Source organism: Novosphingobium sp. NDB2Meth1, assembly GCF_900117425.1.
Taxonomy (GTDB): domain Bacteria; phylum Pseudomonadota; class Alphaproteobacteria; order Sphingomonadales; family Sphingomonadaceae; genus Novosphingobium.
This window is the reverse complement of sequence record NZ_FPEH01000011.1, coordinates 386,911-443,243: the sequence shown is the minus strand read 5'-3', so window position 1 is coordinate 443,243 and position 56,333 is coordinate 386,911. Positions and strand designations below refer to the sequence as shown.

General features: G+C 66.1%; 48 protein-coding genes (1 of these 48 running past the window's edge). 25 read left to right on the top strand and 23 right to left on the bottom strand.

Annotated features, from left to right (window positions below):
• Positions 1–647 carry the 5' portion of a LysR family transcriptional regulator gene (locus NDB2M1_RS02355; RefSeq protein ID WP_072379224.1) on the bottom strand. The gene continues 211 nt to the left of window position 1, outside the view, so only the first 647 of its 858 coding nucleotides appear in the window; its start codon is at positions 645–647; its stop codon lies off the left edge, out of view.
• A gap of 94 nt (positions 648–741) precedes the next feature.
• Between NDB2M1_RS02355 and NDB2M1_RS02350 the strand changes: the two genes are divergently transcribed.
• The 5 genes from NDB2M1_RS02350 (at position 742) to NDB2M1_RS02330 (ending at position 6,787) form a co-directional block, all read left to right on the top strand.
• Complete coding sequence (locus tag NDB2M1_RS02350; protein WP_054123576.1) at positions 742–1,908, top strand: isovaleryl-CoA dehydrogenase; 1,167 nt, start codon at positions 742–744, stop codon at positions 1,906–1,908.
• A 169-nt stretch (positions 1,909–2,077) separates the two neighbouring features.
• Entirely contained in the window at positions 2,078–3,739 is a 1,662-nt protein-coding gene (locus tag NDB2M1_RS02345) for a carboxyl transferase domain-containing protein (protein ID WP_072379222.1), read from the top strand.
• Between the two features lie 75 nt (positions 3,740–3,814).
• Complete coding sequence (locus NDB2M1_RS02340; RefSeq protein ID WP_054123573.1) at positions 3,815–4,279, top strand: nuclear transport factor 2 family protein; 465 nt, start codon at positions 3,815–3,817, stop codon at positions 4,277–4,279.
• Positions 4,276–6,192, top strand: a complete 1,917-nt coding sequence (locus NDB2M1_RS02335; protein ID WP_072379220.1) for an acetyl/propionyl/methylcrotonyl-CoA carboxylase subunit alpha — start codon at positions 4,276–4,278, stop codon at positions 6,190–6,192. The genes NDB2M1_RS02340 and NDB2M1_RS02335 overlap by 4 nt, the downstream gene beginning before the upstream one ends.
• Positions 6,193–6,334: 142 nt before the next feature.
• On the top strand, positions 6,335–6,787 hold the full coding sequence (locus tag NDB2M1_RS02330; RefSeq protein WP_072379218.1) for a MaoC family dehydratase: 453 nt from the start codon (positions 6,335–6,337) through the stop codon (positions 6,785–6,787).
• 103 nt (positions 6,788–6,890) lie between these two features.
• Here NDB2M1_RS02330 and NDB2M1_RS02325 read toward each other — a convergent pair whose 3' ends face one another.
• Positions 6,891–7,589 (bottom strand): murein L,D-transpeptidase catalytic domain family protein, encoded by a 699-nt coding sequence (locus NDB2M1_RS02325; protein WP_054123571.1) that lies wholly within the window; start codon positions 7,587–7,589, stop codon positions 6,891–6,893.
• 421 nt (positions 7,590–8,010) lie between these two features.
• Between NDB2M1_RS02325 and NDB2M1_RS02320 the strand changes: the two genes are divergently transcribed.
• A complete protein-coding gene (locus NDB2M1_RS02320; protein ID WP_072379216.1) occupies positions 8,011–10,614 on the top strand; it encodes a TonB-dependent receptor in 2,604 nt (867 codons plus the stop codon).
• A 78-nt stretch (positions 10,615–10,692) separates the two neighbouring features.
• Here the strand turns inward: NDB2M1_RS02320 and NDB2M1_RS02315 are convergent, their stop codons facing one another.
• A complete protein-coding gene (locus tag NDB2M1_RS02315; protein ID WP_072379214.1) occupies positions 10,693–11,115 on the bottom strand; it encodes a DoxX family protein in 423 nt (140 codons plus the stop codon).
• 139 nt (positions 11,116–11,254) lie between these two features.
• The gene (locus tag NDB2M1_RS02310) at positions 11,255–11,770 is read right to left on the bottom strand and encodes a MarR family winged helix-turn-helix transcriptional regulator (protein WP_072379212.1); all 516 of its coding nucleotides are present in this window, start codon (positions 11,768–11,770) and stop codon (positions 11,255–11,257) included.
• A gap of 111 nt (positions 11,771–11,881) precedes the next feature.
• Here NDB2M1_RS02310 and NDB2M1_RS02305 point away from each other — a divergent pair, with 111 nt between their 5' ends.
• On the top strand, positions 11,882–12,271 hold the full coding sequence (locus NDB2M1_RS02305) for a nuclear transport factor 2 family protein (protein WP_072379210.1): 390 nt from the start codon (positions 11,882–11,884) through the stop codon (positions 12,269–12,271).
• Positions 12,272–12,280: 9 nt separating this feature from the next.
• Here the strand turns inward: NDB2M1_RS02305 and NDB2M1_RS02300 are convergent, their stop codons facing one another.
• From NDB2M1_RS02300 to NDB2M1_RS02280, 5 genes are read right to left on the bottom strand one after another with little or no spacing between them, the layout of a single operon-like run.
• On the bottom strand, positions 12,281–13,486 hold the full coding sequence (locus NDB2M1_RS02300; RefSeq protein WP_072379208.1) for a glycosyltransferase: 1,206 nt from the start codon (positions 13,484–13,486) through the stop codon (positions 12,281–12,283).
• A gap of 10 nt (positions 13,487–13,496) precedes the next feature.
• On the bottom strand, positions 13,497–14,027 hold the full coding sequence (locus NDB2M1_RS02295) for a DUF2141 domain-containing protein (RefSeq protein WP_072379206.1): 531 nt from the start codon (positions 14,025–14,027) through the stop codon (positions 13,497–13,499).
• Positions 14,024–14,986: a hypothetical protein gene (locus NDB2M1_RS02290; protein WP_072379203.1), complete on the bottom strand. Its 963-nt coding sequence runs from the start codon at positions 14,984–14,986 to the stop codon at positions 14,024–14,026. The genes NDB2M1_RS02295 and NDB2M1_RS02290 overlap by 4 nt, the downstream gene beginning before the upstream one ends.
• A 40-nt stretch (positions 14,987–15,026) precedes the next feature.
• Positions 15,027–16,199, bottom strand: coding sequence for a glycosyltransferase (locus NDB2M1_RS02285; RefSeq protein ID WP_072379201.1), 1,173 nt, complete (start codon positions 16,197–16,199; stop codon positions 15,027–15,029).
• Positions 16,196–16,969, bottom strand: coding sequence for a DUF2334 domain-containing protein (locus NDB2M1_RS02280; protein WP_072379199.1), 774 nt, complete (start codon positions 16,967–16,969; stop codon positions 16,196–16,198). Before NDB2M1_RS02280 ends, NDB2M1_RS02285 begins: the two co-directional genes overlap by 4 nt.
• Positions 16,970–17,282: 313 nt before the next feature.
• Here NDB2M1_RS02280 and NDB2M1_RS02270 point away from each other — a divergent pair, with 313 nt between their 5' ends.
• Positions 17,283–17,969, top strand: coding sequence for an RBBP9/YdeN family alpha/beta hydrolase (locus tag NDB2M1_RS02270; protein ID WP_072379195.1), 687 nt, complete (start codon positions 17,283–17,285; stop codon positions 17,967–17,969).
• A 6-nt stretch (positions 17,970–17,975) separates the two neighbouring features.
• Here the strand turns inward: NDB2M1_RS02270 and glgX are convergent, their stop codons facing one another.
• The 7 genes from glgX to NDB2M1_RS02235 form a co-directional block, all read right to left on the bottom strand.
• Entirely contained in the window at positions 17,976–19,730 is a 1,755-nt protein-coding gene (gene glgX / locus NDB2M1_RS02265) for a glycogen debranching protein GlgX (RefSeq protein WP_072379193.1), read from the bottom strand.
• Positions 19,727–21,355 (bottom strand): alpha-D-glucose phosphate-specific phosphoglucomutase, encoded by a 1,629-nt coding sequence (locus tag NDB2M1_RS02260; protein ID WP_072379191.1) that lies wholly within the window; start codon positions 21,353–21,355, stop codon positions 19,727–19,729. Before NDB2M1_RS02260 ends, glgX begins: the two co-directional genes overlap by 4 nt.
• Positions 21,352–22,833, bottom strand: coding sequence for a glycogen synthase GlgA (gene glgA / locus NDB2M1_RS02255; RefSeq protein WP_072379189.1), 1,482 nt, complete (start codon positions 22,831–22,833; stop codon positions 21,352–21,354). Before glgA ends, NDB2M1_RS02260 begins: the two co-directional genes overlap by 4 nt.
• A 127-nt stretch (positions 22,834–22,960) precedes the next feature.
• Positions 22,961–24,220 carry a glucose-1-phosphate adenylyltransferase gene (gene glgC, locus NDB2M1_RS02250; RefSeq protein ID WP_072379187.1) on the bottom strand — a complete coding sequence of 420 codons (1,260 nt, stop codon included), beginning with the start codon at positions 24,218–24,220 and terminating at the stop codon, positions 22,961–22,963.
• Between the two features lie 44 nt (positions 24,221–24,264).
• Positions 24,265–26,439, bottom strand: a complete 2,175-nt coding sequence (gene glgB / locus NDB2M1_RS02245; protein ID WP_072379185.1) for a 1,4-alpha-glucan branching protein GlgB — start codon at positions 26,437–26,439, stop codon at positions 24,265–24,267.
• Positions 26,436–28,826 carry a glycogen/starch/alpha-glucan phosphorylase gene (locus NDB2M1_RS02240; protein WP_072380035.1) on the bottom strand — a complete coding sequence of 797 codons (2,391 nt, stop codon included), beginning with the start codon at positions 28,824–28,826 and terminating at the stop codon, positions 26,436–26,438. Before NDB2M1_RS02240 ends, glgB begins: the two co-directional genes overlap by 4 nt.
• Before the next feature lie 278 nt (positions 28,827–29,104).
• Complete coding sequence (locus tag NDB2M1_RS02235) at positions 29,105–29,605, bottom strand: Rid family hydrolase (protein ID WP_054121804.1); 501 nt, start codon at positions 29,603–29,605, stop codon at positions 29,105–29,107.
• Positions 29,606–29,831: 226 nt separating this feature from the next.
• Here NDB2M1_RS02235 and NDB2M1_RS02230 point away from each other — a divergent pair, with 226 nt between their 5' ends.
• The 5 genes from NDB2M1_RS02230 (at position 29,832) to NDB2M1_RS02210 (ending at position 35,834) form a co-directional block, all read left to right on the top strand.
• The gene (locus NDB2M1_RS02230; RefSeq protein WP_231624972.1) at positions 29,832–30,275 is read left to right on the top strand and encodes a c-type cytochrome; all 444 of its coding nucleotides are present in this window, start codon (positions 29,832–29,834) and stop codon (positions 30,273–30,275) included.
• A gap of 25 nt (positions 30,276–30,300) precedes the next feature.
• Positions 30,301–31,890 (top strand): flavin monoamine oxidase family protein, encoded by a 1,590-nt coding sequence (locus NDB2M1_RS02225; RefSeq protein ID WP_072379183.1) that lies wholly within the window; start codon positions 30,301–30,303, stop codon positions 31,888–31,890.
• 54 nt (positions 31,891–31,944) lie between these two features.
• Positions 31,945–32,946, top strand: coding sequence for an NADPH:quinone oxidoreductase family protein (locus NDB2M1_RS02220; RefSeq protein ID WP_253185742.1), 1,002 nt, complete (start codon positions 31,945–31,947; stop codon positions 32,944–32,946).
• A gap of 421 nt (positions 32,947–33,367) precedes the next feature.
• A complete protein-coding gene (locus NDB2M1_RS02215) occupies positions 33,368–34,234 on the top strand; it encodes a p-hydroxycinnamoyl CoA hydratase/lyase (protein ID WP_083554604.1) in 867 nt (288 codons plus the stop codon).
• A 196-nt stretch (positions 34,235–34,430) separates the two neighbouring features.
• Positions 34,431–35,834: a M20/M25/M40 family metallo-hydrolase gene (locus NDB2M1_RS02210; protein WP_054121807.1), complete on the top strand. Its 1,404-nt coding sequence runs from the start codon at positions 34,431–34,433 to the stop codon at positions 35,832–35,834.
• On the opposite strand, the gene NDB2M1_RS02205 is transcribed toward NDB2M1_RS02210, so the two are convergent.
• Positions 35,815–36,450 carry a TetR family transcriptional regulator C-terminal domain-containing protein gene (locus NDB2M1_RS02205; protein ID WP_054121808.1) on the bottom strand — a complete coding sequence of 212 codons (636 nt, stop codon included), beginning with the start codon at positions 36,448–36,450 and terminating at the stop codon, positions 35,815–35,817. The genes NDB2M1_RS02210 and NDB2M1_RS02205 overlap by 20 nt on opposite strands.
• 59 nt (positions 36,451–36,509) lie before the next feature.
• On the opposite strand from NDB2M1_RS02205, the gene NDB2M1_RS02200 reads away from it, so the two are divergent.
• From NDB2M1_RS02200 to NDB2M1_RS02190, 3 genes are all read left to right on the top strand, one after another.
• On the top strand, positions 36,510–37,688 hold the full coding sequence (locus NDB2M1_RS02200; RefSeq protein WP_072379179.1) for an aromatic ring-hydroxylating oxygenase subunit alpha: 1,179 nt from the start codon (positions 36,510–36,512) through the stop codon (positions 37,686–37,688).
• Positions 37,689–37,816: 128 nt separating this feature from the next.
• Positions 37,817–39,421 carry a phytoene desaturase family protein gene (locus NDB2M1_RS02195; RefSeq protein ID WP_072379177.1) on the top strand — a complete coding sequence of 535 codons (1,605 nt, stop codon included), beginning with the start codon at positions 37,817–37,819 and terminating at the stop codon, positions 39,419–39,421.
• A gap of 61 nt (positions 39,422–39,482) precedes the next feature.
• Positions 39,483–40,340, top strand: a complete 858-nt coding sequence (locus NDB2M1_RS02190) for a sulfite exporter TauE/SafE family protein (protein WP_072379175.1) — start codon at positions 39,483–39,485, stop codon at positions 40,338–40,340.
• A gap of 98 nt (positions 40,341–40,438) precedes the next feature.
• Here NDB2M1_RS02190 and NDB2M1_RS02185 read toward each other — a convergent pair whose 3' ends face one another.
• Together NDB2M1_RS02185 and NDB2M1_RS02180 are read right to left on the bottom strand one after the other, a co-directional pair.
• Complete coding sequence (locus NDB2M1_RS02185) at positions 40,439–40,624, bottom strand: hypothetical protein (protein ID WP_072379173.1); 186 nt, start codon at positions 40,622–40,624, stop codon at positions 40,439–40,441.
• Entirely contained in the window at positions 40,621–41,910 is a 1,290-nt protein-coding gene (locus NDB2M1_RS02180; protein ID WP_072379171.1) for an APC family permease, read from the bottom strand. The genes NDB2M1_RS02185 and NDB2M1_RS02180 overlap by 4 nt, the downstream gene beginning before the upstream one ends.
• Before the next feature lie 207 nt (positions 41,911–42,117).
• Between NDB2M1_RS02180 and NDB2M1_RS02175 the strand changes: the two genes are divergently transcribed.
• Positions 42,118–43,713 (top strand): tetratricopeptide repeat-containing sulfotransferase family protein, encoded by a 1,596-nt coding sequence (locus NDB2M1_RS02175; RefSeq protein ID WP_072379169.1) that lies wholly within the window; start codon positions 42,118–42,120, stop codon positions 43,711–43,713.
• Between the two features lie 140 nt (positions 43,714–43,853).
• Positions 43,854–46,229: a TonB-dependent receptor gene (locus NDB2M1_RS02170; protein ID WP_072379162.1), complete on the top strand. Its 2,376-nt coding sequence runs from the start codon at positions 43,854–43,856 to the stop codon at positions 46,227–46,229.
• 130 nt (positions 46,230–46,359) lie between these two features.
• Here NDB2M1_RS02170 and NDB2M1_RS02165 read toward each other — a convergent pair whose 3' ends face one another.
• Together NDB2M1_RS02165 and pobA are read right to left on the bottom strand one after the other, a co-directional pair.
• The gene (locus NDB2M1_RS02165; protein WP_072380031.1) at positions 46,360–47,031 is read right to left on the bottom strand and encodes a response regulator transcription factor; all 672 of its coding nucleotides are present in this window, start codon (positions 47,029–47,031) and stop codon (positions 46,360–46,362) included.
• 110 nt (positions 47,032–47,141) lie between these two features.
• Positions 47,142–48,311 (bottom strand): 4-hydroxybenzoate 3-monooxygenase, encoded by a 1,170-nt coding sequence (gene pobA / locus NDB2M1_RS02160; RefSeq protein ID WP_072380029.1) that lies wholly within the window; start codon positions 48,309–48,311, stop codon positions 47,142–47,144.
• 111 nt (positions 48,312–48,422) lie between these two features.
• Here pobA and NDB2M1_RS02155 point away from each other — a divergent pair, with 111 nt between their 5' ends.
• From NDB2M1_RS02155 to NDB2M1_RS02125, 7 genes are all read left to right on the top strand, one after another.
• Entirely contained in the window at positions 48,423–49,265 is an 843-nt protein-coding gene (locus NDB2M1_RS02155) for a helix-turn-helix domain-containing protein (protein ID WP_072379160.1), read from the top strand.
• A 93-nt stretch (positions 49,266–49,358) separates the two neighbouring features.
• Positions 49,359–49,862, top strand: coding sequence for an MGMT family protein (locus NDB2M1_RS02150; RefSeq protein WP_072379158.1), 504 nt, complete (start codon positions 49,359–49,361; stop codon positions 49,860–49,862).
• Between the two features lie 186 nt (positions 49,863–50,048).
• Positions 50,049–50,699, top strand: a complete 651-nt coding sequence (locus tag NDB2M1_RS02145) for a hypothetical protein (RefSeq protein ID WP_072379156.1) — start codon at positions 50,049–50,051, stop codon at positions 50,697–50,699.
• A gap of 4 nt (positions 50,700–50,703) precedes the next feature.
• Entirely contained in the window at positions 50,704–51,252 is a 549-nt protein-coding gene (locus NDB2M1_RS02140; RefSeq protein ID WP_054121818.1) for a hypothetical protein, read from the top strand.
• A 77-nt stretch (positions 51,253–51,329) separates the two neighbouring features.
• On the top strand, positions 51,330–52,463 hold the full coding sequence (locus tag NDB2M1_RS02135) for a cobalamin-independent methionine synthase II family protein (protein WP_072379154.1): 1,134 nt from the start codon (positions 51,330–51,332) through the stop codon (positions 52,461–52,463).
• Positions 52,460–52,855 carry a nuclear transport factor 2 family protein gene (locus NDB2M1_RS02130; protein WP_072379152.1) on the top strand — a complete coding sequence of 132 codons (396 nt, stop codon included), beginning with the start codon at positions 52,460–52,462 and terminating at the stop codon, positions 52,853–52,855. The genes NDB2M1_RS02135 and NDB2M1_RS02130 overlap by 4 nt, the downstream gene beginning before the upstream one ends.
• Positions 52,855–53,595, top strand: coding sequence for an IclR family transcriptional regulator (locus tag NDB2M1_RS02125; RefSeq protein WP_072379150.1), 741 nt, complete (start codon positions 52,855–52,857; stop codon positions 53,593–53,595). The genes NDB2M1_RS02130 and NDB2M1_RS02125 overlap by 1 nt, the downstream gene beginning before the upstream one ends.
• A 142-nt stretch (positions 53,596–53,737) precedes the next feature.
• Here NDB2M1_RS02125 and NDB2M1_RS02120 read toward each other — a convergent pair whose 3' ends face one another.
• Complete coding sequence (locus NDB2M1_RS02120; protein WP_072379148.1) at positions 53,738–54,577, bottom strand: beta-etherase; 840 nt, start codon at positions 54,575–54,577, stop codon at positions 53,738–53,740.
• Between the two features lie 210 nt (positions 54,578–54,787).
• Complete coding sequence (locus NDB2M1_RS02115; RefSeq protein WP_072379146.1) at positions 54,788–56,179, bottom strand: syringate O-demethylase; 1,392 nt, start codon at positions 56,177–56,179, stop codon at positions 54,788–54,790.
• Between the last annotated feature and the right edge of the window lie 154 nt (positions 56,180–56,333).

Genomic DNA, 56,333 nt, shown 5'->3' with positions numbered 1-56,333 from the left:
TTGGCGCTGCGCAAGGCGAAGTGGGGGCGCACCCCGCGCGCGGTGAAGAAACGGCTGGTTTCGGCGAGGATCTCGCAGGAGCGGCGGGCGATCATCGTCTCGCCAGCGAGCTCCTCGGGCAGCAGCTGGGCGCGCGCGGCGAAGCGGTGGGCGGCGGGGAGCAGCATGGCATAGCCTTCCTCGAGCAGGACCTCGGCGCCTGCCTCGGCGCCGTGGAGCGTGGTGAGGAGGGCATCGAGGCGGTGTTCGGCGAGGCGGCGCCTGAGGTCCGCGTCGGGCGCTTCGGTGAGGGTGAGGCGGCCCGGCTCGAAGCGGGCGGCCACGGCGGCGACCATGCGGGTGGAAAGCGAGGCGATCACGCCGAGGCGCAGCGGCGGGGCGGGAGTGGGCGCTGCGGTAACCCCGCGCTCGGCGAGGCCGAACTCGCGCTCGATCATGCGGGCGTGGACGAGGAGGCGGTTGCCCGCTTCGGTGAGGCGCAGCGCGCGGCGTTCGCGCAGGATGACGGCAGCGCCGAGTTCGCGTTCGAGTTCAGCGATCCCGGCGGAGAGCGTGGGCTGCGCAACGTGGAGCTGGTTTGCCGCGGCGGTGAACGAGCCGGTATCGACGAGAGCGAGGAATTGGCGCAGGTGACGGCGGCTCAGCATAGGTTTTTCCTATACTACTTCCGCTGAAAATTCAATTTTTCCGAAGCTGCGGTTTGCCATAGACTGCGGCCAATAATGAGGAGCCCGACAGGAAATGCGCGCCACGCCCGAGCTTGATTTCGCCCTGCCCGAAAGCGCCCTGATGATCCGCGAGGCGGCGGGCCGCTTTGCCGACGAGAAGATCGCGCCGCTCGCCGCCAAGGTCGATGCGGAGGACTGGTTCCCGCGCGATCTCTGGCCTGCGATGGGTGAGCTCGGCCTGCATGGGATCACGGTGGAAGAGGAATGGGGCGGGCTGGGCCTCGGCTATCTCGACCATGTGATCGCGGTGGAGGAAGTGAGCCGGGCCTCGGCTTCGGTGGGCCTCAGCTATGGCGCGCATTCCAACCTCTGCGTGAACCAGATCCGGCGCTGGGGGAACGACGAGCAGAAGGCGAAGTATCTGCCGAAGCTGATTTCGGGCGAGCATGTCGGCAGTCTGGCGATGTCGGAAGCGGGGGCCGGGTCGGACGTTGTCTCGATGAAGCTGCGCGCGGACGGGGTGCAGGGCGGGTTCGTGCTCAATGGCACCAAGTTCTGGATCACCAACGCGCCTTATGCCGATACGCTGGTGGTCTATGCCAAGACCGCGCCGGAAGCCGCGAGCCGGGGCATCACCGCGTTCTTGATCGAGAAGGACATGCCGGGCTTTTCCATCGGGCAGAAGATCCAGAAGATGGGCATGCGCGGCTCGCCGACGGCGGAGCTGGTGTTCAACGACTGCTTCGTGCCGGAAGAGAACGTGATGGGGCCGCTGCATGGCGGTGTCGGCGTGCTGATGTCCGGCCTTGATTATGAACGCGTGGTGCTGGCGGGCATTCAATTGGGCGTGATGCAGGCCTGCCTCGATTGCGTGATCCCCTATGTCCGCGAGCGCAAGCAGTTCGGCAAACCCATCGGCGCGTTCCAGCTGATGCAGGCCAAGGTGGCAGACATGTACGTCGCACTGCAATCGGCGCGGGCCTATACCTACGCCGTCGCGCGGGCGGCGGATGCGGGGCAGACGACGCGCTTCGATGCGGCGGGGGTGATCCTGCTGGGCAGCGAGGCGGCGTTCCGCGTGGCGGGCGAGGCGGTGCAGGCGCTGGGCGGGGCGGGCTATACCAAGGACTGGCCGGTGGAGCGCTATCTGCGCGACGCCAAGCTGCTCGATATCGGCGCGGGGACGAACGAGATCCGGCGGATGCTGATCGGGCGGGAATTGATCGGGGCAAACGGATGAGCGCGAAGATGACCCCTCCGTCAGCCCTGCGGGCTGCCACCTCCCCATTTGTGCTTCGCAAAAATGGGGAGGGAAAAGGTCCTCTCCATTTTTCCCGCAGGGACAAATGGGGAGGTGGCAGACGCGAAGCGGCTGACGGAGGGGTATTCTCCGCAAGCGAGCACGTCGCATGAGCGCCCCCGTTCTCTCCTCCAATCTCGACCTTTCCAGCCCCGAGGCGCAGGCGCGCGCGGCGCATAATCGGGCGCTGGCGGCGGAATTGCGCGCGCGGGTGGCCAAGGCTGCGCTGGGCGGCGATGAGAAGTCGCGCGCGCGGCATGTGGCGCGCGGGAAGTTGCTGCCGCGCGAGCGGGTGGAGCGGCTGCTCGATCCGGGCTCGCCGTTTCTGGAGATCGGGCAGCTTGCGGCAAACGGGATGTACGGCGATGAAGTCCCCGGCGCGGGGATCATTACGGGCATCGGGCGGGTTTCGGGCCGCCAGTGCATGATCTTTGCCAACGACGCGACGGTGAAGGGCGGCACCTACTTCCCGATGACGGTGAAGAAGCATATCCGCGCACAGGAGATCGCGGCGGCGAACCGGTTGCCGTGCGTCTATCTGGTCGACAGCGGCGGGGCGAACCTGCCGAACCAGGCGGAGGTCTTTCCGGACCGCGACCACTTCGGCCGGTTCTTCTACAACCAGGCGCAGATGAGCGCGCAGGGCATTCCGCAGATCGCCAGCGTCATGGGCAGCTGCACCGCAGGCGGCGCCTATGTGCCGGCGATGAGCGACGAGAGCGTGATCGTGCGCGAGCAGGGGACGATCTTCCTTGCAGGGCCTCCGCTGGTGAAGGCCGCGACGGGCGAGGAAATCAGCGCCGAGGATCTGGGCGGCGGGGACCTGCATGCAAGGAAGTCCGGCGTGGTCGATCATCTGGCGGACAATGACGAGCATGCGCTGACCATCGTGCGCGATATCGTCAGCCATCTGGGCGCAAAAATAGGGACAGTCCCCATTTTCGGGCAGGCCGCGTTCGGGAGTGGAAAGCAGGATGCGAAAATGGGGACTGTCCCTATTTTTGCGCCCCCGCGCCCGCCGAAGTATGATGCGGAGGAACTTTACGCCATCGTGCCGGAGGACGTGCGCGCGCCTTATGATGTGCATGAGGTGATCGCGCGGATCGTCGATGGCAGCGAGTTCCACGAGTTCAAGGCGCATTACGGGACGACGCTCGTCTGCGGCTTTGCGCATATCTGGGGCATGCCGGTGGCCATCCTCGCCAACAACGGCGTCCTCTTCAGCGAGAGCGCGGTAAAGGGGGCGCATTTCATCGAGCTTGCCTGTCAGCGGCGCATTCCGTTGCTGTTCCTGCAGAACATCTCGGGCTTCATGGTCGGTGGGAAGTACGAGGCGGAAGGCATTGCCAAGCATGGCGCCAAGCTGGTGACGGCGGTCGCCACCGCGCAAGTGCCCAAGCTGACGGTGCTGATCGGCGGCAGCTTCGGCGCGGGCAACTATGGCATGTGCGGGCGGGCCTATGACCCGCGCTTCCTCTTCACCTGGCCCAATGCGCGGATCAGCGTGATGGGCGGGGAGCAGGCGGCTTCGGTGCTGGCGACAGTGCACCGCGATGCCGACAAGTGGTCGCCGGAGGAAGCCGAGGCCTTCAAGGCGCCGATCCGGCAGAAGTACGAGGACGAGGGCAATCCCTATTACGCGACCGCGCGGCTGTGGGATGATGGGGTGATTGATCCGATGCAGACGCGCGATGTGCTGGGACTGGCGCTGGGGGTTTGCCTTGAGGCGCCGATTGCGGAGGCGCCCCGGTTTGGGGTGTTCAGGATGTGAGCGAAGGGCTTACCCCTCCACCACCGCTTCGCGGCGGTCCCCCTCCCCGTTCCGGGGAGGTTTAAGGGAAGACCAATGATCACGCTCCTCTCATCCCTTGCCCTCGCTGCCGCGCCTCTCCCGCAAGGGGAGCGCCTGCCGCCGCCGGATTTCGGTGACAAGGAAGTCATCGCGGTCGTTGATGCGCTGTTTGCCACGCTGGAGAAGGGCGATGGTCCGGCGCTGCTGCAGCTCGTCTATCCGCAGGGCCGCGTTACCGCGCGGGGGACTTTGCGGAGCGGGTTTACCGGGCTGCGCAGCCAGAGCTTTGCCGAATATGCGGCGGCCATGAAGCTGGGCTCGGGCTTTCATGAGCAGATCAGCGACATGATCGTCGAGCGCGATGGGGATGTCGCGATGGTGTGGGCGCCGTTCACGGTCTCGATCGGGGGCAAGGTGGCAAGCTGCGGTACGGATCACTTCGATCTCGTGCGCGAGAACGGCCAATGGAAGGTGATGAACCTCACGTTCTCCTCGCGAACGGAAGGGTGCGGGGCATGATCCAGTCTCTCCTGATCGCCAATCGCGGCGAGATTGCCTGCCGCGTGATCCGCACGGCGCGGGCCATGGGCATTCGCACCATCGCGGTCTATTCCGATGCCGATGCCAAGGCGCTGCATGTCCGCTCGGCAGACGAGGCGGTGCATATCGGGCCGAGCCCGGCGCGCGAGAGCTATCTGGTGGGCGAAAAGATCATCGCGGCGGCCAGGGCGACGGGCGCGGAGGCGATCCATCCGGGGTATGGGTTCCTTTCGGAGAATGCGGAATTCGCGCAGGCGGTGATCGATGCGGGGCTGATCTGGGTCGGCCCCAAGCCCGCCTCGATCACCGCGATGGGGCTGAAGGACGCGGCCAAGGCGCGGATGATCGCGGCGGGGGTGCCGGTGACGCCGGGCTATCTCGGCGAGGACCAGTCCGAGGCGCGGCTGCAGGCGGAGGCGGATGCGATCGGCTATCCGGTGCTGATCAAGGCGGTCGCGGGCGGCGGCGGCAAGGGCATGCGGCGGGTGGAAGCCGCGGCGGACTTTGCTGAGGCGCTTGCCTCGTGCCGGCGCGAGGCGGCGGCTTCGTTTGGTGACGATAGGGTGCTGATCGAGAAGTACATCCTCTCCCCTCGCCACATCGAAGTGCAGGTGTTCGGCGACAGCCACGGCAATGTGGTGCACTTGTTCGAGCGCGATTGTTCGCTGCAGCGGCGGCACCAGAAAGTGATCGAGGAAGCCCCCGCGCCGGGGATGGACGAAGCGACTCGCGAGGCCGTGTGCGGCGCTGCGGTGCGCGCGGCGAAGGCGGTGGACTATGAGGGCGCGGGGACCATCGAGTTCATCGCGGATGCCAGCGAGGGCCTGCGCGCGGACCGCATCTGGTTCATGGAAATGAACACGCGGCTGCAGGTGGAACATCCGGTGACGGAGGAAATCACCGGGGTCGATCTGGTGGAGTGGCAGCTGCGCGTGGCGAGCGGGGAACCGCTGCCGAAGCGGCAGGACGAGCTGAGCATCAACGGCTGGGCGATGGAAGCGCGGCTCTATGCGGAGGATCCGGCCAAGGGGTTTTTGCCGAGTATTGGCGGTGTCTACAATCTCAACTTCCCTGACGAGGTGCGGGTTGAGACCGGGATCGAGGAAGACGACGAGATTTCGCCATTCTACGACCCCATGGTCGCTAAACTTGTCGTGCATGGCGAAGATCGGCTCTCGACGATCGCTCGATTGTCCCGCGCCTGCGGTGATGTTGAGATGCAGCCGGTCCGCACCAACGCATGGTTTCTGAAGCGCTTGCTGGATGAGCCGACAATACGTCGGGGGGAAGTGCACACCGGCTTCATTGCCGACCATGCGGAAGCGCTTACACTCGCGCCGCAGCCATCAAACCTGGTGCTGCAGATCGCGGCGACCAGTTTGGCCGACGGAAAGCACTTAGGGTGGCGGCACGGCGCCCCTTCCGCCGAGATTGTCCGCGAACTCCGCGGCTTTCGTCTCAACAGGGCGCCGGAATGCAGATACCGCCTGATCGTCGATGGTGAGCCGCTGACCGTGGACGTGACAGAAGACAACTACACGCTGGTCAGTGAAAGCTGGCGACGCAAGCACCAGTTGTACGGCGACGATGGGATCATTGCCTTCGAAGATGGAGCGATGTTCAAGATTGCATTGGCTGAGCCGAGGGGAGGGCGGGATGGACCGGCTTCCGACGGCGCCATCCTCGCGCCCATGCCCGGCAAGGTCATCGCGGTGGATGTGGCGGCTGGCGATACCGTCACCAAAGGCCAGAAGCTGCTCGTGCTTGAGGCCATGAAGATGGAGCATGCGCTCACCGCGCCGTTTGATGGGACGGTGGCGGAGCTGACTGTGGCGGTGGGCTCGCAGGTGCAGGTGGAAGCCTTGCTGGTGAGGGTGGAGAAGGCGGAATAACCCACATCCGTTCGTGTCGAGCCCCTCGTCTTCGCTCGGGATAAACTTCGGGTCGAAGACCCGAAGTCGAGACACCATACGCGGCGCTTGGTGTCTCGACTTCGCTCGACACGAACGGTTTGGGGATAAAGGGATTGGGACAATGGCAGGGCGGTACTTCGATGAATGGCAGGTGGGCGACCGGATCGCGCATGAAATCCGGCGCACCGTCACCGAGACGGACAACCTCCTGTTTTCGGTGATGACGCACAACCCGCAGCCGCTGCATATAGATGCCGAAGCCGCGCGGGCGAGCGAGTTCGGGCAGATCCTTGTCAACGGCACTTTCACCTTCGCGCTGATGGTGGGGCTCTCTGTCGGCGATACCACCGTCGGCACGCTCGTCGCCAATCTGGGCTATGACAAGCTGGTGATGCCCAAGCCGGTATTCCTCGGCGATACCTTGCGCGCGACCAGCGAAGTGGTGGAACTGCGCGCCAGCAAATCGCGCCCCGATGCGGGGATCGTGACCTTCGCGCACGAGGCACTCAACCAGCGGGACGAAGTTGTCTGCCGGTGCCTGCGGATGGCACTGCTGGCGAAGAAGCCGGGCTGAACCATTGCCCCAACCCCGCTCACCCTGAGCTTGTCGAAGGGTGCTGGCACCACGGTTGCGGCAGGTGCTTCGACAGGCTCGGCACGAGCGGTTTCTGCTGTTCTCAGCTCGTTGCGAAAAGCAGGCGGCCCGGGCCGAGCGTTTCGAGGACCTGGGTGATCTCGCGCGGGTTGACCGCGAAGCAGCCCTGGCTGCGGCCGACGCGGCCTTGTGCGGCGACGACGGCGGGCGAGACATAGCTTGCGGCGTGAATCACGATGCCGCGTTCCAGCGCGCGGTCGTTGTCCGGATCGAGGCCGATCAGGCGGCGCGAGCGGCCATGCTTGCCGTAGTAGAGCTCGCCGGTGACATAGCTGCCGCGCGAGGAGGCTTCGGAGTCCACCAGATTCGAGAAGTGCTGCGCCATGCCGCAATTGGCCGGGTCCGAGCCCTTGCCATGCGCGACCAGCAGCGGGGTGGAGGCGGTGCCGCCGACGAGATCGACGATGTGGAAACGCGCCTGCCGCGAGGGCTGCGAGAAATCGACGATGCCGATCTTGTCACGCACCGCGATGACCGCGCTGTGCTTGTCGAGCGCGGCGAGGGCGCGGGGGATAAGGGGGAGAATGCCCGAGCGCGCGATGGCCACCGGTTCGCCCTGCACCATCGGCGCATCGGCGTCTGCGACGGGCACGGTGCCCCAGAAGGTGCCGCCCGGCAGTTCGGGCTCGGCTTCCTGTGCCTGCAAGGCCTGGCGCGGCAGCGCGAGCGATGCGGCGGTTCCGGCAAGGGCGCCAAGAAAATGGCGCCGGTTGATGGTCATTGTCCCAGTTCGTCCTGAACGCAGTGGCGATCCCGCGTTCAACTAAGGCAGGCAATGATTGATGATCCAACCCCCAAGCCCTTAGGGTTGCGACGAAACGTGGCTCCTGCGCCACTGACCGTTGAAATACGGACTCGACGAACCGGGCGCCGAGTCTCTAGGCCGGTAACTTCTGCGAAACTTTTGATAGAAGGTAATACGTACTTTAGATGGACAACCTGAACCCAACCTGACTGGGCCGGTCATCTGGAAATGTTGCAGTGATTTAATATTACCGTGGATTTCACGCAACATATCGCCAAGAATGGCGGAAATCCGCGGTTCTTCCATGACATTTTGTGTCAGAATGTCAGAAAACTGTCATGAAACTAGCCTAGGGCCGGCTTCAGCGAAGAGCTATTCCCCCTAACTGAGGTTATCCATGACACTCGCAAATCCGTTGCGCACCGGCCTGCTGGCCGGCGTGTGCCTCGTCGCGTTCGCTTCGACCCCCGCTTTCGCCGCTGCGGCGGACGAACAGGCCGAAGCTGCACCCGCGCCCGGCGTCGACGTGCCCAACGGCGTGCCGATCGAGGAAATCGTCGTCACCGCCACCAAGCGCGAAACCAACCTGCAGAAGACGCCGATCTCGATCTCGGTCGTGAACGCCGAAACCATCCGCGAGCGCCGCGTGCAGAGCCTGCTCGATCTCGCCGACGGCGGCGTGCCGAGCCTTCGCGTCGCGACCTTCGAAGCCCGCCAGTCGGCGCTGACCATCGGCATCCGCGGCATCGTGCCGCTCGACGCCAACCAGCCCGCGCGCGAACAGGGTGTCGGCATCTACATCGACGGCGTCTACCTCGGCCGCCAGCATGGCCTCAACACCGGCCTGTTCGACATCGAGCGCGTCGAAGTGCTCAAGGGTCCGCAGGGCACGCTGTTTGGCCGCAACACCGAAGGCGGCGCGCTCTCGCTCGTCTCGAAGGGCCCCACCGGCGAGTTCGGTGGCAGCATTGACGGCAGCGTCGGCAACATTGGCTCGCGCAGCGGTGCGATCCACCTCAACCTGCCCGAAGTGAAGGGCTTCTCGATCAAGCTCGACGGCGTCTACCAGCACCAGGACCCGATCACCAAGAACCCGCTCCAGGGTCAGGAAGGCTGGGGCCTGTTCGATCGCAAGGGCTTCCGTGCCGCCGTGCGTTGGAAGCCGGTCGACGGCGTGACCAACGACTTCTCCTATGACGTGGCGCGCGACGAGAACACCCCGTTCTACAGCCAGCTGCTCAACTACAACCCGAACAACTGCCTGAGCGGCGGTTCGAACAGCGCGCCGCTGGCGATCCCCGCCGGCAGCACCTGCGTCACCCCGGGCACGGCGTTTGTCGGCACGCAGGGCACTGTCCGCCCGCTGCTCCCCGGCGTGGTGGTCAATGGCGACACGCTGATGCGCGTGGCCGACATCGGCGTGCCGCAGCGCCGCAGCTTCGACGAGACGCACGGCTTCACCAACGTGCTCAAGTGGAAGATCTCGCCGGAAATCGAGCTGCGCTCGATCACCGCATGGCGCGGCGTCGACGTGCAGCAGTGGGACAACTCGGGCGGCGCGCACCGCGTGCCGGTGGTCAACTACCGCCCCGAGTGCACCGCCAACGGCCCGTCGAACTGCACGTTCAGCCGCTACAGCCTTGCCGACTTGCGCCAGCGCCAGTTCAGCCAGGAAATCCAGGCGGTCGGCTCGATCGGCCCGGTCGATTACGTGGCTGGTCTCTACTACTTCAACGAGCACGTGAGCGACACGGCGGCGACGCCGAACTCGATGCGCGTGATCTACAACACGCCGACGCAGGCAACTTACGTGCCCAACACGTTCTGCACGGCTGACACCCCCGAGTTCGTCGGTCAGGCGGTCAACGGCTGCCCGATCGACCGCGCTTCACAGGTCAACTCGAAGAGCTATGCGATCTTCGGCCAGGCGACGTGGAATGTGAACGACAAGCTCCACATCACCGCGGGCGGTCGCTACACCTGGGACGAAAAGCAGGGCCAGCTGATCTATTCGCGCAACGTCGATTACCGCGCCAACCCGGCCATCGCCGCCGCGAACGGCTACAAGCCGCTCGACGAGAAGTGGCGCCGGTTCAACCCGCTGGTGACGGTGGCTTACGACGTGAACAGCGAAGTCCACGCCTATGCCAAGTACGCGACGGGCTACCGCGCGGGCGGTGCCAGCTCGCGCACCTCGGACTACCGCGCGTTCAACCCGGAAGACGTCAAGAGCTATGAAATCGGCGTGAAGGCCGACCTGTTCGGCCGTCGTGCCCGCCTCAACCTTGCGGGCTACATCATGGACCGCACGGGCAGCCAGGTCGACCTTTCGACGATCCAGCCGACGGTCCTGCCGACCGGGACCAGCAACTTCAACAACCTCGTGACCTTCAATGCCCCGGGCACCACGAAGATCCGCGGTATTGAAGCCGACCTCACGGTGAAGCCGACCAGCCGCCTGACGATGAACGTCTCGTACGCCTATACCTACACCGACATTCCGCTGGTGCCGGTGACGTACACGCAGTTCAGCAGCACGGGCACGCCGCTGTTCAGCACGACGGTCAACCAGAAGTTCTACATCGTCTACACGCCGCGCAACGCCGCGAGCGCCTCGGTCGATTACGAACTGCCGGAGATCCTCGGCGGTGCGCGGCCGAAGTTCCACATCGATGCCAACTATGCGCAGGCGACGCAGAGCTTCGACCAGTTCGAGACCAAGGCGGACTCGAGCTTCATCGTCAACGCCCGCCTCTCGGTGCTCGATATCAAGCTGCCGGCCGCTGACACCAAGCTCAACATCGGGCTGTGGAGCCGCAACCTGTTCAACCACCAGTTCGTCTACCGCCGCGATCCGTCGAACAGCCTTCCGGCTGTCCAGACCAGCGGCCCGGCCGGTACGAACGTGGTGGTGATCGGCAACAACGGCAGCGTGCTGGGCGACTACGGCAACTTCAACATGCCGCGCACCTTCGGCTTCGACGCTTCGATCAAGTTCTGATCCGAGCGCAGATTGCCCACGAAAAGACGGCGGCCGGAGCGATCCGGCCGCCGTTTTTCGTTTGGGCTGAAGGCAGGCTCAGCGCCGGTCGAGGCCGATCCTGCCCGAGCCGAAGGCCGCGACCTGGAGCAGGCCGCCCGCCATGGCGAGGTTCTTCAGGAAGTGGATGAACTGGTTCTGATCCGCGAAGTGCGCGTGGAAGGCGAGCGCGGTGGCGACGCTGAAGCCGGCGAGAACCAGCGCCACGATGCGGGTGCGAAACCCGGCGATGAGGGCCAGGCCGCCGCCGACTTCGATGAGGGCGGCCGCAATCAGCGCGGCGGGGGCGAAGGGCAGGCCGGCGCTGGCGATATAGCCGATGGTGGCGGCGGGCGCGGCAATCTTGCCCACGCCGCTGAGAATGAAGATTGCGGCGATCAACACGCGGCCGGTGGCGGCGAGCAGGTGACCGGTGGCGGGGGTGGAGATCTGGGCGGAGGCGGTTGCAGTAGTGGTCGACATGGCATGATCCTTTGCAGTTCTTGCCGGGCGAGGGGCCGTCCGGTCTTGCTGCAAATCGAATAGGCTTGTCTAATCATCCGGAAAATCCGGATAATATCGTTGCATTTATTCGATAGAATGAAAAAGCTATTGTGATCCGTCAAGCAGACGGTGCTGCCGTGCGGAACTCGGCGGGGATCGGGCAATCGGTGCAGACGCGGTTGTCGCAGAGGCGGCACAGGGTGCAACGCTCCAGATCAGTGCCGGGCAGGGCGGCGAGCAGCTTGTGAAGCAGAGCGGCGAGCATATCCTGCTCGGCGCTGCCCAGCGGTTCGAGGACCGGCTTGATCACTGCGAGGCGTTCCTTGAGCAGCGTCTCGCGCAAGGCATGGCCTTCGTCGGTGAGATGGAGAGCAATCGCGCGCCTGTCCCGTCCCTGCCGTCGCTCGACCAGCCCATCGGCGACGAGGCGGTCGATCAGCCGTACGCAGCCGGGGTGAGAGAGGCCGAGGATATGGCGGAGCTGGTCGTTCGAGGGGCCGAGGCCGTAACCGATCACCACCAGCGCCGCGGGGGTTTCCCCGGCGTGGTGCAGCGTCTGGCGCGCGGCTTGGGCAATGCGGTCCGCGACGGCGAGGCCGAGGGCGCCGAGGAGATTGGCTGTCCGGTCGATCATCCCGCCCTATTATGTGCAGACCGCACGAATATCAACTTGACCGATAAGTGCGCTCCGCACATAAAATGGACAGGTACTTCGGGCGCAACCGGAGTCGCCCGGGAGATTGCCATGAACAGCCCTGCAAACCCTGCGCTCAGCGCCGAACACGCCGACTTTTACGCCCGCTTCCAATCGTTCTGGGCGGCTCCGAGCGGCCCGCGCGTGGCGGAGCTGATCGCGCCCCACGCCACGGTCCATTTCAGCGGGGCCGGAAGCTTCTCCGGCGCGGAATACGTCGATGTCATGGCCGGCATACTGGGCGCGATGGAGGCGCTCGAAGTGACGCCGATCGACTGCGCGGGCGCGGGCGAGCTGCTCTACATCTTCTGGAGGGCCAGCGCCCGCATCGGCGGCGAGCATTGCGCGTGGTGCGGGGTGGACCGCATGCACATCGCGGACGGCATGGCCATCGAGGAACACGTGCTGTTCGACTCCGCCGCGCTCCAGCCAGCCGGCTGAACGCGCGGATCAGGCCGCGCGGCGCGGTCCGACTTCGCGGCGGGCTTCGCGGACGAGGCGCTCGTAGCTGGCGAAAAGCTCGGCGAAGTGGTCGTCCATCACGCGCGGGGCGGGGATCACGGCGCGGGGGCCGTCGATCCCGCTTTCGCGCGCGATGCAGTATTCGACGATGGTTTCGGCAGCGGCGGCGGCATTGGCGGATTCGTAGATCCAGCCGGTGCCTTCCATGCGGGCCTGCGCGCGCGCCTGATCCGCCGCACCGCCTTCATCGGGGGCGATCAGCGGGAGGCCGGAGGCACGCGCTTCGGCAGCGACCATGCAGAACGTTTCCGCCTCGCAGCCATGGACCAGCGCATCGGCGCTCGCCATCACGCGGGCGAGTTCGGCGCGCACGGTGATCGGCTCGAGAATGCGGATATGCGGATTGCCGGCAATGCGCTTCTCGATGGCCTTGAGATCGCGGCCTTGCCCGGCGAGCACCATGCCGACCGGACGGCGCGTGCCCGCGGCGGTGACGGCATCGACCAGCATGGGCCAGCGCTTTTCCGGCGCGAAACGGCCGACGCCGATCAGGAGCGTCGCGTCTTCAGGCAGTTCGCAGAGCTCGAGCAGGCCCTTGCGAAGGCGTTCGTCACGGTGCGAAGGCGAGAACACGCCGGGGTCGACGCCCATCGGGTTGGTGACGACGCCGGCGAGGCCGCCATTGGTCAGTCGGTCCGAGAGGCCCTGGCTGGCGCTGACGATCATGTCGAACTGCGTGTCGAGCCGGCGCAGGTGGCGCCAGTAGCGATCGAATGCCTTGTCGATCACCGGGCGCGGGGCGACGCCATCGAACCAGCGGTAGGCATAGGCCGAGAGCGGATCGGCGTGCATGATCAGCGCGCGCGGGGCGGTGCCCGGCCATTCGCCGACAAGGCTGGCGCTGCGCCACGGGGAGGAGGCCTCGACCATGTCCGGCGCCTCGCGGTCCAGCGCCTGATAGAGCGCTGCCACATCGCTGAAATAACGGTAGTTGAAATCGAGCGGGAACACCGTGCTCTTCAGCCAGACGATGCGCGCGTTCGGCCCGCGTTCCTCGACGCGGTTTTCCTCGCCCGGCGCGATGACGACCACCTCGTGGCCCATCGCCGCACCGGCCTTGAGCTTGCGGTCAACATATGTGCGCACGCCGCCGCCCTTGGGCGCGTAGAAAGCGCAAACATCGACGAGTTTCATGGAAAAACCTCTAGGAGCGCTTGAGCGGCCCGAACGAGAACAGGCCCGTACGGTAGTTCATGATGACACGCAATGTGGTTAAGCCGCCGTTCGCGCTGACCGCTACGGCGGCTGCCTTGGGCTTCGACCAGCCGAGTTTCGGGTTGCCCGAAAAGCCGATGCCATCGTGGCTGAGGCTGAACTTGCGGTCCGCATTGCGGTCGTGGAGCACCGTCACGGCATAGGTGCCGGGGCCGGGCAGGCGGATGCAGAGGCGCGGCACAGGCTCGGCCGGAACCGGCACCTCGACGCGGCGGAAGGTCTTGCCAGCCATCACCAGCACGTTGTCGTCGGCGAGGAAATCGGCGTCGTTGGCTGGGTAGACCTCGACCTTCACGCGGCCGCTGCGGTCCTTGAGGCCCATCAGATCGACGAGGAAAGCAGGCCCGCTCTCACCCGGACGGCACTGACCTTCGGCCTTGCCGAGATCGGGCGTGGAAGGGATCGGCCCCGCTGCCGTGAGCAGCGCGAGCGCACCACCAAGAAAAACAAGACGTTTCAAGCATTCTTCTCCCGCTGAACCAAGTCAAGGAGCATCAAGCCCATGAACAACACCACATGCGTTGCCACAATCAGCAGCGATATCATGGCGATCATGTCGCTAGTCTGAACCTGACTGCCGACGAGCAAGGTAGAGATACCGGCGAAAGCAATGTCTTTATTGGGAATGAGCGGGAGACGGGACAAGAGGAGCCGAACAGTTGCAAACATCAGCCACGAACCGATGCCGACGCCGGGGAGGATGAGATGCCAGGCCAGCGCAGAAAGGCCGGTGTTGGCGACGATGCGCAGGGTGTGGACGACGAAGACGAAGGCGAGATCGGCCTTGGGGAGGCTGAGCAGGCCATTACGGAAGAACATGATCACGAGGCTGGTGACGAGCACGACGCCAATCGAGGTGGCCAGGACATGGCCGTTGTCCGAACCCGCGCCGTCGAGCCCGAGCTGGCTGATGATCGGCCAGGTCATGATGAGCAGCAGCACGGTCATGATATTGCCCGCGAGCGCGGAGAGGATCGCGACATCCTTGACCGCGCCGAAGGGCGAGCCTTCCATCTTCACGTGGCGGCGCGCCCAGTCGTAGAAATAGACTTCACCGACATAGCCCAGCAATAGCTCGTTGCCGATCAGCTTCTTGAGCAGCGGGAAAATGCCCGACACGGGAATGCCCCAGAGCTTGCGGAAGATGACCCAGTCCGCCACCGGACCCGCGAAGTAGCTGGCGGCGAGCACCAGCCAGATCAGCGGCGAGGTCGGCACGATCGACCAGACCTGACCCCAATCGATCTTGCGTAGCTGCCACAGCACGGCAACCAGAATGGCGAGCGAGATCACCGGGCCGATCCAGCCGCTCCACTTGCGCAAACTGCGTTCCAGCGGCGCGGCACTGGGCAGCGCGGCGGGGAGCACCGGGGGCAGGACGGGCGGGAGGGCTTCGGTGAGGGCTTCGGGGGGAACCATCGGTGACATATCCTTCGCGGAGGGTGCTTCGCCATCGGGGTTAAGCATGGGCGAGCCCCTCCATCAGCGCGCGATAGCCATGCGAAGCTATCTCCACGGTGAACCGGCGTGATTGATCGCGCGCGGCGGTTTCGTCAAATTTCAACTTGGCAATGTCCTGCATCGCCTGTGCGAGCGCGGCGGCATCGCCGACGGGCACGAGCAGGCCGAAGCGGCCGCCGCCGAGCATGTCCTCCATGCTGACGCTGCAGCGGGTGGTGACGATGGGCAGACCGGCGGCAAGCGCTTCTGCGACGACCGCTGGAACCCCTTCATAATCCGAGGAAAGTACCAGCGCGTCGGCCGAGGCCAGTTCGGCATCGAGCGGGCTGACATGGCCGGGCAGACGCACCTTGCCGGTGAGCCCCAGCCGCTCGATCTGCGCTTCCAATGCGCGGCGGGCAGAACCTTCGCCGATGATGGCCAATCGGTCATCCGGGCCAGCCATGCGCGAAAAGGCATCGATCAGCAGGCCGAAATTCTTCTGCGCGGCGAGCCGTCCGATGGCAAGAAAGCGCCGTCCCGGGCCGCGCGGTGCGGCTTTGGCGGCTTCGCGGGCGGCGGCAAGGCGCTGGATATCGGCTTCCGCCAGCGAGGGATCGTCGATCACCGCGATGTGCTGCCGCGGCGCGCGCATCAGGCTGGCGATCTCCTCGCGCATCGGCGGGGCCATGCCGACGAGGCGGTCGATCACCCGGCCCTGGATGCGCAGCCATGCCCGGTAGAACGGGCGCGCGGGGACGGGCAAATCATTGCGGGTGAGGTCGTTGCTCATCTTGGCGACCACGGGCGGGCAGGCCTTGCCGAGCAGCAGGCGCATCGAGACGGCGACGATGGTGTAGGAATTGCCCGCGCAGAACAGGACATCGGGCCGGATGCGGCGGATCGCGGCGGGCAGGTGAAAGATCATCCACAGCGTTTCCCAGCCCGCATGGGGCACGCGCTGGTTGCCGAGCAGTTCGAAGGCAAGGCCCGGCCAATCGCGCTTCATGACGCCGGAGCTGCGCCCCATGACCAGCCTGGCATCGAGCCCCTGCGCCCGCCACGCCTCGTGCAGGCGCAGCGCCACGCGCTCGACACCGCCGGGGGCGAAGCTGTGGAGGAAGGTCAGGATGCGCAGCGGACGCGTGGCGGCGGGGTCCGCCTGCGTCAGAGCCGCCGGCTGCGCGTTCATTGCGCCCCGCCGAGCGCGGCATAGCGCGAAGGCTGGTGCGTGCGGACGAAGCGCGCGAGGGTCTTGTCAATGCTGGCGAGCAGCGCGGGGACGGTGGTATCGCCGGGATGGACCGCGACGCGGATCGTCTCGGTAAAGGGCAGGGCGAGGCGGCCGAGCGAGGCGGCGAGGAGCGAGCTGGCGATGCGCGGCTTGCTGCGGCTGGCCCAGGTGATCACCGGCCCCTTGGCGAGGACTTCGCCGCTGGCCGGGCGCCAGACTTTCATGTGGTCCTCGGCGAGCGCAAAACCCAGTTCGCGCAGCGCAGCGTGTGCGCCTTCGCCGTAGAGCCAGGCGGGCGCGATGAATCCGGCGACCGGGCGGCCGATCACGTCCTCCACCAGCGCGCGGCCATCACGCATGCGCTGGAGCGCTTCGGCGTGGGGGAGGTTGAGGAACTCGCCTTCGCCGGCGGTCATGTGCTTGCCCTTGATCGCGGCAAGGCCTTCGGTGGCGGGCGTCTCGTCCTTGTGGCTCCAGCCGTGGAGGAACATCTCGATGCCCTGATCGGCCCAGCCGCGCAGGCGGGCGGCAAAGGCGGCGTTGCCGGCAATGGGAGCACCGCGCCAGTGGTCCGGAATCACCAGCATGGCGAATTGCGCCGCGCCGACGTGCCGCGACAGCCGCTCGGCCAGCGCATCGACCTGGGCCTCGAACCGCGGCGAAACGTCGTGGATCGAGACCAGAAGCCGCCGCGCGGACGTGCTGGAGAAAGGCGCGGGGGCGTTCATGCGCGCGCCGGTATCACCTTATGCTGCACTGCCGCAAGACGCCGCCGCGTCCCGCCTTCGATTGTCGTCATCGGTATGGTCCCCTCGCGCGTGACCTGACCTTGCCTTCGTGGCGGCTTGTGCACGCCAACTGCGGCGAGGACATGGCAATCGTGCCGGCAATCCGCAAGGTGGCGGGCACATATGCGCAGACCGGCGAAATCCCCGCGCGTTTCGTCGATTGGGCTATTGTCTACCAATAATGTTGAGTTATCGTCGTGCTTGTCGGGACGTGCACCGAGTCGACCGGCCATTCTTCTCTCGGAGACGTACGATGGCCCATGAAATCAATACCTTGAATGATAGTCCTGCGCCGGTGATCCTGACCGTGCCGGGGCTTTGCAATTCCGGCCCCGGCCACTGGCAGACCTTGTGGGAAGCGCAATTGCCGCGCTGCCGCCGGGTCGATCTGGGGCTGTGGGAAGACCCGCACCGCAACACCTGGGTGAACAAGCTCAATCTTGCGATCCAGCGCGCCGAAGGGCCGGTGGTGCTCGCGGCGCACAGTCTGGGCTGCCTCGCGGTGGCGTGGTGGGCGGAGTATGAGCAGCCCGGAAGTTCCTGGGGCTCTGGGCCGGTGGAAGGCGGAAAGGTGATCGGCGCGCTGCTGGTCGCGCCGCCCGATGTCGAGGAGCGCCCGCTCGACCGCCGGTTGACGCGCTTTGCGCCGGTGCCGGAAGCCTCGCTGCCGTTCCCTTCGGTGCTCGTGGCCAGCCGCAATGATCCCTACCTGACGATGGCGCAGGCGCGCGGGCTTGCCCGGCGCTGGGGCTCGCGCCTCGCCGATGCGGGGGAGGCGGGGCATATCAATGCCGCGTCGGATCTCGGCGACTGGGCGTTCGGGCGCGTGCTGCTCAATACCCTGCTGCCGCAGCCGCTGCCGGTGGTGCAGGAGGTGCCGCGCGCGCTTCCGGCGGCGCGGGATGAATTCGATCCGGCGCTCGTCTGGCAGCGCGCCTGATCCTGCTCAGGGCTCGTCCACTCCGGGTCCAGCCTGAGGGGCGGCGCGATCGATCTTCAATCCCGTCGATCGCGCCGCCTCGCTTTTTGCGTGCCAGCTGAAACCGGAGGTGGCCGGATGTTCCCAGCGGGCCGCATCCATCGGTGCGCCATCGAGGGCGAGCCATGCGCCGTCGTCCGGGAACTGCGCGAAATCGCGCGCTGCGCGCCATGCGGCGAGGGCGGCGACATGGTCTTCGAGCGCACGGTCGCGGTTTTCCCAATCGACCCAGGTGACGGCGTTGTCCTGCGCATAGGCGTTGTTGTTGCCTTGCTGGCTGCGGCCGAATTCGTCGCCCGCGGTCAGCATGATCGTGCCGGTCGACACGAACAGCGTGCCGAGCATGGCGCGGGCGAAGGCGGCGCGGCGGGCCTGGACTTCGGGGTCGTCCGTCGGCCCTTCGGCGCCATTGTTCCAGCTGAAGTTCTCGCCGTGCCCGTCGCGGTTGTCCTCGCCGTTGGCGTGGTTGTGGCGGTGCTCGTAGGCGAGCGTATCGGCGAGGGTGAAGCCATCGTGCGCGGCGAGATAGTTCACGCTGCGGCAGTCCTTGCCGAAGAGGTCGGACGAGCCGGCAATGCGGGTGGCGAGCAGGCCCACGCCCGCATCGCCGCGCCAGAAGCGGCGAACGTCGTCGCGGTAGCGGTCGTTCCATTCGAGCCAGTGCGGGGGGAAGCGGCCGAGCTGGTAGCCGCCGGGGCCGATATCCCATGGTTCGGCGATCATGATCCGGTCTGCGAGCCATGGATCGGCGGCGATCTCGGCGAAGATCGGCGCGTCGGTGGCAAAGCCGGGGCCGCGCGCCATCACGGTGGCGAGATCGAAGCGGAAGCCGTCCACGCCGCAGTGCTGCACGAAGTGGCGGAGGGTGGCGATGGTCAGCGCGCGCATGGCGGGGTTCGCGAAATCGAGCGTGTTGCCGCAGCCGGTGTCGTTGATCAGCGTGCCGTCGGGCGCGTGGGCATAGGCGGCGTTGTCGAGGCCGCGGAAACCGAGCACTGGCCCGAGAATGTCGCTTTCGCCGGTGTGGTTGAACACGAGATCGAGGATGACGCCGATGCCGCGTTTGTGCAGTGCCGCCACTGTCTCGCGCAGTTCGGCGACGCCGCCGGGGCAGAGGCGGGGATCGAGTGCCATGGGGACGACGGGGTTGTAGCCCCAGGCATTGGCGAGGCCGAGCGGGGGCAAGTGGCGCTCGTCGATCCACGCGGTGATCGGCATGAGCTCGACCGCGCTCACATGGAGCTTTTCGAGGTGGGCGAGCACGGCGGGATGCGCGAGCGCGGCAACCGTGCCGCGTTGTTCCTGCGGCACATCGGGGTGCAGCATGGTGAGGCCGCGGACGTTGACTTCGTATATCAGGCCGCCGTGCTTGAAGTGGGCGGGCCGGAGCGGGACTTCCGGTAGCGCGCCGGGCATCACCGCGCGCGGGACGAGTGGGGCGGTATCGACGCCATATGCGCTGAGCGCGGGGCTGTAGGTGAAGGGCCGGTCCAGCTCCACCGCGCGGGGATCGACGAGCAGCTTGGCGGGATCGAACCAAAGCCCGCGCTCCGGTGCCCATTCGCCGTGCGCGCGCAGGCCGTAGCGGGTGCCGGGGGGAGGGGCGTCCGCTACCCATTCGTCTCCGGTGCGCGCCATCGGCAGACGCGTTTCGGCATCGCCGTCAAACAGGCAGAGCGTGACCCCTTCGGCGCGCGGGGCGCGCACCGAAAGCTGGGTCATGTGATCACGTCGGGCGCGGTGCGGCCGGTGCGGACGGCGATCCCGGCAATGGCTTCGGCGGCGGCGATCAGGTCTTCGAGCATGGTGTCGGTATCGGCATCGAGCGTGCCGCCGGCGGGTTCATAGCGCTCGAGATAGAGCCGCAAGGTTGCGCCTTCGGTGCCGGTTCCGGAAAGGCGCAGCACGATGCGCGAGCCGCCGACGAACAGCACGCGCATGCCCTGATTGGCGCTGTGCGAGCCGTCGACGGGATCGGTGTAAGAGAAGCTGTCCGCCTGCTCGACCGTCAGCGGACCGAAGACCTTGCCGGGGAGCGTGGGGAACGAGGCTTCGAGCGCGGCCATCAGCGCTTCGGCCACATCCTTGGGCAGCGCCTCGTAATCATGCCGCGCGTAGTAGTTGCGGCCGTATTTGGCCCAGTGCTGGCGGGCGATCGCTTCCACGCTTTCACCGCGTGCTGCGAGGATGTTGAGCCAGAGCAGCACGGCCCAGAGCCCGTCCTTCTCGCGCACGTGGTCGGACCCGGTGCCCGCGCTTTCCTCGCCGCAGATCGTCGCCTTGCCGGCATCGAGCAAGGTGCCGAAGAACTTCCAGCCGGTCGGCGTCTCGAAGGCTGGGATGCCGAGCGCCTCGGCCACCCGGTCCGCAGCCGCGCTGGTCGGCATCGAGCGGGCGATCCCGGCGAGGCCCCCCGCATAGGCGGGGGCGTAGTGCGCATTGGCGGCCAGCATCGCGAGGCTGTCCGACGGGGTGATGAAGATGCCCTTGCCGACGATCAGATTGCGGTCGCCGTCGCCATCGGAAGCTGCGCCGAAGGCGGGCGCATCGGGCGAGAACATGAGGTCGAACAGCACCTTGGCATGGACGCGGTTGGGATCGGGGTGGTGCCCGCCGAAGTCTTCCAAGGGTACGCCGTTATGCACGGTGCCGGGGCGGAAGCCGAGGCGCTTTTCCAGCACTTCGATGGCGTAGGGGCCGGTGACGGCGTGCATGGCATCGAAGGCCATGGTGAGGTCGCTGGCCACCGCCGCGCGGATTGCGGGGAAATCGAACAGCGTTTCCATGAGGTCCGCCCAGTCGGCGACGCTGTCGATCACGTCGACCGTCATGCCCGCGACTTCGCTCGTGCCCAGCGTATCGAGATCGACGTCGGGCGCGTCGACCGTCAGCCAGCGGTCGATGACCTTGGTGCGCGCGAAGATCGCGTCGGTGATTGCTTCGGGCGCGGGGCCGCCGTTGGCGATGTTGTACTTGATGCCGAAGTCCTCATCCGGCCCGCCAGGATTGTGGCTGGCCGAGAGGATGAGGCCGCCGCTGGCACCGTACTTGCGGATCACGTGGCTCGCGGCGGGGGTCGAGAGGATGCCGCCTTGCCCCACCAGCACCCGGCCATAGCCGTTGGCGGCGGCGATACGGATCGCCGACTGGATCACGGTGCGGTTGTGATAGCGCCCGTCGCCACCGATCACGAGGGTGGCGCCGGGTTCGGGCGAGACCGCGTCGAACACCGACTGGATGAAGTTTTCGGCGTAGTTCGGCTGGGCGAAGACGCGGACCTTCTTGCGCAGGCCCGAAGTGCCCGGCTTCTGATCGGTGAAGGGTGAAGAAGGAATCGTCTGGATCATCGCGTGACCGTAAGGCTCTTGTAGAGATCGGCATAGGCCTCGCCGCTGCCGGTCCAGGTGAAATCGGCGCCCATTCCCGCGCGTTGGAGGCTGCGCCAGGCGGCGGGATCGCGGTAAAGCTGGACGGTGCGGGTGAGCGCATCGGCGAGGGTCTGCCAGCGCACGCCGTCGAACTGCACGCCGGTGGCGACACCGGCCTGCCGCGCGGCGAGGTTGGCGTCGATGACGGTATCGGCAAGGCCGCCGGTGCGGCTGACAACGGGCACGCAGCCGTAGGCGAGGCCGTAGAGCTGGGTGAGGCCGCAGGGTTCGAACCGGCTGGGCACGAGGATCGCATCGCCGCCGCCGAGCATGCGGTGGGAGAGCGCCTCGTCATAGCCGATGCGCACGCCGATCCGGCCCGGATGGCGCGCGGCGGCGGCGTGGAAGCCGCTTTCGAGCGCGGCGTCGCCCGAGCCGAGCAGAGCGAGCCGGGCGCCGATGCCGACGAGGTGGTCGGCGGCCTCGAGCAGGACGTCCATGCCCTTCTGCCAGGTAAGGCGGCTGATGACGACGAACAGCGGTCCATCGCCCTTCTCGAGGCCGAACTCGGCTTCGAGCGCGCGCTTGTTGGTGGCGCGTTTGGCGAGGGCGCGGGCGGTGTAGCCGGACTTGAGCGCGGCGTCGCTGGCGGGATTCCACACGGCGGGGTCGATCCCGTTGACGATGCCGCTGACTTCGCCTTCGCGCGCGCGGATCAGGCCTTCGAGGCCCATGCCGAAGCCTGGCTCGCGGATCTCGCGCGCGTAGGTCGGGCTCACCGTGGTGATGCGGCTGGCGGCGGCGAGGCCGGCTTTGAGGAAGCTGATGCCGCCGTGGTACTCGATCCCGTCGATCGCCATGGCCTGCGGCGGCAGGCCGAGCGCGGGGAACAGGTCCGCGCCGTAGTGGCCCTGGAACGCCATGTTGTGGATGGTGATGACCGAGGGCAGCTGCGGGCCAGCGCCATCTCCGGAAAATGGAGCGAAGCGCAGGTAGGCCAGGGCCATGCCGGCCTGCCAGTCGTGCGCATGGATCAGGTCGAAGGTAAGCGTTTTTACCCCGCCGCCCGCGATATCGGCGGCAGCGCGGCCGAAGGCGGCGAAACGCTTCCAGTTGTCGGGCCAGTCGCGCCCGGTGGCATCGACATAGGGTCCGCCTTCGCGCGCGAACAGGCCGGGGGCATCGAGGACCAGCAAGGGGTGCCCCTCGCTGCTGCCAACGCCGATCTTGCCGGCGAGGAGACGGGCCGGTTCGCCGAGCAGTCTGTCCCACGTGTGCAGGACCTTGGGCTTTTTCCCGAGGGTTGCGGTCACCGCCGGATAGCCGGGGAGCAGCGTGGTCATCGCCACGTCATGCGCGGCGAGCGCTGCGGGCAGGGCGCCGACGACATCGGCGAGGCCGCCGGTCTTGACCAGCGGGACCGCCTCGGAGGCGACGGAGAGGATGCTGAGAGTCATCTTGCTCCCCTCCCCATCGGGGAGGGGTTGGGGGAGGGGGCTCGGCCTGTCCTGAGAGCGCGGCGCACCCCCACCCGGCCTCCCCCGAGCGGGGGAGGGGAAGAAAAGTGGATCAGGAGCGCGTCCATCACTTCAGCCGCTCGATCATTGCCTTGTTGATCAGGCACACGCCGCCTTCGGTGCGGCGGAAGCGCTTGGCGTCGAGTTCCGGGTCTTCGCCCACGACGAGGCCTTCGGGGATGCGCACGCCGGAATCGAGGATGACGCGCTTGAGGCGGGCGCCGCGGCCGATGTTGCAATAGGGCAGGATCACGCCTTCATCGACGCTGGAGAACGAGCCCATCTTCACGCCGGTGAAGAGGAGGCTGCGCCTGGCGATGGCGCCGGAGACGATGCAATCCTGCGAGATCAGCGAGGAAATCGCCATGCCGCGCCGGCCTTCCTGATCGTGGACGAACTTGGCCGGCGCCGCCACGACCTGATCGGTCCAGATCGGCCAGTCGCGGTCGTACATGTTGAGCTTCGGGACGACATCCGTCAGGTCGAGGTTCGCCTCGAAATAGGCGTCGAGCGTGCCCACGTCGCGCCAGTATTCGCCGATTTCCTCGGCGGCGCGAATGCAGCTGTCGGTGAAGCGGTGGGCGACGGCCTTGCCGTTCTTCACGATATCGGGAATGATGTCCTTGCCGAAATCGCGGCTCGAGTTCGGGTCGTCGGCATCGCGGCGCAGCGCTTCGAACAGGAACTTCGTCTCGAACACGTAGATGCCCATCGAGGCGAGCGAGTGTTCGGGATCGCCCGGGATTGAGGGCGGATCGGCGGGCTTTTCGACGAAATCGGTGATCACCGCCTTTTCGTCCACCGCCATCACACCGAAGCCCTTGGCTTCCTCGCGCTTGACCACGAGGCAGCCGATCGTCACGTCCGCGCCGGTGGCGACGTGCTGCTGCAGCATCAGCTCGTAGTCCATCTTGTAGATGTGATCGCCCGCGAGGATGACCATGTACTTGGGCGCGTGGCTGGCGATGATGTCGATGTTCTGGAACACCGCGTCTGCCGTGCCTTCGTACCAGGCGTGCTCCGATATGCGCTGCGAGGCGGGGAGGATGTCGAAGCTCTCGTTGCGTTCGGGCCGCATGAAGTTCCACGCGCGCTGCATGTGGCGGATCAGCGAGTGCGCCTTGTATTGCGTGGCGACGCCGATGCGGCGGATGCCCGAATTGATCGCGTTCGACAGCGCGAAGTCGATGATCCGGCTGACCCCGCCGAAATAGACCGCGGGCTTGGCGCGGTTGTCGGTGAGATCGTAAAGGCGGCTGCCGCGCCCGCCCGCGAGAACATAGGCCATGGCGTCGCGCGCCAGCGGCTGCCCATAAGTATCACGCATGACCCATCTCCCATCCTGGTTTTTTGGCCTTCTTGCCTTCCGGCTTATCCCTCGAACACGAACATGACGGTTGAAAGCGGCGGCAGCACGACCAGTGCGGCGCCGTGTTCCGCCGTGACTCCGCCCAGATTGCCCTGACCCGATCCGCCATAGAGCGCGGCATCGCTGTTGAGCGCCTCGCGCCACTTGCCGTCTTGCGGGAAGGGCAGGCGATAGTGGCCGTGGAGCGTCGGCGTCATGTTGCTGACGACGACCACGGTCGGCGCGCCCGGTGCCAGCCTCGCCCAGGCGAAGACCGAGGCGGCGGCATCGTCGACCACCAGCCATGCAAAGCCTTCGCCCTCGCAGTCGCGCGCATGGAGCGCGGGCAGGGTGCGGTAGGCGTGGTTGAGGTCCTTCACCCAGCGCTGCACCCCGGCGTGCTCGGCGATATCGAGCTGGTACCAGTCAAGCTCGCGTGCCTCGCTCCATTCGCGCCCCTGCGCAAACTCCTGCCCCATGAACAGCAGCTTCTTGCCGGGATAGCCCCACATCAGGCCATAGTAAGCGCGCAAGCTGGCGAACTTCTGCCAGGCGTCGGCGCCGCTCATCTTGCCGAGCAGCGAGCCCTTGCCGTGGACCACTTCGTCATGGCTCAGCGGGAGCACGAAGTTCTCGCTGAAGGCGTACATCAGCCCGAAGGTGATCTCGTCGTGATGGTAGCGGCGGTGGACGGGATCGCGCGCCATGTAGGCGAGCGTATCGTGCATGAAGCCCATGTTCCACTTGAAGCCGAAGCCGAGCCCGCCCCGCGGGGGGCCTGCGGCATCGGTGGGCAGGGTGACGCCGGGCCAGCTGGTCGATTCCTCGGCGACGGTGAGGAACCCGGCGTGGCTGGCATAGACCGCGCGGTTCATTGCCTGGAGGAAGCTGACGGCCTCCCAGTTCTCGCGGCCGCCCTCGGCATTGGGGATCCACTCGCCGTCCTTGCGGGAGTAGTCGCGGTAGAGCATCGAGGCGACCGCATCGACGCGCAGGCCATCCACATGGTAGCGCTCGGCCCAGAACAGCGCGTTGTTGACGAGGAAGCTGAGCACTTCGCGGCGGCCGAAATTGTAGATCGCGGTCTGCCAGTCGGGATGGAAACCGAGGCGCGGGTCTGCGTGTTCGTAAAGCTCGGTGCCATCGAACCGGGCGAGGCCGTGGGCATCGACCGGGAAGTGCGCGGGGACCCAGTCGATCAGCACGCCGATCCCGGCGCGGTGCGCGCCGTCGACAAATCGCGCGAAGCCTTCCGGCTCGCCGAAGCGGGCGGAGGGGGCGAAGAGGCCGGTGGTCTGGTAGCCCCAGCTGGGATCGAAGGGGTGCTCGGAGACGGGCAGGAATTCGATATGGGTGAAGCCCATTTCGACGACGTAGGGGATCAGCCGGTCGGCCAGCTCGTCCCATGAGTAGAACTCGCGGCCATCTCCCGGTTTCTGCCACGAGCCGGGATGAACCTCGTAGATGGAGATCGGCACGCGGCGCGGATCTGTCTTCGCCCAGCTGGCGCGGTGCGCGGCATCGCCCCATGCGTGCGCATCGGGCGCGGCAATCACGCTGGCGGTGGCGGGGCGCAGTTCGGAGCGGAAGGCGAAAGGATCGGCCTTGAGCGGCTGCACCGCACCGCCCGGGCCGACCACGCGGTACTTGTAGGCGCGTCCGGCCTCGATATCGGGGAGGAACACTTCCCATACGCCGATATCGGCGCGGCGGCGCATCGGGTGGCGGCGGCCGTCCCAGTCGTTGAAATCACCCACCACCGAGACGAGCTCTGCGTTGGGTGCCCAGACCGCGAAGTGCACGCCGCGCGCGCCTTCGTGCTCGATGACATGCGCGCCGAGCTTGTCGAACAGGCGCAGGTGCGTGCCTTCATTGATCAGGAAATCATCGAGCGGCCCCAGCACCGGGCCGAACGAATAGGCGTCGGTCACCCACCATTCGTGCGGGCCTGCGGTGCAGCGATACTTCACCGGCTGGCGCGGGCCGGTAACATGGCCTTCGAACAGGCCGCGATCGTCGATGCGCTTGAGTTCGCCCAGCGCCTTGCCGCCGAGCGAATGCGCCTCCGCCGTTTCCGCCCCGGGAAGTACGGCCCGGGCAAAGGCGCCGCCGGGCCCTTCGTGAATGCCCAGCAGCGCGAACGGATCGGCATGGGTTCCGTTCAGCAGGGCTTCGAGCGCGGCGGGAGACGGCTTCATGAGGTGGCAAGAACTCCCCAGATGTCGCGCGCATATTCGGCGATGGTGCGGTCCGAGGAGAACCAGCCGACATTGGCGATGTTGCGAATGGCCTTCTCGCGCCACCCGGCGTGATCTTCCCACAGACGGTCCACCCGGCGCTGCGCGGCATGGTAGCTGTCGAAATCGGCGGCGACCATGAACCAGTCGTGATCGTAGAGGCCGCCCATCAGCCCGGCATAGCGCGTCGGATCATCGGGCGAGAACACGCCGGTCGCGATGGCGGAGACGGCCTGCTGCAATTCGCGGCTGCCCTCGATCACTTCGCGCGGGTTGTAGCCATTGCCGCGCTTTTCGGCGACTTCCTCGGCGGTGAGGCCGAAGATCACGATGTTTTCATCGCCGACTCGGTCCTTGATCTCGATGTTCGCGCCGTCGAGCGTGCCGATGGTGAGCGCGCCGTTGAGCGCGAACTTCATGTTGCCGGTGCCCGAGGCTTCCATGCCTGCGGTGCTGATCTGCTCCGAAAGGTCCGCCGCCGGAATGATCCGCTCGGCCTTCGAGACGTTGTAGTCCGGCAGGAACACGACCTTGAGCAGCCCGCCTACCGAAGGATCGGCATTCACGCGCCGCGCGATGTCGCTCGCCAGTTTGATTATGAGCTTGGCGTTGTGATAGCTCGATGCCGCCTTGCCGCCGAAGATCTTGACGCGCGGCACCCAGTCGCGCTCCGGATGGCTGCGGATCTGGTCGTAGAGCGCGACCGTCTCGACGAGGTTGAGCAGCTGGCGCTTGTATTCGTGGATGCGCTTGATCTGCACGTCGAACAGCGCGTCGGGATCGAGCCGGAGGCCCATCGACTGGCGCACGTAGCTTGCCAGCGCGACCTTGTTGGCGCGCTTCACTTCGGCGATGCGCTCGCCCAGCGCGGCGTCGCCGGCCAGCGCATTGAGGTCTGCCAGCTTCTCCGCATCATCGAGGAACGCGGGGCCGATCGCATCGGTGATCACGCCGGTGAGGCCCGGATTGCACTGCTGCAGCCAGCGGCGCGGGGTGACGCCGTTGGTCTTGTTGTTGATCCGCGTGGGGTAAAGCCCGTGGAGGTCCGAAAAGACCGTGGACTTCATCAGCTCGGTATGGAGCGCGGCCACGCCGTTGACGCTGTGCGCGCCGACGAAGGCGAGGTTGGCCATGCGCACCCGCCGCTCGCCGGCTTCGTCGATCAGGCTGATCGCGGCGATGGCGCGGTCGTCCAGCCCGGACTTGCGCGCCTCGCGCAGCACGCGGCTGTTGATCGCGTAGATGATCTGCATGTGGCGCGGCAGCAGCCGCTCGAACAGCGGCAGCGGCCAGCTTTCCAGCGCCTCGGGCAGCAGGGTGTGGTTGGTATAGCCGACGGTCTTGCGCGTGAGGTCCCAGGCTTCGTTGAAATCGAGCCCGTGGATATCGACCAGCAGCCGCATGAGTTCCGCCACGGCGACCGCCGGGTGCGTGTCGTTGAGCTGGATCGCGGCCTTGTCGGGCAAGGTTTCGATCGTGCCATAGGTCTGGACGTGGCGGCGGACGATGTCCTGGATCGAGGCGGAAGTGAAGAAATACTCCTGCCGCAGCCGCAGTTCCTGCCCGGCCGGGCTGGAATCTGCCGGATAGAGCACGCGCACCAGCGTTTCGGCGCGGACTTCCTCGGCGAGCGCACCGGCATAGTCGCCCGCGTTGAACGCATCGAGCCGGATGGGATCGAGCGCGCTTGCGGTCCACAGCCGCAGCGTGTTGACCCGCTTGCCGCGCCAGCCGACGACCGGCGTATCGACCGCCGAGGCCTCGACCTGTTCGGCCGGGATCCACTCGACGCGGCCCGCCTTGTCGACGACTTCGCCGCCGAAGCCGATGCGGTACGCACTTTCCCGCCTGTCGAATTCCCAGGGGTTGCCGTGGCTCAGCCAGGTCTCGGGCAGTTCGACCTGCCAGCCATCGTCGATGCGCTGGCGGAACATGCCGTTCACATAGCGGATGCCGTAGCCGTAAGCCGGGATGTCGAGGCTGGCGAGGCTTTCCATGAAGCACGCGGCGAGGCGGCCGAGGCCCCCGTTGCCGAGCGCGGCGTCGGGTTCGAGATCCTCGATCGCGCCGAGGTCGAAGCCGTAGGACCTGAGCGCCTTTTCCATCTCACGCGTGAGGCCCATGTTGGAGAGCGCATCGCGCAGCAGGCGGCCGATCAGGAATTCGAGGCTGAGGTAATAGACGCGCTTGCCGCTCTCTTCATAGGTGCGGTGGGTCGATTCCATCCACTGGTCGATCACCTTGTCGCGCAGCGCGAGGACGGTGGCGGTGAACCAGTCGTGCGGCGTGGCCGAATGGACGTCCTTGCCGACACGGTGGCGCAGCACGTCGAGGATATGGGCCTGCATGTCGGGGCTGGCTGAGCCGCCGGCGGTCTGGTCGCGTTCATCGAGGCGCACGGATGGTAACTCCCCCTGGTCGGACGCTGCACGGCACGGGCTTCTGAAGCGGCCCTCGCTCTGACGTCCGGATGGTGTCCGGCCTCTCCCGGCGAATACGTTCGCAGACTAGGCGAGGGATGTTACCGGCGGCAAGACACCACGAGCCGCCAAAGAGACCGATCCGGGACGCCTGTCCAAAGGAATACGATTGCAATCCTTCGCAGCCACGCGGGAATGGCCTCAGGTCAGCGCTTCTTCGCCGCAATCGCCTCGATCTCGATCAGGAAGTAGGGGCCGGCCAGCGCCGAGACCTGGAAGGTCGAACGCGCGACCGTTATCGGGTTTTCCGCCGTCTTGAAGAACTGCTTGAAGCCTTCGTTCACCCCCGCAAAGTCCATCTTGCCGAGCTTGGGATCGGCCACGACGAAGAGCGTGAGCTTGATCACGTCGGACATCGAATAGCCGCGTGCTGCAAGGATCTCCTTGATCCGCTTGAGCGCGCTGGCGGTCTGCGTTTTCGTGTCGCCCAGATCATCGATCGATTTCACGTCGGCAAAGGTCTTGGCTGGATCGATGGGGGAAGCGAGCTGGCCCGAGAGGTAGAACAGGTCGGTCCCGGCCTTCACGTCCGCCCCGTCGAGGATCAGCGCCTGCGGGTTGCTCTGCACGCGCGTGACTTGCGCGTGAGCGGGGGTGGCAAGGCCAAGCATGGCGCAGATGATGGCGGGCAGGAGCATGAAGCGCATAACTGTTTTCCCCTATGGCGTGACCGCAGACGGATGCGGATGGCAACCATGACCTTAAGCGACAAAGCGCGAGGGAAAAAGCACTGTATCGGCGTGATCCGGCAGGATCGTACCCCAAGGGGAGGGCCGCGCCGCACCGATCCGGCAACAATTTGCATTGACGACGCTGCGCCGCAGCATAGCATGAACCACCTAGCCGACGGTAGCAGGAGTGGGGGCCACGACCTTGCCGGGATTTCGCAGCACTGTCCTGATTGCCGCCAGCCTGTCGCTGGCCTTCGCGCTTGCGGCGGGGAGCCCCGGTTTCGCGCAGGACCGCGGCGGCGGCTCCTCGGTCGCGGTGGCCGACGAGGGGCGCGAGATCTACGAGCAGATCTGCCAGTCCTGCCACATGGCCGATGCCAAGGGCGGGGGCGTCCCCGGCGCGATGATCCCGGCGCTGGCAGGCAATCCCCGGCTCGCCAACCACGATTATGCCAGCATCATCCTGCTCAAGGGGCGCGGCGGCATGCCGTGGTTCGAGGGGATGCTGACGCGCCCCCAGATCGCTGCGGTGCTCAACTACGTGCGCGGCCATTTCAACACCTATCCCGATGCCGTCACCGTCGCCGATCTTGACCGCATCAGCACTGCCAATCCCCCGGTTCCCGATTGCAACTGCGGGCACTGACCTCTCTTCCAGCAAGGTATCCCGCATGAGCCAGCCGATAGTGCCGACGACCCGCCGCGACCTTCTCGCGATGATCGGCAAGCTGGGCGGCGGAGCGGCGCTCTATCAGGCGATGACGGCGCTGGGCCATGCGGCGGAATCGCAGTTTACCGGCCCGCCGCAGCTTTCGGGTGCCAAGCCGGGCGCTTCGGTGCTCGTGCTTGGCGCGGGGCTGGCGGGGATGCTTGCGGCCTATGAGCTGACCAAGGCGGGCTACAAGGTCCAGATCCTCGAAGCGCAGACCCGGGCGGGCGGGCGCAACATGACCTTGCGCGGAGGGGATACGGTCACTGAGCTGGGCTCGGTCCAGAAAGTGGGCTTCGCGCCGGGCAACTACTTCAACCCCGGCCCCTGGCGCATTCCCTATCATCATCGCACCGTGCTGCATTACTGCAAGCAGTTCGGGGTCGTGCTCGAACCCTTCATGCAGAGCAATCACAACACCTTCGTCCACCGCAAGGCGGCGTTCGGGGGCAAGCCGCAGCGTTTCCGCGATCTGACCATCGACTGGAAAGGCCATGTCTCCGAACTGCTTGGCAAGGCGCTGAATGCGGGCGCGCTCGACCAGGCGGTGACGAAGGAGGACAAGGCCGTCCTGCTCGAAGCGCTGCGCAGCTGGGGCGTGCTCGACAAGAACATGGCCTATAGCAAGAGCGTGAAGCTGGGCGAGCAGCGCGGGTGGGAACGGCCGCCGGGGGGCGGTGTGAACGGTGCGCCGATCCCGAACGATCCGTTCAGCCTCTCCGACACGCTGGACAGCCAGATCTGGGGGCCGCTGGGCTTCTTCGCCGAACATGTGATGCAGACGAGCATGTTCCAGCCCAAGGGCGGGATGGACCATATCGGCAAGGCGTTTCAGGCGCGGGTGGGCAAGTTGATCCGCTATGGCACGCGCGTCAGCAAGATCGCGCAGGACGAGCGCGGGGTTACCGCGAGCTGGACCGATGCGAAGACCGGCGCGGCCGGGGAGACCCGTGCCGACTGGATGGTCTGCACGATCCCCGCGACGATCCTGGGGCAAATCGACTTGCAGGTTTCCGATGCCAAGAAAGCCGCGATCAAGGCGCTGCCTTACGAGAACTCGGTCAAGATCGGCCTGGAAATGAGGCGCCGGTTCTGGGAGACCGAGGACGCGATCTATGGCGGCACATCGTTCACCGATCAGGCAATCGGACTCATCAGCTATCCGAGCCATGGTTGCTTCAGCGACGGTCCGGCGGTGCTGCTGGGCGCCTATCCGTTCGGCGTGGGGTCCTATATCCTGGCCGGGATGACGCCCGAAAAGCGCATTGCCGCCGCGCTGGAACAAGGCGCGGTGCTGCATCCGGCGCACTACAAGGCGGAATTCCTGAGCGGCGCGACGGTGGCGTGGAGCCGGATGCCGTGGATACTCGGCTGCTGCGCGAAGTGGAGCGAGGAAAGCCGCGCGGCGCATTATCAGGATCTGGTCTCGATGGATGGTCGGATCGTCCTCGCGGGCGAGCACTGCTCCTATTACGGCTGCTGGCAGGAAGGCGCGCTGCTCTCCGCGCTCGATGCGATCACGCGGCTGCATCAGCGGGCGAGCGCCGCGTAAGGCTGGACGGCGACACAAGGCTGAGGCATCGCTGGCGGCGGGAGAGAACCGCCGATGACAAACTTGCCCGAGACCATGCACGTCCTCGAAGTGTCCGAACTTGCCCCCGATCTCGCCGGGGTCGGCGTGGCGGAGCGGCCCATGCCGCAGCCGGGGGCGGGGCAGGCGCTGGTGCGGATCGAGGCGGCGGCGCTCGGCTTTCCGGACCTGTTGATGACCGAGGGGCTCTATCAGGCCAAGCCGCCGCTGCCGTTCGTGCCGGGCTTCGAGGCAGCGGGCGAAGTCGTCGAAGCGGGCGAGGGGAGCCGCTGGCGGGCGGGAGACAAGGTGATCGTCGCCACGTTGACGGGCGCGGTGGTGCAATACGGCGCCTATGCCGATGCCGCGCTGATCCCGCTGCCCGCCGCGCTCTCGTTCGCCGAGGGGGCCTCGCTGCGCGCGGCCTATATCACCGCCTACACGGCCATCGCGCGCATCGGCCGGGCGGAGGCGGGCGAAACGCTGGTGGTGCATGGCGCGGCGGGCGGCGTCGGACTGGCGGCGGTCGATCTCGGCAAGGCGCTGGGGCTCACCGTCATCGCGGTCGCATCGACGGCGGAGAAGCGCGAGGCCATTCAGCGGCTCTATGCGCCGGACCATATCCTTGCCGGGCCGACGGGGCTGCGCGAGCAGATTCTGGAGCTGACCGGCGGGCGCGGGGCGGACCTGGTCTATGATCCTGTCGGCGGGGACGTGTTCGACGAGGCCTGCCGCTATACCGCGTTCGGCGGGCGGCTGCTGGTGGTGGGCTTTGCCGGGGGGCGGATTGCCGAGGTGCGCACCAACATTCCGCTGATCAAGGGCTTCTCGGTCGTCGGCGTGCGTGCAGGCGAATATGGGCGGCGTTTCCCGGAACGCGGCGCTGCGGACATCGCGGAGGTGATGCGGCTGGCGGAGGAAGGCCGCATCCGGCCGCATGTGCATTCTGCCTTGCCGCTTGCCGATTGGCGCGAGGCCTACCTCGCGATGCGCGAGCGCCGGGTGATCGGGCGGACGGTGATTCTGCCGCACGGATGAGGGGGCGGAACCGGACCAAAAAGAGGGGCCACCCGTTGCCGGATGGCCCTTTGAAAGTTTGGGAGAGGATGCCTGAAAGGCCTGTCCCTAGTGCGCCGCACCCCGGGTCTTCGCAAGTGCGAAACATAGCGTGGCAATTGCAGTTAATGCAATTCACTGGCCGAAAAGCGCGGTTTCAAGCGATTTCAGAGGGCGGAATTTGCATTATTTTCAAATGCTGCATTCGTATGCGGTGATCGTTCACAGGGGTTTCTGCACCCATCCTGTCCTTTGGTGCAGGTTTTGAGTCCGTTACGGTTGAAACTACGCAGTCGGGCCGATTTCACGCCGTGCCATGCCTTGCCGGGGCCAAAGTTGCGCCGACTCACGAAGTGTTATATAGCATAACCCATTAGCTCTGTTTCACCCGAGAGGACGCACCGTGACCGACCAGACCCCGATTGCCCCCAAGCCGGAACGCGCCGAGGAGGACACCGTTGCCTTCTGCGTCGAGGATGGCATCGCCTGGGTGGCGTTCAACCGGCCGGAGAAGCGCAACTGCATGAGCCCCAAGCTCAACCGCCGCATGAAGGCGGTGCTGGAAGAGCTCGAGTTCCGCGAGGACGTGAAGGTGCTGGTGCTGACCGGTGAGGGCGAAGCCTGGACCGCGGGCATGGACCTCAAGGAATACTTCCGCGAGACCGAGGCGCAGGGCCTCTGGGCCGTGCGCAAGTCGCAGCGCGAGAGCTACGGCTGGTTCGAGCGGCTGCGCTGGTATGAGAAGCCGACGATCGCGATGATCAATGGCTGGTGCTTCGGCGGCGGCTATGGCCCGCTGTTCGGCTGCGACATCGCGATTGCAGCGGAGGACGCGCAGTTCGGGCTTTCCGAGATCAATTGGGGCATCCTCCCCGGCGGCGGCGCCAGCAAGGTTGCGCAGGAGCTGATGCCGTTCCGCAAGGCGATGTACCACGCGATGATGGGCGAGAACCTCTCCGGCAAGCAGGCCGAGGAACAGGGACTGGTGACCGAAGCGGTGCCGGCGGACAAGCTGCGCGCGCGCGTCCTGGAAATCGCCAATGTCCTCAAGAAGAAGGACACGCACGCGCTGCGCGCCACCAAGTGGACGATGCGCCGCATGGTCGACATGACCTACGACAACGCGCTCGACTACCAGATCCGCGCGCAGGAAGCGCTGCACAGCTTCGGCGGTGCGGCTGCGCGCAAGGAAGCGACCCGCCAGTTCCTCGACGAAAAGAGCTTCAAGCCGGGGCTCGGCACGTTCGACGCGAGCAAGGTGGAGCGCTGAGGGGGCCCACCGCTTTTGGAAGGCCCACCCCCGACCCCTCCCGCAGGCGGGAGGGGAGACTAAGCGCGGCGTTTAAGCCCCTCCCGCAAGCGGGAGGGGTTTGGGGTGGGCCAGCGCGCGAGGCTATCAAGAAAACATCTTGCGCGCTGCAACATAGCCCGCCAGCGTCGAGGGACATCAGGAGTCCCGTAACGCCATGTCCCCATTCCGTCTCGCTGCGCTGTCTGTCCTCGCTATTGCCCCGCTGCCGGTGCTGGCCGCTGCGCCTGCCGCTTATCCGGCCGCTGAAGCGCAGGTTCTCGATCTGGCCACCAAGTCCATCGCGATCCGCTCGGTGCGCGGGGAGAACAACCGGACCATCGACGTCGCCAAGCTCTACAAGCAGGCGCTGCTGGCGGCGGGCTGGGCCGAGGGGGATATCGAGATCACGCCGGTCGACGACACCGCCTATATCATCGCGACATGGACCGGCAGCGATCCCAAGCTCAAGCCGCTGGTGATCTCGGGCCATATGGACGTGGTCGAGGCCAAGCCTGCGGACTGGCAGCGCGATCCGTTCACCCCGGTGGTCGAGAACGGCATTCTCTATGGCCGGGGCGCGACCGACATGAAGTTCGGCGGCGCGCTGGCGCTGTCCTCGCTGATCGAGCTGCGCAAGTCGGGCTACAAGCCGCGCCGCACGATCGTCATCGAGTTCTCGGGCGACGAGGAAACGGTGATGAAGACGACCGGGCTCATCGCCGACAAGCTCAAGAACGCGGAACTGGTGATCAATGCCGATGCGGGCGGCGGCAAGCTGGAGGAAGTGGCGGGCAAGCCGCTCTACTGGGTGTGGGACGGCGCCGAGAAGACCTACGGCGATTTCAAGGTCGAGGTCACCAACCCCGGCGGGCACAGTTCGGCGCCGCGCCCGGAAAACGCCATCGTCCAGCTCGCCTCGGCGCTGGTGAAGATCGGTGCCTACAAGTTTCCCGCCGAGCAGAACCCGCTGACCAAGGCCTATTTCACGCAGGCCGCGCCGTTCGAGGCCGATCCCGGGACGGCCGCGGCGATGCGGGCCTTCTCGGTCAACCCGGCGGATGCGGACGCGATTGCCGTGCTGCGCGCCAATCCGGCGATGGTCGGCAAGGTCGGCACCACTTGCGTGCCGACGATGGCGGATGCGGGCCACGCGCTGAACGCGCTGCCGCAGCGCGCCACGGCCTACATCAATTGCCGCATCTTCCCCGGCCACAGCCGCGCCGAGATCATGGAGCAGCTGCTCAAGGTGGTCGGCCAGCCCGAGGTGAAGATCACCGACGTCAGCGAGGGGTCATTCGAGACCGACGCTTCGCCGATGCGCCCCGATTTCGTCGCCGCTTCGACCAAGGCGATCCGCAAGGCCTGGGGCAAGGACATCGCGGTGGTCCCCTCGCAGAGCTCGGGCGCGTCGGACAGCATGTACTACCGCCGCCTCGGCATCCCGGCCTATGGCGCGAGCCCGGTGTTCACCAAGGACAGCGAGGAATTCTCGCATGGCCTCAATGAGCGCGTGCGGCTTGAGAACATCCGCCCCGGCGTGACCTATTACCTGAGCCTGCTCACCGACCTTTCAAAGTAAACGGTCTGGTCGAAATAAGCGTATCGAGGAAGCGGCGCGCGATGTCGCCCGCTTCCTCGGCGCTGAAGCAGCCGGGCGAGAGGCAGAGTTCGAGCCAGAGGCCGTCGAGCAGCGCGGTGACGGCGATCGCCGCGCGCCGCCGTTCGGCCTCGGGCATGCCGCAGGCGCCGAGCAGCGCTTCGAGCCTGGCGCGCGAACCGGCATATTGCTCGTCATGCTGCGCAGCGATGGCGGGCCGCGCGGTGACGAGGCTCCAGAACGCGATCCACGTGGCGAGCAGCTGCCGGTCCGCGATGGTCGGCGCGAACGTCGTCGTCACGAAGGCATCGAGCCGCGCGCGCGGATCGGGTCCGGCGGCTTCCACCGCGCGGTCGATGGTTTCGGCAACCACCGCTTCGACGTGATCGTAAGTCGCCGCGACAAGCGCTTCGATTCCGCTGAAATAATGGCTGACGAGGCCCGGCGATACACCCGCCTCCACCGCAATCGCCCGCACGCTGGCGCCGGCCGCGCCGAGCCGCGCCAGCACGCGCGCGCAGGCCTCGATCAGCGCGAGCCGGCGCGCGTCGGGCTCCTGACGGCGGAAGGCGGGCTGGTGAGCGGAGGGCGGTTTCATCTTGCTTATCCTAGCCGTTGTTGTACGTTCGTCCAACAAGCTTTTTTCGGAGATTCGGTATGGGCCACCAATCCGCCATCGCGGCCTGCAGCGCCAGCGAGCACGATCCCGATGCGGACTGGAGCCTGCCGGGCTGGCTCTACACCGATCCCGAATATCATGCGCTTGAGATGGAGCGGGTGATCCGCCCTTCGTGGCAGATCGTCTGCCATGTGAACGAAATTCCCAACGCGGGCGACTGGCGCACGATCGACTACATCGGCGAAAGCGTGATCGTCATGCGCGGCGATGATGGGCAAGTGCGCGCCTTCACCAACGTGTGCCGCCACCGCGCGATGCGGCTGGTGGAAGGCACCGCGGGCTGCGCGAAGAAGCTCGTCTGCCCCTACCACGCGTGGGTCTACGAGACCGACGGGCGCCTCACCGGGGTTCCGATGAAGAGCGACTATCCCGCTCTCAAGCTGGAGGAAAACGGCCTCGCCCCCGTCGCGCTCGAGGTGTGGCGCGGCTTCGTCTGGGTCTGCCTCAAGCCCGGCGTGTTCCCGACTGTGGGTGAGATGATGGCCCCGCATGAGGCCGAAATCGCTCCCTACCGGTTCGAGGACATGCAGCCGATGGGCAAGATGCGCCTGCGCCCGCGCGATGTGAACTGGAAGAACGTCGGCGACAACTATTCGGACAACCTGCATATCCCCGTTGCGCATGATGGGCTGACCCGCATTTTCGGGAAGTCCTATGAAATTCAGGCGGATGACTGGGTCGACCGGCTCAAGGGCGATCTTGTCGACAAGCCGAGCGCCAATTTCTGGGAACGCTTCTATCAGGCGCATCTGCCCCATGTGGAGGAGCTGCCGGAGGAGAACCGCCGCCGCTGGCTCTACTTCAAGCTCTGGCCGAACATGGCGTTCGATATCTATGCCGATCAGATCGATTTCATGCAGTGGCTGCCGATCAGCCCGACCACCTGCCTGCTGCGCGAGATGGCCTATGCGCTGCCGGACGACAGCAGGACGATGAAGCTGGTGCGCTATGCCAACTGGCGCATCAACCGCGTGGTCAACAAGGAAGACACCTGGCTGATCGAGCGCGTGCAGCAGGGCATGAATTCGCAGACCTATGGCGCGGGGCCCATCGGCAAGAGCGAGGTCTGCCTGCGCAGCTTCGCGCGCAAGATCCGCGCGCTGACCCCGGAAGCGCGGCTGCACAAAGCACCGCCGGCGGGGTGGAGCAAACAGTAAAGGCCCAAGCCCAACCCCTCCCGCAAGCGGGAGGGGGGAGGAAGGCACAAGGTATAACTCCCCTCCCGCATGCGGGAGGGGTCGGGGGTGGGTCATCCCACCTTGCGGCAAAAAAGGGAAGAAATCCAATGTCCAACCGCTACGACGCGATCATCATCGGCGGCGGCCACAACGGCCTCACCTGCGCCTTCTATCTCGCCCGCGCCGGCATGAAAGTGCGCGTGCTGGAGCGGCGCGACATTGTCGGCGGGGCCTGCGTCACCGAGGAGTTCCATCCCGGCTTCCGCAACTCGACCGCGAGCTACACCGTCAGCCTGCTGCGCCCCAAGGTGATCGCCGACATGAAGCTGCACGAGCGCGGCTTTCGCATCATCGAGCGCACGATCAGCAACTTCTTCCCGTTCGAGAACGACTATCTGAAGCTCGGCGGCGGGGCGGGTCGCACCGAGGCGGAATTCGCGCGCTTCAGCCAGAAGGACGCGGACACCTACAAGCACTACGACGCCGCGCTTGAGAAAGTGGCGCAAGTGCTGCGCGACATCGCGCTGAAGTGCCCGCCCAATGTCGGCGGCGGTGTCCGCTCGCTGCTGGCCGCCGCGCAGCAGGGCTGGCCGATTGCCGGCCTTGGCCTTGAGGTGCAGCGCGATCTGCTCGATATCTTCACCAAGTCGGCGCGCGATTTCCTCGAAGGCTGGTTCGAGCATGACTACGTGCGCACGGCGTTCGGGTTCGATGCCGTCGTCGGCAACTATGCGGGCGTTTCGACCCCCGGCTCGGCCTATGTGCTGCTCCACCACGTGTTCGGCGAAGTGAACGGCAAGTTCGGCGCCTGGGGCCACTCGGTCGGCGGCATGGGCGCGATCACGCAGGCGATGGCCCGCGCCTGCGCCGAATATGGCGTCGAGATCAGCCTCGAAGCCCCGGTTGCCAAGGTGCTCGTCAACAACGGCAAGGCGGAAGGCGTGAAGCTGGTCAGCGGCGAGGAGCTTTATGCGCCGACCATCGCCGCCAACGTCGGCCCCGCGCTGCTCTTCCGCCAGCTTGTCAATTCCAGCGACCTCGACGCGGATTTCAACCGCCGCATCAAGAACTACAAGACCGGCTCGGGCACGTTCCGCATGAACGTCGCGCTCTCCGAACTGCCGGACTTCACCGTGCTCCCCGGCAAGGAGAAGGCCGAGCACCACACTGCCGGCATCATCATCGCGCCGGGCATGGACTACATGGACCAGGCCTTCATCGATGCGCAGACGGGCGGCTGGTCGAAGAAGCCGATCATCGAGATCAAGCTGCCCTCCACCATCGACGACAGCCTCGCGCCTCCGGGCCAGCATGTCGCCAGCCTGTTCTGCCAGCAGTTCGATCCCAAGGTCGATTGGGACAAGCACCGCGAGAAGGTGGCGGACCTCATCATCGACACCGTCAACGACCATGCGCCCAATTTCAAGCAAGCAGTCATCGCGCGGCAAATCCACTCGCCGCTCGATCTGGAACGCAAGTTCGGCCTCATCGGCGGCGACATCTTCCACGGCAACATGGGGCTCGATCAGCTCTGGGCCGCGCGGCCGGTGCTGGGGCATGGCGACTATCGCTCGCCGATCAAGGGGCTCTACATGTGCGGTTCGGGCACGCATCCGGGCGGCGGCGTGACCGGCGCGCCGGGACACAACGCGGCGGCGGAAATCATCCGCGATCGCGGCACGCTGTGGAAGGTGCTCCACCGCGGACGTTAAGGGCATTGCAGCTTGAAGCGTTTCCTCTAGCCTCTCCCACAAGGGGCAAGGGGGGACGTGAATGCTGACAGCGCTGTTGATCCTGCTGGGGCTGGGAACGCTCGGCTATGCCGCCGCGGTACTGCGCGCGGCGATCGTGCAGCGGGTGGCGCCTCGGCCGGAGGCCCTGCTGCTGGGGGCAGTGACCAACTTCTTCGACACGCTCGGGATCGGCTCGTTCGCGCCCTCCACCGCTTGGATCAAGTTCCGCAAGATGGTGCCGGACCGGCTGATCCCCTCCACCCTGCTGGTTGGCCACACCGGACCTTCGATGGTGCAGGCGTTCATTTTCTTCCTGCTGCTTGGCGGCAAGATCGATCCGGCGCTGCTCGTCGGCTGCATTCTCGCGCTGCTGGCGGGCGCCCTGATCGGCGCGCCGCTGGTCTCGCGCGCGCAGGTCTGGCTGGTGCAGACGACGGTCGCGGTCGGCCTGCTGATCGCGGCGAGCATCTTTGTCCTCATCAACCTCCACCTGATGCCGGGCGGCGGGAGCGCGTCCACTCTCTCGCTGCCGTGGATGCTCGTGGCGATTGCGGCAAACTTCGCGCTGGGCGTGCTGGTCAATTTCGGCGTGGGCAATTCGGCGCCGACGCTGATCATGTTCAGCCTGATGGGAATGGACCCGCGCTATGCCTTCCCTGTCATCGCAGGCAGCTCCGCCATCGCGGGGGCGGCGGCCAGTATCAGCCACATCCGCATCGGCGAGATCGACTTGCGCGTGGTGACGGGCATTATCCTCGGCGGCATCCCGGCGGTGCTGGTGGCGGCCTTCGTGGTCAAGAACATGGACGTCGCCATGCTGCGCTGGCTGGTGATCGGCGTGGTCTACTATGCCGCTGCCGTCATGGCGCGCTCGGCGTGGGCGGGGTGGAAGCAGTAAGGAACCCTTGGGAGGGCAGGATTGGCCCTCCCCATTTTTGCGCAGCACAAATGGGGAGGGGGACCGCCCGCGCAGCGGGTGGTGGAGGGGGAATCGGGCTACAGTGCTGCAAACAGCGACACGACAAAGTCGACCAGGAACTCCAGCACGATGGGCAGCAACTGCCAGCCGATCTGCAGGATCACCCACAGGACCCACAGCGTGATCGTGCCAGCGATGATCCTGTGCTGCTTGCAATAGAACAGATAGCGCAGCCAGAGCCGCTTCCACCAGCGCGGCTTCATGCCAGGGCGGCTTCCTGCCCGCGCCGCACTGCGAGGTACACCGGCACGCCGAGCGCCACGAGGCCAAGGCCATAGCCCACCGCGCTGGCGCCGAGGCCCCATGTCGCCCAGCCGATGAACGCGGCGCCGCCCAGCGCGAGCAGGATCAGGCCGCGCTCTTCGGGCAGCAGGCGGATGGCGGCCATCATGCTCATGAAATAGGCGAGCATCCCGGCGGCAAGGCTGACCGAGGCAATGAACTGGAACAGGTCGCCAAGGCCGCGCCCGTAGTTGAGCAAGGTCACTGCCGTCAGCAGCAGCGAGGAGACGACGTGCGCGCGCACCGGCGTGCCGCGCTTCCCGTCTGCGGCGAACCATTGCGGAAAGACGCCGCCGCGCGCCATGGCCTGCGGCATCTCGCCCTGGAGGAGGATGAAGCCGTTGAGCGTGCCGAATGCGCTGATCGCGGCGAACACGGCGACGACCGAGGCCATGTTGCCGCCGAAGGTCCGGCCGAGGAAATCGGCGACCGGGGCGGGGGAGGCGGCGGCCTGATCGGCGGGCATATAGGCCCAGAACGCAAGGCTGATGCCGAAATAGACCGCGCCCGTCAGCACCACGCCGATGATGGTGGCCAGCGGCACGACGCGCGCGGCATTCTCCACTTTGCCGGCCGGGACGGTCGCGGATTCAAGGCCGAGGAAGCCCCAGAACGTCAGCCCGGCCGCGGTCGCGATGGCGCCCGGCGCGATGGAAACCGGCGGCTGCACCACGCGCGGGGTTCCGTTCAGCGCGAACCATAGCGCGAGCCCGATCAGCAGCACCAGCGGCAGCAGCTTTAGCGCCGTCGTCACCACCGAGAAAGCGCCGGCGGCGCGCACGCCGCGAATGTTGATCGCGGTCATGCCCCAGACGCAGGCGACCGCAAGCAGGGCAGGCACGCCGGGGGTTTTGCCGATCCACGGCACGACCAGGCTGAGATTGCTGACGACCGCGACGGCAATCGCGCCGTTGCCGCTCCACAGCAGCACCCAGTAGCTCCACGCCGCGACGAACCCGGCAAACGGCCCGAACGCGGCCTGCACATAGGCATAAGGCCCGCCCGATCCGGGCAGCCGCGCGCCCATCCGGGCAAACGCGGCGGCGAGTGCTGTCGCCCCCGCGATGGTCACCATCCAGCCGAGCAACTGGTTCGTGCCCAGGGGCGCCAGTGTCGAAGGCAGCAGATAGATGCCGGAGCCGACCATGTTGCCCACGCACAGCGCCAGCACCATCCAGAAATTGAGGCCGCGCGGCTGCTTGCTCATCAATGCTCCAATCTCGCTCCCCCCCCCGTTCGTGTCGAGCCCCTCGCCTTCGCTCGGGATAAACTTCCGGCCTTTATGGCCGGAAGTCGAGACACTTGCGCGCGGTGTCTCGACTTCGCTCGACACGAACGGTCCTGGGGGGTTTCCCGTTGGTCTGACAGACTAACGCTTGATCGCGCCGCGTCACCGTGTTTCTTGAGCGCCGCCATGGCCAGCCAGACCGTTACCACGCCGAACTACGATCCCCGCCTCGTCCGCGCCGCGATCGCGATGAACGAGAATGTGCTGCACGAGGCTGAACCCTTGCTGCGCGCGCTGCTCAAGGAAAACCCGTTCGATGTGCGCGCGATCCGCCTGTTTGCGGAGCTGGCGGGGCGCATCGGGCGCTATCAGGACGCGGAAAACCTGCTGCGCCGCGCGATCGAGCTTGCGCCTGATTTCACGCCCGCACGCGCCAATCTCGCGCTCGTGCTCTACCGCACCGAGCGGGTGGCGGAGGCGCTGGAGGAGCTGGCGCGGGTCACGGTGGAGGATCCCGACAACCTCGGCAACGCCAACCTGCAGGCCGCCGCCTATGGCCGCATCGGCGAGTTCGACGAGGCGCTGGCGCTCTATGCCCGGGTGCTGAAGGATGCGCCGAACCAGCCCAAGGTGTGGATGAGCTACGGGCACCTGCTCAAGACGGTGGGGCGGCTGGAAGAGGGCATTGCCGCCTATCGCCGCGCGCTGGCGATCCAGCCGGGGCTGGGGGAAGTGTGGTGGAGCCTCGCCAACCTCAAGACCGTGCGCTTCTCCGACGAAGACATGGCCGCGATGCGCGCTGCATTGGCGGACGAGGCCGTTTCGCCCGAAGACCGCTGGCATCTCGATTTCGCGCTGGGCAAGGCGCACGAGGACCGACGGGAAGCCGAGGCCGCCTTTGCGCATTATGCTGCAGGCAATGCGCTGCGGAAAAAGCGGCTGCGATACAATGCGGCGGATACCACCGCGGCGGTCGATGCGGCGATCAAGGTCGCGGTGCCGGTCTTGTTCGCGCGCTACGCCGGCGCCGGCTACCCTGCGCAGGACCCGATTTTCGTGCTCGGCATGCCGCGCGCCGGGTCGACGCTGGTCGAGCAGATCCTCTCCAGCCACAGCCAGGTGGAGGGCACCAGCGAACTGCCAGACATCGGCATCCTTTCCCGGACGCTGGCGAATTACCCCGCCGACCTCGCCACCATCGACCCGGCGAAATTGCGCGATCTGGGCGAGCAGTATCTCGAGCGCACCCGCGTGCAGCGCCACACCGCGCGGCCACTGTTTATCGACAAGCTGCCCAACAACTGGCTCTATGTGCCGTTCATCCGGCTGATCCTGCCGAACGCGAAGATCATCGATGCGCGGCGCCATCCGCTCTCGTGCTGCTTCTCCAATTTCAAGCAGCATTTCGCGCGGGGGCAGGGCTTCTCCTATTCGCTCGAGGACATGGGCGCCTATTACCGCGACTATGTCCGCCTGATGGCGCATATCGACCGCGTGATCCCCGGCGCCGTCCACCGCGTGATCTACGAGCGGATGGTTGATGATACCGAGGCCGAAGTGCGGGCGCTGCTCGAGGCTTGCGGCTTGCCGTTCGAGCCCGCTTGCCTCGCCTTCTACGAAACCGAACGGGCGGTGCGCACGCCGAGTTCCGAACAGGTCCGCCGGCCGATTTTCCGTGAGGGCACAGAGGCGTGGAAGCCGTTCGAACCCTTCCTTGATCCGCTCAAGGCCGCGCTCGGCGAAGTCCTTCCTGCCTATCCTGCCGCGCCCTCTCGCTGGTAAGCCAACTGTACAATATTACGTTGCAATTCGGCCACGCATCAGACTGCAAGCTGACATCGTGCTGAAACACGGTTGAAATCCTCACCAAGTCGGACCACGGTCGCGCGCGTCCCGGGGGACCAACGAGGTGGGAAAATAATATGAAGAAGGCGTACTCGCGCGTTTCGCGCAGCATTCTGATGGCGACCGCAGCATTTGCAGCACCGGTGGCCCTCGCGCAGGAAGCCCCTCAGGCCGCAGCGGAGACCCCCGCCGCCACCGATGGCACCGAAATCATCGTGACCGCGCAGAAGCGCAGCGAAAACCTCCAGAACGTGCCGATCTCGATCCAGGCTTTCGGCACCCAGAAGCTCGAGCAGCTCAACGTTGCCAGCTTCGATGACTACGCCAAGGCGCTGCCCAGCGTCAGCTTCCAGTCGTTCGGCCCGGGCCAGACGCAGCTTTCCTTCCGCGGCATCACCAGCGGCGGCGATGGCCTGCGCGGCGGTTCGCAGCCCACCGCGGCGCTCTATCTCGATGAAGTGCCCGTCACCACCATCGGCAACGCGGTCGACCTGCACGTCTACGACATCGCCCGGGTCGAGGCGCTTTCGGGCCCGCAGGGCACGCTGTTCGGCTCGAGCTCGCTCGCCGGCACGCTGCGCATCATTCCCGCCAAGCCCGATACCAAGGGCTTCTACGGCCGCGTCGACGTTTCGGGCAACAAGGTCGGCAAGGGCACCGGCGGCGGCAGCGTCGAAGGCTTCTTCAACATCCCGCTGAGCGACCGCGCGGCACTGCGCGTCGTCGGCTACTATCAGCGCGATGGCGGCTATATCGACAGCGTGCCGGGCTCGCGCACCTTCACGCTGGGCGATGATGACCCGACCACCAACGTGACGGTCAACAACGCGAGGTTCGTCAAGGACAACGTCAACACCACCGACACGGTCGGCGGCCGTGCTGCGCTCAAGGTCGATCTCGACGACAGCTGGACGATCCAGCCTGCGGTCATCTATCAGCACCAGACCACGCGCGGTTCGTTCCTGTTTGATCCGCGCATCGGCGATCTCAAGGTCACCGATTTCGGCCCCTCGCGCAATCGCGACGACTGGGTGCTCGCGACCATGACGATCAACGGCAAGATCGGCAACTGGGACCTGACCTATGCCGGCGGCTACTTCGACCGCAAGATCGACAACCTGAGCGACTATTCGGAATACTCGGTCGCCTACGACCAGTTCCAGGGCGGGTTCTACACCTACTTCCCGACCGGAAACGGTGGCTTCCTCGATCCCACGCAGCAGGTCCACGGTCACGACGCACTGACCAAGCAGAGCCACGAACTGCGCATCTCCTCGCCCGCCGGCGAGCGCTACAAGCTGACGGCAGGCGTGTTCTTCCAGCGTCAGACCGACCGGATCGTCGCGGACTACTACATCAACGGCCTTGCTGCGATTCCGAACTCGCCCGCGGTGCCCAAGTCGGGTGACGATCTCTTCGCGACGCGCGCCTACCGCGTCGACCGTGACTATGCGGCCTTCATCGACGGTTCGTTCGATATCACGCCCCAGCTCACGCTTGCGGGCGGTGTCCGCGTGTTCAAGTACAACAACACCTTCGTCGGCTTCTCCGGCTTCCTGTCGAACACCACGGCGGCCAACTGCGTGCCCGTGGTCGCCGATGACCGCGTCTGCAACAACTTCGACCGCCAGGCCAAGCAGACCAGCGAGACGCACCGCGTCAACCTCACGTGGAAGATCGATCCGGACCGGCTGGTCTATGCGACGTATTCGACGGGCTATCGCCCCGGCGGCAACAACCGCCGCCCGAACGTGAACCCTTACGTTCCCGATACGCTCGACAACTACGAACTGGGCTTCAAGACCTCGTGGTTCGACCGCAAGCTCCGGCTCAACGGCGCGCTGTTCTACGAAAAGTGGAAGAACCTGCAGTACGGTCTCAGCCCGGTCGGCTCCAGCGGCGTCACCAATATCTACAACGCCGGCAATGCGCGGGTCTACGGCGCGGAAATGGACTTCAACCTGCGGCTCGGCGGGCTGAACCTGTCCGGTTCGGGCGCGCTGATCGACGGCAAGTTGACGACCGACTTCTGCTCGTTCGACACCAACGGCAACCCGGACTGCTCGCTCGGCGTCGTGGCTGCGCCCAGGGGCACGCCGCTGCCGGTCCAGCCGCGGTTCAAGGGCAACATGACCGCGCGCTACGAGTTCGACATGGGCAAGGCCAAGGCCTTCGTGCAGGCTTCGCTCAACCACCAGTCGGGCACGCGCTCGTACCTCACCACGCGTGAGGCCGATCTGCTTGGCCGGACCAGGGGCTTCGAGACGTTCGACTTCTCGCTGGGCGCGAAGGTATCCGGCTTTGACGTCTCGGCCTTCATCGAGAACGCCTTCGACAAGCGCGGCATCCTCAGCATCAACACGGTCTGCACCCCGTCGATCTGCGGTGGCGCGGCCCGCTACTATCCGATCAAGCCGCAGGTGTTCGGCATCAAGCTCGGCCACGATCTTTGATGCTGTTTCAGCCTAGCTGAAACAGGGGCGGCACCGGCCCGCTCCCCCGCCCGGCCACCCATTCAGGGTACTCTCGTGGGTGGCCGGGCGGGGGAGCGGGCCGGTGCCGCCTGTCAGGGCCAGCGGACCATCAAGGCCGGTCCAGCACATACCCCAGCGAGCGCACGGTGCGCAGCGGATAGCCCGCGCCTGCCTCGCGCAGCGCGCGGCGCAGACGGCTGACCCAGGCGTCGACCGTGCGCTCGTCGATCGGCTGTTCCTTTTTGCCCAGCGCCGCGATCAGCTGGCCGCGGCTGAATACGTGGCCGGGCTGCTCCATCAGGTAGCGCAGCAGGCGCAGTTCGTTGGGCATCAGCGGTATCGGCTTGCCCTGCCAGCGCGCCTGCAATGCCGTGAGGTCGAGCGAGAGATCGCCCAGCTTGAGCGAGCGGGCCGGGGCCTCGCGCTCGGGCAGCTGCACCGACAGCACCCGGTCGAGCACCGCCGCGCGGTCGATCGGGCCGATGATGTAGTCATCCGCCCCGGCGCGCAGCGCGCGGCGCTTGGCGTCGGCGTCGTCTTCCTCGAGCACCATGGTGATATGCGCTGCCTCGGTCTGCGTATCGCAGCGCAGGCGGCGGCATAGCTCCAGCCCGGAAAGCTCGGGCAGCAGCCAGTCGACGAAGGCCCAGGGGCTGCCATCGAGCAGCGGCAAGGGCGCGGCCCAGTTCCAGCCGTGAAACACCACGCGCAAGTCGCCGTGGACGAAGCTGTCCTGTCCGCCGCGAAGCGGGTCCGTGAGAAGGATGTCGATCTGCCGCATCGAAGCCGGTTCCCCCATCCGGGTTCCGCGCTGGACCCGGTGTTACGAACGGCTCTTTGTCGCCTGACTATGACGGCGCCGTGACGATGTGGCGGTTTACCCGCGCATCATCAGACCGGCAGCCCCACATAATTCTCCGCAATGCTCGCCTGCGCCGCGTCGCTCGAGGCAATATAGTCGAGCTCGGCCACTTGCATCGCGCGCTCGAACGGGCCGTCGTCGGGGAAGCGGTGCATCAGCTTGGTGAGCGACCAGCTGAAACGCTCGCACTTCCACACCCGGGCGAGAGCCTTGCCCGAATAGGCGGCCACCGCATCGTTGTCGGCATGCTTGAAATAGCCGCAGAGTGCTGCCGCCGAATAGTGCACGTCGCTGGCGGCAAGGTTGAGCCCCTTGGCCCCCGTCGGCGGCACGATATGCGCGGCATCGCCGCAGAGCAGCAGGCTGCCGTGGCGCATCGGTTCGAACACATAGGAGCGCAAGGGGGCGATCGACTTCTCGATGGCGGGGCCGCGCGTCATGTTCGCGGCTGCCTCCGGCCCCAGCCGCACCGCGAGTTCGTCCCACAACCGATCGTCGCTCCAGTCCTCGATTTTCTCGGTCAGCGGCACGTCGATGTAGTAGCGGCTGCGCGTCTTGCTGCGCATCGAAGCGAGCGCGAAGCCGCGTTCGTGGTTGGCGTAGATGAGCTCGTCATGGCACGGCGGCACATCGGCGAGGATTCCCAGCCAGCCGAAGGGGTACACGCGCTCGTACTCGCGGCCGACCGATGCGGGGATGGCCTTGCGCGAAGGGCCGTGGAAGCCGTCGCACCCGGCGATGAAGCGCGCGGTGAGGCGCTCCTCGCGGCCATCGCGGCGGAAGGTGACCGAGGGTGCGTCGCTCTCGATATCGTGCAGCGCCACGTCTTCGGCGCCGTAGATCACTTCGAGGCCGCGTTCGGGGGCGGCGTCCATCAAGTCCTTGGTGATCTCGGTCTGGCCATAGACCCACACGGTCTTGCCGGTGAACTTCTCGACGTCGATGCGGATCAGCCGCTCGCCGTCGGCCAGATTGAAGCCTTCCTCGATCAGCCCTTCGGCCTTGAGCCGCGCATCGAGCCCCAGCCGTTCCATCAGCCCCACGGTGACCTGCTCCAGCACCCCGGCGCGGATGCGGGAGAGCACATAGTCGGGCGTCTGCCGCTCGATCACCACGCAATCGATGCCTTCGGCCTTGAGCAGATGGCCGAGCAGCAGGCCTGCGGGGCCCGCGCCGATGATGGCAACTTGCGTGTGCATGAAAGTCTCTCCCATGGGTGCGCGCCACGCGCGGGTCATGTTTCGTCATTTGACAGGCCCGGCGATTGGACGGAAGGCAGGCTCAGGACAAACACATGGTACTTTCGGGACATGGCAGCAGTGATCCCCCGCTACGCGCTCTATGGCGAAGGTGATGGCATCGCCCCCGGCGGCTTTGCGCATATCGAGACGATTGCCGAACGAAGTGCGCTGCATGACTGGGAGATCGGGGCTCACCGCCATGACCATTTCGTGCAAGTGCTGCTGGTAGAGGAGGGACATGCCAGCGTTACCCTCGACGGCGAGACGACGGAGCTGGAAAGTCCGGGCCGGGTTATCGTCCCCGCCGCCGCCGTTCACGGCTTCCGTTTCCGCCAGGGCACGCGCGGATTTGTCCTCACGCTGTCCACCGACTTTTCCACACGCGCGGTCGGGGCGGGCGACCCGCTGCTGACGATGCTCGCGCAGGGCGGTATCGCGCAGCTTTCAGCCGAAGCCGCTGCCCGTGCGCTGTGGCTCGCGCGCGAGATGCTGGGCCTGCAGCAGGAATGGCAGCAGCAGGATCCGCTGTTCCTTGCGCTCGCTGAAAGCCTGATCCGCACGATCGGCCGGGGTGAGGGCGGGGCAGGCGCCGCGGTGGGCGATGACCAGCGCCTCGCCCGCTTCCGCCAGCTGGTCGAGCTGCACTACCGCCAGCACCGCGATCTCGATTTCTATGCGGACGCTTTGGGGCTCACGCGCCGCACGCTCTCGCGGCTCACGGCGGCGCGGCTGGGCTGTTCCCCGATGGACCTGATCCACCGCCGCCTTGCCTTGGAAGCCCAGCGCCTGCTTCGCTACACCAATGCCACCGCCACGCAGGTCGCCGCCGAACTGGGCTTCGACGACCCATCGTACTTCTCACGCTTCTACTTGCGCATAACGGGGCGGCGCCCGGGGGACGATCGGCAATGAGTCGATGCCGGCGAACGAAACGGGATCAAACGCGTCTTATTCTCGCCTCGGCGCTCCGATCCTAGAATGGCCCCCGCATTGAAAGGAGGCACCATGGCCAAGCGCAAGTCTGCCATCGACCATCTGGAAAGCGGCCGCGTTCCGCATATCGTCCACATGATCCCGCCCGGTGCGCCGGGTTTCCGCGAGGCGGGCGGCGGGGCGATGGTCATATCGTCCCCTGCCGAAGTCGACGGCCTTGTCCGCCAGTTGCGGCGAGGCGAAGTGATCACGCTCGATGACCTGCGCGGCGCCCTTGCGCGCCGCCACGCCGTAGCGGTCGCTTGCCCCGTGTCCACCGCGATCTTCCTCAACATGACCGCCCGCGCGGCGGAGGAGCGCCGCCTGATGGGCGTTCCGGAAGACGAACTCACCCCGTGGTGGCGGGTGCTGAAGAAGGGCGGCTTCCTCAATCCCAAGTACCCCGGCGGCGCCGAACAGCAGGCGGCCCACCTTGCTGTCGATGGTGTCCGCACCTCGCCCTTGCGCAAGCAGCTCGCCGTCTTCGACTATGCCGAGCGCCGACCCGCCGACTATCTGGAGGAGCGCGGCGCTTAGGGCCTTTCCGAGGTTGCTGCCCCGGCAGCCCGCGGGGCCAGACTGGAGCTCGCGCTCGTGCTAACGGTGTACTCGTTCTCGAACCAGAGAAGCGGCCGGCACTTGCGCCGGTCGCCTTCACATTTGCTCTTGAGCGGTAAGCGGTGGCTGTTACCTTGGCGGCCAACAGCCAAACGGGAGGGGATAATGGCACACTGGAACCGGTTCATCGGCAGACATCGGACCAAGCTGCTGCAGCTTGTTGCGCTGGCCGTCATGCTGAGCACGCTGCCCCAGGCAGCGCAGGCGATGAAGTTCTACGTGGCCAACGCGCTGGGTGAAGTGAAGCCTGAGGAGAAGGTCACCCCGGCCAAGCCGCAGCCGGTCCAGGTGATCTTCGAGTTTCAGCGCGACGGCAAACCCAATGCCAAGGCCACCAAGGTTGTCACTCCGTGGGCGATGGAAGACCTCAAAGGCACCGGCGCCTTCAGCGAAGTGACCGACGCACCGACCGCAAACGGCGCGATCATCAGCATCAAGTTCAACAACCTCGTGATCAAGGAAGAACTGGACAAGGCCAAGAAGCAGGCCTTTGGCGCCGGGCTGGGCTTTGGCCTGTTCGGCGGGGTGCTGGCGGTCGATCACTATCTCGTCAGCATCGATTATGTGCCCGCCACCGGCGCCGCGCCGATCCATACTGAAGTGAAACACGAACTCTACTCCAAGTACGGCAAGAAGGACGTCGAGGTGCCCGGCACCGAGTACAAGACCGCCGATGAAGCGGTGAAGGTCCTGGTCCGGCAGGCGCTTGCGCGCGGCGTGAACAACATTGTCGCCGATCCCGCCTTCCCGCGCTGATCGGATGCGTGCGGGGCTGACCGCGCTGGCGGTGTTCGCGTTGACGGCTTGCGCGATGCCGGTGGCCGATCTGCCGCCCTCGCTTGAGACGGTGCGGGTGCTGCGCAACCAGGATGTGCCGCCGATGGCGCTCGGTCCGTTCACCGCCGCTTCGAAGGAGGTGGGGCGCAGCATCGCCATCCGGCTCGGCGTGCTGAAGCCGCCGAAGGGCCGCAACTTCGCCGAGTTTCTGGGAGCGACGTTCGAGACCGAGCTCAAGGCAGCCGGCAAGCTGGATCCGGCATCGCCGCTGCAGCTTGGCGGTGTGCTGACCGAAAGCCGGGCGAGCGAGGACATCAAGAAAGGCGGCGGATCGCTGGGCGCGCGCATCACCCTTTCGCGCGGCGGGCGACCCGTTTTCGCCAAGGACTACCACGTCGAGACCAAGTGGCACTCCGATTTCATCGGCGCTATCGCCATCGAAGAGGCCTACCAGCAATACAATGCGCTCTATGCCGCGCTCGTCCGGCAAGTCCTGTCCGATCCGGAATTTGTCACCGCTGCCAAGCAATAGGGCAGCCGAACGCCCCCTTGCCACCGGCGCCCCAGTCATTATGAAAAGTTCATGGATATGAACTGGAGCGGTGCGTGATGGCCAAGATCAAGACGACACATGTCGGTAGCCTGCCGCGTGGTGACGAACTCACGCCGCTGCTTCTCGCGCGCGACAAGGGCGAGGTATATGACGCGGAATCCTTCGACACGGTCGTCGCCGCTGCTGTCGATGCCGCGGTCAAGGCGCAGGTCGAAGCTGGCGTCTCGGTGGTCTCCGATGGCGAGCTCGGCAAGGTTGGCTACTCGACCTACATGATCGAGCGCCTTTCGGGCTTCGGCGGCCATATCGACCGCAAGCCGGCGGCGGACCTCGCCGAAGTGCCGAACCTGGCCAAGAAGCTCTCGGCGATCATGGGCAGCCAGGAATTCGTCCGCGCCTCGTGCATTGGCGATGTGCGGCTCGTCTCGCTGCAGCCGCTGCATGACGATATCCGCCGCTTCCGCGCGGCCTTGGACAAGCATGCCGGGCCGGACACCGAAGCCTTCATGAACGCCGCATCGCCGGGCCTCATCACGGCCTTCCAGGTCAACCGCCACTATCCGAGCCACGAGGCCTACCTCGCCGATCTCGCCGATGCGATGCGCGAGGAATACGAGACCATCGTGAATGCGGGTTTCTACCTGCAACTCGACTGCCCCGATCTCGCGATGAGCCGTCACACCGGCTATCAGGACCTTTCAGAGGATGAGTTCCTCAAGGTTGCCGCCGCGAATGTCGAGGCGCTCAACGCCGCCACGGCCAACATCCCGCCCGAAAAGATGCGCATGCACGTGTGCTGGGGCAATTACGAGGGCCCGCACGACCATGACATCCCGCTCGAGCGCGTGATCGACATTGTCCTGAAGGCGCGGCCCTCGACCGTGCTGTTCGAAGCCGCCAACCCGCGCCACGAGCATGAATGGAAGGTGTGGAAGGATGCCAGACTACCGTCCGACAAGGTCCTTGCCCCCGGCGTGATCGACACCTGCTCGAACTACATCGAGCATCCCGAACTCATCGCCCAGCGCATCGAACGCTTCGCCGCCATTGTCGGGCCGGACCGCGTGGTGGGCAGCACCGATTGCGGCTTCGGCACGTTTGCGGGCTACGGCAAGATCGATCCCATCGTCACCTGGCGCAAGCTGCGCAACCTGCGCGAGGGCGCTGATATCGCGGCGGCGCGCGTATGACGGACGAGGACCGCCGAGCCGCCGAGCACGACTGCGCCCGCCTTATCGCGCTCTACGCCAACCTCAATGACGAGGCACGCTGGGACGAAGTGGCGGCGCTCTATGCCGAAGATGGGGTCATGTTCCGCCCCACTGCGCCCGATGCGCCGATCCACGGGCGCGAGGCGATCCTCGCCGCGTTCAAGGGCCGCCCGGCGCGCACCACGCGGCATGTCTGCAGCAACGTGGTCATCACCGTCGAAAGCGCGGATACGGCCTCCGGCGTCAGCGCCATGCTGCTGTTCACCGGCGGCGCCGCGCCGCTGGTCGGCTCGTTCCACGACAGGTTCGTGCGGACAGCCGAGGGCTGGCGCTTTGCCGAGCGGCGCGGTTCGCTTACGTTTGCACCCTGATGAATGCACCTGCTGTCCCGCCCGTCAAATCCGCGCTGCGCACGCTCGATGTGATCGAGTTCGTCGTTGCGCACCGGCAAGGCGTCGTGGCGCAGGAAATCGCCGGTGCGCTCGGGATTCCGGTGAGCAGCCTGTCGTACCTTCTCACCACGCTGGCGGATCGCGGCTATCTGGTGCGCGAGGGGCGGCGCTATCTGCCGGGTCCCGGCCTCGAACGCCTGCGTGCGTCTCCGGAAGCCCTCCCACTGGCGGACCGCGTCGCGCCGCTGGTGCGCGCCTTGAAGGGCGAGCTCAACGAAACCGCCTCGTTCATGGTCCAGCGCGGGTGGGAGGTTGAGGCGCTGGTTACCGAGGCCAGCGATCAGGCGCTGCGCTACGCGGTCGATCCCGGCACACGGCGACCACTCCATGCGCTGGCGGCGGGAAAGGTGATCCTTGCCGCGCTGACGCCGAGCGAGCTGGCGCGCTACTTCGCCGAGACCACCCGCGCGGTGTTCACCCCGGCCACCCGCACCAGTGAGGCAGACCTTACCGACGATATCGCCCGCATCTCCGCCGATGGCATGGCCGTGGCGCGCGAGGAAGCGACCGTTGGCATTATCGGCACGGCGGTGCCTGCGCGGATCGACGGCCAGTTTGTCGGCGCCTTCAGCGTCGCCATCCCGGCGGTGCGGTTCGATGCGGCGCTGGAGGTCCGTGTGCGCCAGGCGCTGCTGCGCGCGGCTGCTGCGCTGGGCTGAGAGGAATTACCCCTCCGACCCGCTTCGCGGGCCACCTCCCCATTTGTCCCTGCGGGAAAAATGGGGAGGACCTTCTTCCCTCTCCATTTTTGCGAAGCATAAATGGGGAGGTGGCAGCCCGCAGGGCTGACGGAGGGGTTCCTTACTTCTTCATCCCCTCGGTGATCCGCTGCGTCTCCGCCTGCGTCGAGGCAGGCCCGGTATTGCGCTTGTAGATCCCGCCCTGGCCCGCCGCGCGGTTGAACAGTGCGGGGCCGCCTTCCGGCTCCTCCAGCCCGAACAGCGGGAACAGCCCCGGATGCCGGCCAAGTCCCCCGTAAAGATCGAGGCAGCGCTCGATCCAGCCGCGCAGCGGATCGTCATTGGCGAGCACCGGCACCTTGCACACCGACGATGTGAACAGAATGCCGCCCATGATGCGGTAATCGGCATAGTTGGGCGCATCGCCGCCCAGCCATTCGTGCTGCCCCAGCGTCGCGCGCAGCGGCTCCAGTGCGGCGGAAATGCCCGGCAGCCGCTGCTCGCGCCCGGCCTGCATGTCCTCCAGCTTCTTGCCCAGCATCTTCTCGCGGCTGTGGGTGATGTATTCGTGGTCCTGCGGCACCGAAAGATCGCGGTAGTCAGCGCAGAAGCAGCGCATCCACGGGCCGACCGCCGCGCCCCAGAACCAGTGATCGAGCGCCTTCAGCGTCGCCGCCACGGAAGGATGCGGGATCAGGGCAGGGCGGTCCGGATACTTGGCGTCGAGGTATTCGACGATGCCCCAGCTATCGAGCACCCATTCGCCATCGTCGACGATCGCCGGCAGCCGTTCGGTCTTGCCACCGGTACGCTCGAGAATCCCGGTGAACCCGCCAGGCACGACGTCCAGATCGAACCCCTTGTGCTTCAAGGCATATTTGGTCGCCCACACGAACGGACTGATCGTCGCCCCCGTGCTCAGCGCGAGGTCGTAGAAGGTGATCGTGTTGTTGGCGGCCATGGCAATCCTCTCGCTTTTTCGTTGAGGCCAGTGTGCCACATATTGTTAGTGATACAAACTAATTTTGCGGTCGAAGAAAGATGGTTCACGCAGAGACGCAGAGGAGAAGCGAGACGCAGAGAAGAAGAGATGAGGGCGGCTGCGCCGCAGGCAACGTCCTTTCTCCGCGTCTCCCCTTCTTCTCCGCGTCTCTGCGTGAAACCCAAGAACTCAAGCCTTCTGCGTGCGCCACCCTTCGGCGTAGTTGTCGCGCGCTGCCGCCACATAGGGCACCGGCGCCACGACGGCCTTGATCTCGGTCTGCACATGCGGCTCGACGGTCGGCTTGCTGGTGCCGCCGTTCGGCTCACCCCACAGCAGCGAAACTTCGGTGCCCGGCGCGGTGAAGCCCGGCTCCATCATGGCGAGCGTCAGGAACTTGCCCTCGTTGGCGGTGTAGCCGATCCACGTCGAGAGGCCGACCTGCTTGCCGCCGCTCAGCACAGTATCGAACGGGTGCATCGCATAGACCGAGCTCGGGTATTCCATGAACTTCGCCCGCTCGCCTTGGCTGAGCGCGGAGGACTGCACGCGCATCACGTCCTCGTTGTCGAGCGCCAGCGTCACCTTGGTGCGGTGGTTCCCTGCCGCCGCCATCTTTTCGAGCGCCGCGCGGCCGATGAACTCGTGGTCGAACTTGACGAAGGGGCCGTAGCCCAGATCCCACGGCGTGGTGTAGTAGCCCTCGACCGTCTCGGGCACCCAGCTGCCGCCGACCGAGCACTTCGCTTCATAGGAATTTGCCGACAGCCATTCGCGATAGGGCTTCAGTTCCTCGCCGGTGTAGATCGCGGGGAAGGGGGAAGGGATCCAGCCCGATTCCAGCGTGTTGGACGAGTATGCCCGGCCGCCGACCAGCGCCATGCCGAAGTCCTTGCCGGCCTCGACCAGCGCCGCATGCACCGCGCCGTAGTCTTCCCACGGCCCCATCAGCTCGAAGCCGGGCTGCCCCGCCATGCCGTGCCGCAGCGCGCGCACTTCCTTGCCCGCAATCTGCAGGCGGCACATGTGGAAGAACTTCAGATCGGGCGGAGTCGCCCCGATGGCCTTCTCGATGATCTTCATCGCGTTGGGGCCCTGCACCTGGAAGCGGTAGGAATTGCGCTTGCCGTCGGTGCGCATCGCCCAGCGTTCGTCGCGCTCGACGGTCACGTTCCAGTTGCCGGTCGCGGCGTGGTATTCCACCCACTCGATTGCGGGCGCGCGGCCGACGAGGTTGAAGTGGTTCTCGTCGAGATAGAACAGGATCACGTCGCCGATGACGTAGCCGTAGGGCGTCACCGGCACGAACTGCTTGGCGCGATCGGGAATGAAGTTCCTGAACGAGTTGACGCCGAGGTACTCGAGCATCGCGAAGGCATCCGGGCCCTTAACCGCCAGATCGACCATGTGGTACGACTGGTTGTAGAGCACAGCCGTATGCCCCCAGGCCCACTGCTCCGCGCGCCAGTTGGAGTATTCCGCCGGCACCCCGGGATAGACGTTGGGGCCGACCTGCTGGTTGCGCAGGAAATGGACGAGATCAGATTGCGCGCCGATCACGGATTCAAGGGACTGGGTCATGGCGGGGCTCTCCCGGTTATGCGGTTACCGGTATGCCATGCCTCAATTTCATCGGGCTGAAAAGTTCAGTTATGTGAAATAGCGAAAAAAGTTCGCATGCCCGAAAGCCCCTCCCCGCTCGGGGAGGGGTTGGGGAGGGGTGACGCGCCTCTCC

Bases quoted from the DNA above. Each gene is read 5' to 3' on its own strand.
- NDB2M1_RS02210 (WP_054121807.1), top strand. From the start codon at position 34,431: ATGTCCCCATTCCGTCTCGCTGCGCTGTCTGTCCTCGCTATTGCCCCG.
- pobA (WP_072380029.1), bottom strand. From the start codon at position 48,311: ATGCACACGCAAGTTGCCATCATCGGCGCGGGCCCCGCAGGCCTGCTG.
- NDB2M1_RS02125 (WP_072379150.1), top strand. From the start codon at position 52,855: ATGAATGCACCTGCTGTCCCGCCCGTCAAATCCGCGCTGCGCACGCTC.
- NDB2M1_RS02330 (WP_072379218.1), top strand. From the start codon at position 6,335: ATGGCAGGGCGGTACTTCGATGAATGGCAGGTGGGCGACCGGATCGCG.
- glgA (WP_072379189.1), bottom strand. From the start codon at position 22,833: ATGACTCTCAGCATCCTCTCCGTCGCCTCCGAGGCGGTCCCGCTGGTC.
- glgB (WP_072379185.1), bottom strand. From the start codon at position 26,439: ATGAAGCCGTCTCCCGCCGCGCTCGAAGCCCTGCTGAACGGAACCCAT.
- NDB2M1_RS02315 (WP_072379214.1), bottom strand. From the start codon at position 11,115: ATGTCGACCACTACTGCAACCGCCTCCGCCCAGATCTCCACCCCCGCC.
- NDB2M1_RS02130 (WP_072379152.1), top strand. From the start codon at position 52,460: ATGACGGACGAGGACCGCCGAGCCGCCGAGCACGACTGCGCCCGCCTT.
- NDB2M1_RS02290 (WP_072379203.1), bottom strand. From the start codon at position 14,986: ATGGTTCCCCCCGAAGCCCTCACCGAAGCCCTCCCGCCCGTCCTGCCC.
- NDB2M1_RS02320 (WP_072379216.1), top strand. From the start codon at position 8,011: ATGACACTCGCAAATCCGTTGCGCACCGGCCTGCTGGCCGGCGTGTGC.
- NDB2M1_RS02260 (WP_072379191.1), bottom strand. From the start codon at position 21,355: ATGATCCAGACGATTCCTTCTTCACCCTTCACCGATCAGAAGCCGGGC.
- NDB2M1_RS02175 (WP_072379169.1), top strand. From the start codon at position 42,118: ATGGCCAGCCAGACCGTTACCACGCCGAACTACGATCCCCGCCTCGTC.
- glgX (WP_072379193.1), bottom strand. From the start codon at position 19,730: ATGACCCAGCTTTCGGTGCGCGCCCCGCGCGCCGAAGGGGTCACGCTC.
- NDB2M1_RS02235 (WP_054121804.1), bottom strand. From the start codon at position 29,605: ATGCGCTTCATGCTCCTGCCCGCCATCATCTGCGCCATGCTTGGCCTT.
- NDB2M1_RS02350 (WP_054123576.1), top strand. From the start codon at position 742: ATGCGCGCCACGCCCGAGCTTGATTTCGCCCTGCCCGAAAGCGCCCTG.
- NDB2M1_RS02225 (WP_072379183.1), top strand. From the start codon at position 30,301: ATGAGCCAGCCGATAGTGCCGACGACCCGCCGCGACCTTCTCGCGATG.
- NDB2M1_RS02170 (WP_072379162.1), top strand. From the start codon at position 43,854: ATGAAGAAGGCGTACTCGCGCGTTTCGCGCAGCATTCTGATGGCGACC.
- NDB2M1_RS02180 (WP_072379171.1), bottom strand. From the start codon at position 41,910: ATGAGCAAGCAGCCGCGCGGCCTCAATTTCTGGATGGTGCTGGCGCTG.
- NDB2M1_RS02220 (WP_253185742.1), top strand. From the start codon at position 31,945: ATGACAAACTTGCCCGAGACCATGCACGTCCTCGAAGTGTCCGAACTT.
- NDB2M1_RS02140 (WP_054121818.1), top strand. From the start codon at position 50,704: ATGCGTGCGGGGCTGACCGCGCTGGCGGTGTTCGCGTTGACGGCTTGC.
- NDB2M1_RS02155 (WP_072379160.1), top strand. From the start codon at position 48,423: ATGGCAGCAGTGATCCCCCGCTACGCGCTCTATGGCGAAGGTGATGGC.
- NDB2M1_RS02205 (WP_054121808.1), bottom strand. From the start codon at position 36,450: ATGAAACCGCCCTCCGCTCACCAGCCCGCCTTCCGCCGTCAGGAGCCC.
- NDB2M1_RS02345 (WP_072379222.1), top strand. From the start codon at position 2,078: ATGAGCGCCCCCGTTCTCTCCTCCAATCTCGACCTTTCCAGCCCCGAG.
- NDB2M1_RS02310 (WP_072379212.1), bottom strand. From the start codon at position 11,770: ATGATCGACCGGACAGCCAATCTCCTCGGCGCCCTCGGCCTCGCCGTC.
- NDB2M1_RS02200 (WP_072379179.1), top strand. From the start codon at position 36,510: ATGGGCCACCAATCCGCCATCGCGGCCTGCAGCGCCAGCGAGCACGAT.
- glgC (WP_072379187.1), bottom strand. From the start codon at position 24,220: ATGCGTGATACTTATGGGCAGCCGCTGGCGCGCGACGCCATGGCCTAT.
- NDB2M1_RS02285 (WP_072379201.1), bottom strand. From the start codon at position 16,199: ATGAACGCGCAGCCGGCGGCTCTGACGCAGGCGGACCCCGCCGCCACG.
- NDB2M1_RS02150 (WP_072379158.1), top strand. From the start codon at position 49,359: ATGGCCAAGCGCAAGTCTGCCATCGACCATCTGGAAAGCGGCCGCGTT.
- NDB2M1_RS02270 (WP_072379195.1), top strand. From the start codon at position 17,283: ATGGCCCATGAAATCAATACCTTGAATGATAGTCCTGCGCCGGTGATC.
- NDB2M1_RS02135 (WP_072379154.1), top strand. From the start codon at position 51,330: ATGGCCAAGATCAAGACGACACATGTCGGTAGCCTGCCGCGTGGTGAC.
- NDB2M1_RS02300 (WP_072379208.1), bottom strand. From the start codon at position 13,486: ATGAAACTCGTCGATGTTTGCGCTTTCTACGCGCCCAAGGGCGGCGGC.
- NDB2M1_RS02120 (WP_072379148.1), bottom strand. From the start codon at position 54,577: ATGGCCGCCAACAACACGATCACCTTCTACGACCTCGCGCTGAGCACG.
- NDB2M1_RS02305 (WP_072379210.1), top strand. From the start codon at position 11,882: ATGAACAGCCCTGCAAACCCTGCGCTCAGCGCCGAACACGCCGACTTT.
- NDB2M1_RS02325 (WP_054123571.1), bottom strand. From the start codon at position 7,589: ATGACCATCAACCGGCGCCATTTTCTTGGCGCCCTTGCCGGAACCGCC.
- NDB2M1_RS02190 (WP_072379175.1), top strand. From the start codon at position 39,483: ATGCTGACAGCGCTGTTGATCCTGCTGGGGCTGGGAACGCTCGGCTAT.
- NDB2M1_RS02145 (WP_072379156.1), top strand. From the start codon at position 50,049: ATGGCACACTGGAACCGGTTCATCGGCAGACATCGGACCAAGCTGCTG.
- NDB2M1_RS02195 (WP_072379177.1), top strand. From the start codon at position 37,817: ATGTCCAACCGCTACGACGCGATCATCATCGGCGGCGGCCACAACGGC.
- NDB2M1_RS02115 (WP_072379146.1), bottom strand. From the start codon at position 56,179: ATGACCCAGTCCCTTGAATCCGTGATCGGCGCGCAATCTGATCTCGTC.
- NDB2M1_RS02165 (WP_072380031.1), bottom strand. From the start codon at position 47,031: ATGCGGCAGATCGACATCCTTCTCACGGACCCGCTTCGCGGCGGACAG.
- NDB2M1_RS02185 (WP_072379173.1), bottom strand. From the start codon at position 40,624: ATGAAGCCGCGCTGGTGGAAGCGGCTCTGGCTGCGCTATCTGTTCTAT.
- NDB2M1_RS02280 (WP_072379199.1), bottom strand. From the start codon at position 16,969: ATGAACGCCCCCGCGCCTTTCTCCAGCACGTCCGCGCGGCGGCTTCTG.
- NDB2M1_RS02335 (WP_072379220.1), top strand. From the start codon at position 4,276: ATGATCCAGTCTCTCCTGATCGCCAATCGCGGCGAGATTGCCTGCCGC.
- NDB2M1_RS02240 (WP_072380035.1), bottom strand. From the start codon at position 28,826: ATGCAGGCCCATATCCTCGACGTGCTGCGCCACCGTGTCGGCAAGGAC.
- NDB2M1_RS02340 (WP_054123573.1), top strand. From the start codon at position 3,815: ATGATCACGCTCCTCTCATCCCTTGCCCTCGCTGCCGCGCCTCTCCCG.